We start from the raw sequence: 52,418 nt of genomic DNA on the forward strand, positions 1-52,418 counted from the left end.
GCCGGAAACGGGACCAGACGTCCTCGAACGCACTGATGCGCTCCGTGATCCGTTTGCGCCGCGTGTCGGGAAGTCGATCGCGTGTAAGGACCTTCCAGCGACAGCCGGTGGCCTCGAAGCGCCAGGCCTGGACGAGCCCGCTCGGGGTGCTCGGTGTGCGCATCAAACCTCCCTGACCTGGCGTTTTGCGTCGCCTCCGATCATGGCGCGGCGTCAGCCGGCAAGTGATTCGGCTTTGACGTATCCAATTATGTGAGCTTACTCTTTCGGATACAGGCCAGCCTCGCCTAAGCATAGGGAGGCTCGCCTGACCCCGCTCATCACGCGAAGGAATCCGGCCACATGCCCAGTGCCCCTACCCAGGAACGCCGCGTCTCCAGCCCGGCGCGCGCCGTCATCGCGCTAGGTGTGGCATTGCTGCTTGCCGGTGTGCTGGGCGGATTGTGGTCCCCGGCCCGTGCCGCCGAGTCCGACACGGACTACGACTCCTGGACCGCCGTGGCGGACGCCATCTCCGCGCAGCTCGACGCCGCCGCCGACTCCTACGCCGCAGGCGACACCTCCGGCGCCGCCGCCGCCTTCCAGCGCGCCTACAACTCCGGATACGTCGCCTCCAACATGCAGGTCGTCACCACCGACAACCTCGGCGCGGAAACCGCATCCGAGCAGCGGCAGGACTTCACCGACCTGCGCCGGGCCGCCTACGCCCCCGGTAATGACGAGGCCATCGACTCCGGCGTCACCGGGTTGTCCGACTCCCTGACCGAGAGCGCCGGCCGGCTCGACGAGCTGGCCGACCTGCCCGACCCGCGCACCTACGCCGCCGACCAGGCTGCCGCCATCGCCACCGAGCGGGCCGAGCTCCAGGCCAACAAGACCCGCGTCAATGAGGGCCGCGGTGAGCGCACCTGGGCGGACGTGGCCGCCGAGATGAACGAGCTCATCGACTCCGGTGTGGACAAGGCCGCCTCCGGGGATCGCGAGGGCGGCGCCGCAGACGTCAACAACGCCTACTACGGCTACTACGAGAAGCTCGGGTTCGAGAAGACCGTCATGTCCGCCATCTCCGGAGCCCGCGTATCGGAGGTGGAGAACCAGTTCAAGGTCGTCCGCAAGGCCATGGTGGGCGGCGCCGACATTACGCAGATCACCGCAGAGGCCGAGACGCTCAAGAACTACCTGACCGAAGACGGTGCGGCGCTCGACGGCGGAGCGGCCGAGAGTATCAGCCCGGTCAGGGCCCTGCTCACTGGTTCCTTCGGGCAGGCCTTCGTGATCCTGCTGCGCGAGGGCCTGGAGGCGATCCTGGTGGTCGCCGCGGTTATCGCCTACCTGCTCAAGGCGGGCATGCGGGAACGAGTCAAGTACATCTACGCCGGCGTGGTACTGGGGCTGGCCGGCTCCGGGTTGGTGGCGCTCCTTTTCGCCTGGCTGTACGACTCCGCCTCCGCCCACCAGGAGATCCTGGAGGGCGTGGTGGCGCTGGTCGCCATGGCCATGCTGCTGTTCACCTCCAACTGGATGCTGTCGAAGTCCTCGGTTGCCTCCTGGAACCGCTACATCAAGGACAAGGCGGAGGCCTCCATCTCCGACGGCGGCTTCTGGGCGCTGGCCTCCCTGTCATTCCTGGCGGTCTTCCGTGAGGGTGCCGAAACCGTCATGTTCTACGAGGCCCTGTTCGCCATGGACCCCTCCGGCTCGGCCAGCATCTGGCAGGGCTTCGCCGCCGGGGCGGTGGTGCTCGTGGTCGTCTTCCTGCTCATCCGCTTCACCAGTGTGAGGATTCCGCTACGGCCCTTCTTCGCCATCACGAGTTTCCTCATGGCCGTCCTCGTCGTGATCTTCGCCGGCGGCGGCGCCCACGCCCTGATTGAGGGCGACATCATCCCGGCGACCTACGTCGAGGGGTGGCCCACGCAGGACTACCTGGGCCTGTACCCCTACCGGGAGACCCTCCTGTTCCAGGCATTCATGGCCGCAGTCGTCGTCCTCCTCTCCGCCGTGTCCGTGCTCCGCCACCGCAGGGCTGACGCAGCCCAGGCCGCTGCAGACGAAGACGCCGCTGCAGCGGCCGAGTAGTCCTGGGCACTGCAGAAACAGCCAGCACAAACAACCAGAACCAACAACCAGCACCAACAACCAACGAAGGAAACACATCATGCGATCCCTCAAGCTCATCAGCGCCGCGGGCGCAATCGTCCTGGCCGGGAGCCTCGGACTGGCCGCCTGCTCATCCAACGACTCGGGCACCTCCGCGGATACGGCCACCGAGGCTGCCGCGGACGCCGGCGACGCCTCCGACAACGAGGCCGGATTCGAGGAGTTCGACGTCAACGAGTCCCAGAAGGACCAGGAGGCAGAGGGCCAGATCAACGTCAACCTCGTCTACTTCCAGCCGGTCGATATGGAGCCCGCCGGTGCCGCCGGACTGCCTGCCTCGCAGGCGGACCTGCACCTGGAGGCCGACGTCACCGCCCTGGCCGACAACACCCTCGGCTACGGCGCCGGAGACTTCGTGCCCGGCCTGACCGTTGACTACTCCATCGCCCCCGCCGACGGCTCGGGCGAGGCCGTGGAGGGCACCTTCATGCAGATGAACGCCTCCGACGGCCCCCACTACGGCGGCAACATCGCCCTGCCGGACGCCGGCCAGTACACCGTCACCATCACCATCCACAGCCCGGAGGAGAACGGCTGGGTGCTGCACACCGACCCCGACACGGGCGTCAAGGGCCGCTTCTGGACCGAGCCGATCGAGCTCACCTGGGACTGGGACTACACCCCCATGGAGTGGTGAGATCACGGTGACGGCGCCGCCGTCGCGCGGCCCGCAGGCACGGGTGAACAGACATAGGCAATCGATACCGAGAGGAGCACCTGCGGAGTGTTGGAGCGCTTTGTTTCCGTTGTTGGCGGGGCCACTCTGCCCTTCCTGCTGTACGCCGCCCTGGCGGTGGTGCTGACACCCGCAGCCGTGGAGGGGTGGCCGCGCGCCAGCCGCTGGCGCCTCGCCTCCGCCCTGACCGGTACCGCCGGAGCCCTCGTCTTCGCCGTCCTGCGGGCCACCTCCGTGATCGACCGGCGCACCACCGTCAACATTCCCACGCTCATCGCCTGCGTGGCAGTCGATGCGGTCCTGGTCGTGGTGCTCGCCCTGCTGGTACGGCGGCCCACCTGGGGCGTGGACGGGCGCCTGGGCACAGTCGCGCAAGTCGTCGGCTGCCTGGCGATCGCCCTGGCCTTCTTCCGCGCCGTGCCTGAGGCAGTGCTGCAGCTGGCGGCCTTCATCGAGCCGGGCGAGGAGGTACTGTCCTCCCAGATGCTGCTGCGTGCGCTCGGCTTCATCGGCGGCTGGATCGCGGTGGCCCTGTTCGCCTTCGTCTACTATCGCGCCGCCCGCCGGGCCCCGGTGCGGCCCACGCGGATCACCCTGCTGGTGTTCGTGCTTGCATTCGGCACCGTTCATGTCTTCCAGCTGGCGCGGGTGCTGCAGTCCACCCACCGGATCCGGCTCGGCGGAGACGCTTTCCGCGTCATGTCGTGGGCTACCAACAATGCCGGCGGCGTCGTCCTGCTGACCGCGGCGGCCGTCTGGCTGGTTCCCATGGGCTTCGCGTTGGCCCGGGCTGTCGGGCGCACCCCGGTCCAGGCCAACCCGGCGCGCACCCGTGCCCTGCGCGCCGAGCGGCGCCGCTCGCGCCGCTGGGTACTCGCCTCCGGCATCGGCTTTGCGGCGCTGGTGGCCACTCGCACCGTCGCCGTCGCCAAGGTCAACGAGGTCCCCACCCTGTCCGATCCGGAGCCCTACGAGGTCACCGCCGACGCGGCGGTGGTCTCCGCCGCCGTCCTGGGAGACGGGCACCTGCACCGCTTCGCCTACGCGACCTCCGACGGCACCGAGGTCCGCTTCATCATGATCCTGAAGAACGGCGGCGCCTACGGGGTGGGCCTGGATGCCTGCGAGTCCTGCGGTCCGGCCGGCTACTACGAGGGCGCTGGCAAGATCATCTGCAAGCGCTGCGATGTGGCCATCAACCCGGCCACCATCGGCTTCAAGGGCGGCTGCAACCCCATCCCCATCGACTTCGCGGTTGCCGACGGCACCGTCAGCGTGCCCCTGAGTGCCCTGGAGGACAGCGCGGAGGTGTTCGCCTGACGTGTTCTTCTCACGCCTGCTGCACCGCTCCTTCACCCGTCAACTCTGGCGCCGCTCCCTGATCGGCCTGACCGTGGCCCTGTGCGCCTCCATCTCGGTTGCCATGCTCGGCGTCGTGCTCGACGTCGGCGACAAGCTGAACGCGGAGCTGACCGCCTACGGCTCCAACATCGTCGTCCAGCCCAAGGCCGACGCCGTCGTCTCCAGCCTGTACGAGACCACCGCGGACACCGAGTCCACGGCATTCATCGCCGAGGAGGAGGTCGCGAATATCAAGACGATCTTCTGGGCGTACAACATCGTCGACTTCACCGCCGAGCTCACCGGCCACGTGGATGCGGCCTCGGCCTCCGGGCAGGCCACGGACCTGGCCGTCACCGGCACGTGGTTCGACAAGGAGCTCAGCCTGTCCACGGGCCAGACGACTGTCGCCGGCGTGACCACCCTGCGCTCTTGGTGGACGCTGGAGGGCAGCTGGCCCGCTGACGACGCCGACGAAGCCGTGGTCGGCTCCTCCCTGGCCCATCGCCTGGGCTTGGGAGCAGGTGACACCGTAACCCTGTCCACCGCCGCCGGGGACCGTTCCCTGACCGTAACCGGCGTGTACACCTCCGGCGACGAAGACGATGAGTCCCTCTACGCCCCACTGGCGATCATCCAGGACCTGACGGGGCATGCCGGCCAGGTGGACGAGGTAGAGGTCAAGGCCCTGACGACTCCGGAGAACGACCTGTCGCGCAAGGCGGCCCGCAGCCCCAACGTGCTGTCCGCCGCCGAGTGGGAGACCTGGTACTGCACCGCCTACGCCTCCTCCATCTCCTACCAGATCGAGGAGGTCATTCCCGGCGCCGTCGCCAAGCAGGTGCGGCAGGTCGCCGCGGTGGAGGGCAAGGTGCTGGAGAAGACCCAGGCGCTGATGATCCTGATGACCGCACTCAGCCTGGTCGCTGCGGTGCTGGCCGTCGCTTCCCTGACCACCGCCTCCCTGGTGGAGCGCACCAGCGAGTTCGCCCTGCTCAAGGCGGTGGGTGCCTCCTCCGCCTCCATCAACCGGCTGATCCTGGCCGAGACCGCCGTCATCGGCGCGATCGGCACGGCGGTGGGGGCGCTGGTCGGCTCCGGCATCGCTCAGCTGATCGGGCAGGTGGTATTCGGCTCCTCCATCACCATGCGGCCCATGGTGTACGTGCTGGTGGTGGTGCTGGTGGCACTGGTGCTGCTGGTGGCCACCGCCTCCTCGCTACGCACCATTCTGAGGATCCAGCCCGCGACCGCCCTGCACAGGCGGTGAGGAGCACCATGACCGAACGCTCTGCGAACAAGCGCTCTGCGACCAGCCCTCCTATGACCAACCGGCGCATGTTCGCCACCATGCTCATCGGCGCCATGTTCCGGCGCCGCTCCCGCGCCCTCGCGGCTATCGGCTCCTCCGCAGTCGGGGCGGCCACCCTGTTCTGCCTCGCGGCCATCTGCCTGGCGGTCCCCGCCCAAATGAGTGCGGAGATGCGCCAGTTCGGCGCCAACCTGATCGTCACTCCCATCGACACCGATTCGAACTCAGCCACCGCCGGTACCACTACGGACGCGGCTGCTGGGACGGCGGGAGTCGGCGGGGCGCAGCCGGCGCGCATCACCGACGCCGACCTGGATCTGGTCGACGTCGCCGTCGCCGCCGCCACCGACATCAGCGCCGAACAGTTGGCCACCGCCGCCTACCGCTACGAGACCATCCGCATCAACCGGTCCCCCTACCTGGTGGCGGGCATCGACGTCGATGCGGTGCGCGCCCTGAACGGGCACTGGGAGATCGACGGCGATTGGCCGGGCGAGGGGCAGGTGCTGGTCGGCACGAATGTGGCCGATGCCGCTGGGCTGAGCCTCGGCTCCAGCGTCACCGCCGAATACCTCTCCAGCGACAACCTCGCCTCCGTGGGCGAGCCCGCCGCCACCGATTCGGCCACCGCCCCAGCAACAGACTCGGCTGCCGGCTCAGCCACCGGCGATCCGGCGAAGTCGGACGAGGCCGCAGCGGGTAAGGCCCAGTGGCGGGTGTCCGGCATCGTGGACACCGGTGGGGAGGAGGACGACATCGTCTACGTTCCCACCGCCGCGCTGGAGGCCCTTACCGCCACCGCCGACGCTGGCTACGACGTGGTGGAGTTCTCGGTGGACACCTCCACGGTCAGCGTGGAGGACGTCGCGGGCGCCGTCGCCGACTCTGACGCGGCCGGCCGCGTCGCCGCCCAACCCGTCTCCAAGATCTCCAGCGGCGACACCCGCATCATCACCATGCTCAACACCCTGTTCTGGGTGGTGGCCGTCGTGGTGCTAGGCCTGACACTCGTGGGCGTATCCACCACCATGACCGTCGTCGTCGCCGAGCGTCGCAACGAGATCGGCCTGCGCAAGGCGCTGGGCGCCTCCGAGGGATTGATCGCGGCCGAGTTCTTCGCCGAGGCCGCCCTGCTGGGCCTGGTCGGCGGCGTGGTCGGTACCGCCATCGGTTACGGCCTGGCCCTCGCCGTCGGCCTGGGTGTATTCGACCGCCCCATCGGCTTCAACTGTTGGCTGGCGGCCGCCTCCCTCGCGCTGACTACGCTGGTGGCCGTCGTCGCCGCATACTCACCGGTGCGCCGCGCCTCGCGCATCGACCCCGCGCTCGTCCTCAGAGAGGAATGACATGACCGACACGCTCGCCGAGCCGCAACCCGGCACGCGGGACTCGCAGACGGACGCGGGGGCCGCTGACATGCTGCTTGAACTGCGGCACGTGTCCAAGATCTACGGCGACCTGCACGCCGTCGATGACCTCAGCCTGCAGGTGCCGCGCGGGCAGTGGCTGTCCGTGGTCGGCTCCTCCGGATCCGGCAAGACCACGCTGATGAACATTATCGGCTGCATGGACACGCCCACCCGCGGCTCCGTGCTGCTGGACGGGCGTGAGCTCGGCCGGCTCAACGCCGCCCAGCTGACCGACATCCGCAAGCACGTCATCGGCCTGGTCTTCCAGCAGTTCCACCTCATCCCACACCTGACCGCCATCGAGAACGTCATGGTTGCCCAGTACTACCACTCCATGACCGATCAGGAGGAGGCCCTGGCAGCCCTGGACAATGTGGGGCTCGCCGACCGCGCCCACCACCTGCCCTCCCAGCTCTCCGGCGGCGAGCAGCAGCGCGTGTGCATCGCCCGGGCGCTGATCAATCACCCCCAACTCGTGCTCGCCGACGAGCCCACCGGAAACCTCGACGAGGCCAACGAGCAACTGGTCCTGGACATCTTCGCCCGCCTGCACAAGGCCGGTACTACCCTGATCGTGGTCACTCACGACGCCCACGTGGCCTCCTGCGGACAGCGGCAGATCCTGCTCAACCACGGCCGGCTGGTGGGGGAGAAGACCAATACTGCCGGCGTCGGCCGCCGGGAGCGCGACATGCTCGACTTCGGCCAGGAGGTGCAGGCATGAACCGTCCCCCGCAGCTCCCGGGCCCGACGGCGCCCGCAGTCCCCGCCCGCCGCGCTCTGGCCGCGGTAGGCGCGGTGCTGGCAACGGCCGGCCTGGCCGGATGCGGCGGCGGGGAGGCGACCCCCGCCCAGGACGAGTACGCCGGTCGCGCCCAGACCCAGAACCCGACGGCCTTCACCACGCCTTCCGCGGGTGACGCCCCTACCCCCTCCGCCACTCCCACCGGCGGCCCGTACGCCGACGGCAAGTACACCGCCAAAGAGTCTTATGGGGTCGTCGAAGGCGTCGTGGAGGAGGACTCGATCGACGTCACCCTCGAACTGGAGGGCGGCTATATCACCGATGTGTCCGTCACCGGTCACGCCCCGACCACCACCTCCAAGAACTACATCGCCGGATTCGTGGAGGAGATTGAGGACGCCGTAGTCGGACGCAGCATCGAGGACGCGCATGTGACTGCCCTGGCCGGGGCCTCCAAGACCTCGGCCGCCTTCAACGACGCCGTCGACGCCATCGCCGCCCAGGCGGCCGAGGCCCACTGAGAACGAAACGCGGGGCTGCGGGAGAGGTTGGGGCACGGCTTACCATCTGTGGCCCTCGTACCTCGTCGGGCCGCTCCCGGTGGGCGGCGCAGCCGTCCGCGAAGCCGCATGGGAAAGACTTGAGTCCCCGGCTAGGCTGGAGTCATGCCGCAGTTCGGATCCGCACACGCCGCCGACGCACCCGCCACCCCGGCGCCCGTTGACGTGGATCGGGTCATGGACTGCGCGCGGCGCCTGGGCCTGCGCTTCTTCCTCGATGATGAGGGTGACGTAGGTATTCCCTGGCGCTACGTGACTGTCCACGCCATCTTCCAGGGCGATCGCGCCCTGCAGCTGCGCGGCGTCTGGCACCGCATCGCCGATACCGAGCACTTGGCAGCGCTGCGCAGCCTGGTAGAGGACTGGAACACCACTCGCATCGGCCCGAAGGCCTACCTGACCGTCGCCGACGGCGGAGTGGTGCGCCTGCACGGGGAGGTCACCTACCCGCTCAGCGCGGGCATGACCGACGCGCAGCTGGACGAATTCGTCTTCACCGGCTGCCGCCTGATAGTCGCACTGATGCGGGAGGCGGAGGATACCTTCCCCGATCCGATCCGCGGAAGGCTGGAGCCATGAGCCGCCGCCCGCGCAGGCGGTGGGCGGATTTCATCGCCCGGCTGTTCGCCGGCTCCTGGGACCAGCACGCCCAGGCCTCCCAGGACGCCCCTTCAGCGGGGCGGGGGAGCGCGCATGGAGCCGAGAGGCGGTTGCGGCGGCCGCAGCCGGTGGAACTGTCAGACCTTGAAATCGACTACCCCGAACGTCCGGCCGCCCCGGACTCGGTCCTGCAGGGGACCGGGGGAGCGACGGGTCCTACCCGTGCCGGTGGTGAGCTGACGGCGCCCCTGACGCTGGAGCGAATCGAGGCCGCCCTGACGGGCCCCATGGGGTACGGGGTACGCCGGCACCGCGAGGAGGACCATGTCTGCCTCCTGGGCACGTGGGACGGCTTCCCCTTCGTCATCGAGATCCCAGAGGGGCACCCCGATTGGCTACTGGTCTCCGGCGACTGGGAGAAGCCTGCCGCCGAGGGGGAGCGCGACGAACTGGCGGCCTCCGTCAACGACTGGAACCGCGACAAGTACTTCCCGACCGTGGCCCTGGTGGACACCCCCATAGGCCCCCTGGTACGCGCCACCTACCTGGTGGGCATGGGGCGCGGGGTCACCGACGCCCAGCTGCGCCTCCACCTGGATACCGCCCTATCCGCCTGCACCCAGGCCCTCAGCCAGGTCCGACCGCTGCTGCCGGACCTATGAGTACCAGGCCTGAGCCCGTCTACGCGGCCCCGGCGGCACCGGCGCGAGCGGACGCGGTCGGTGCCGCCGCGGTGGCGCCGGAGGGGAACCATGTGCCGGTGCGGGTGGCCGTGGTGGGTCCCACCGCATCGGGCAAGTCCGCCCTGGCCCTCGATCTGGCCGATGCCCTCGGGGGCGGTGTCGAGATGCTCAACGCCGACGCCTTTCAGCTCTACCGGGGCATGGATATTGGCACGGCGAAGCTGGGGCCGGGTGAGCGCCGCGGCTACCCACATCATCAGCTCGACGTGCTGGATGTGCACCAGGAGGCGAGCGTGGCCGCATACCAGGCTCACGCCCGCGCCGACTTACGGGCCACGGTGGCGCGCGGCAACCGCCCGGTCATCGTGGGCGGATCGGGCCTGTACGTGCGTGCGGTAACCGACGCCCTCGACTTCCCGGGCACGAACCCGGGCCTGCGGGCCGCGTTGGAGGAGCGCGCGCGCCAGGAGGGGACGTCCGCGCTGTGGCGCGAGTTGCACGGTGTGGACCCGGCTGCCGCTGAGCGTATCGACCCGTGCAACACGCGCCGTATCGTGCGCGCCCTGGAGGTAGTGCAGCTGACTGGTAGGCCGTTTACCGCGACCCTGCCCCGCTACGCGGACCTGGTGCCCACCGTCCACCTGGCACTGCGCTGGGACCGGGAGGTCCTGGATGCCCGCATCAATGCGCGGGCAGAGGCGATGTTCGCCTCCGGGCTGCTGGAGGAGACCGAGGTGCTGCTTGGGCGCGGCTTGCGCGAGGGGCCGACGGCCCGGCGCGCCATCGGCTATGCCCAGGCCATCGCCGTCCTGGATGGCGCCATGCCGGTGTCCCAGGCTGTGGCCGACACTGCTGCCGCCACTCGTAAGCTCGCCTCGCGTCAGCTCAAGTGGTTCCGCCGTGATCCGCGCGTACAGTGGCTCGACGTCGTCGCCGCCGACGGCACGTGGGCGCCGGGGGAGCGCGAGCGCGTACTGGCCCAGGCGCTGCAGCTGGTGCAGGCGGCGGACCGCCGGGGCAGGCCGGAGGGTGGCAGCCGCGGATAGGCGATACAGGCAATAGGGTGTCCCCATGACCATTGCCCCCGGCCTGGCCGGCCGCACGCTGATCAAGGGCCATACAGCCGGCGTAGACCTCCTCCTGCTCGTGGACCCCGAGCGGGAGGTGCCCCTCACTGCAGCCGATGTGGCCGCAGTGTGCAACCGGCACACCGGCCTGGGGGCGGACGGCCTGGTGCGGGTGGTGCGTACCGCATCCCTGCCCGGTACCGCGGCCTTCCGGGATGTTGTCCCCGAGGCCGAGTGGTTCCTGGACTACTACCGCTGCGACGGCGACCCGGTGCGGGGGGCGGCAGCCGCCTACGGCGACGCCTGTCGGCTGCTGGCCGCCGTCCTGGACGCCGAGGGGATCGTGCCGCTGGCGGATGGCTCCGCGCTCACGGTCGGCACTCGGGGCGGGGCCCGCACCGTCACCCGCCTGGCCGAGATGTGGGCCGTGGACGCTGGGCCCGCAAGCCTGGCGGAGGTGGCCGCGCCCGCCGCCGGCGCCTCCGCGGAGGGGTGGGACACGGCGGTACGTATCCCCGGGCTTGAGGGCGACCGGGCGGCCCTCAGCCTGGACCTGGCCGGGCGGCACCTCGTGGTCGCGCTGGCAGAGGACAGCGAGCTCGACGCGGTCGCGCCGCCCGGTGCGGGTGCGGCCGAGTACACGCCCGCGCCGGAGGCGGCGGCGAGCCTGGAGCTGGTGGTGCCGCTGGGCGAGCGCGTGGATCCGGATACCGGGGACCGGGTGGGCTTGGCGCGCGTGCGCGGGCTGGCGGACGGAACGGGCGGGGCGGTCCCGAGTGCCGAGGCGTGCTGCGCGGTCGCGGTCGCCCTGCATGAGTGGATCGGAGCCGACGCACCAACCGATTACCTGCTGCGCCTGCCCCTTGGGCAGGTCGGTGTGCACGTGGGCCAGGCCCCGCTGGCAGGGGAGACGGCGGCACGGGACGCGCTGTTGCTGACCGGCACGGTGGAGCTGGTAGGCCGGATCGCTCTCGCCTGAGGCCGCGTGGGTCCGTGTCGGCCGAGGGGCCCGCGGAGGGTGCCTCTTGCCGTGTGTTGCCTACCAACAGGATTATCTAGGAAGATTTATACGGACACACCGTTGCAATGACTATAGCCGCGGCGGCCCGCGCCCCGTAGGCTGGGACGGTGCCCGCAGCTGGCGGGCGCACCCGAAAACGGGAGGGAATCCAGGTGGCACGCAGCGCTGAGAGCGTCGACCTTCTCAAGTGCTCCTTCTGCGGCAAGAGCCAGAAGCAGGTCAAGAAGCTCATCGCCGGACCCGGTGTCTACATCTGTGACGAGTGCATCGAGCTGTGCAACGAGATCATTGATGAGGAGCTCGGCGCCTCGGGCTCGGGCGTCCCGCTTGAACTGCCCAAGCCGCAGGAGATCTTCGACTTCCTCAACCAGTACGTCATCGGCCAGGAGGAAGCCAAGCGCGCCATGAGCGTGGCCGTGTACAACCACTACAAGCGCGTGCAGATGCGCGAGCGCGCCGTGGCCGAGGGCGATGGGCTGGAGCTGGGCAAGTCCAACATCCTGCTGCTGGGACCAACCGGCACCGGCAAGACCCACCTGGCCCGTACCCTCGCCCGGCTGCTGGACGTGCCCTTCGCGATCGTTGACGCCACCGCCCTGACCGAGGCCGGATACGTGGGTGAGGATGTGGAGAACATCCTGCTCAAGCTCATCCAGGCGGCGGACGGGGACGTCAAGCGCGCCGAGAAGGGCATCATCTACATCGACGAGATCGACAAGATCGGCCGCAAGGCCGAGAACCCCTCCATCACCCGTGACGTCTCCGGGGAGGGCGTGCAGCAGGCCCTGCTGAAGATCATCGAGGGCACCACCGCCTCGGTTCCACCGGGGGGCGGCCGCAAGCACCCCCACCAGGAGTTCCTGGAGATCGACACCACGAATATCCTGTTCATCGCCGCCGGCGCCTTCTCCGGCATCGAGGAGATCGTCCGCCAGCGCCGCCGCCGCGAGGCCGGCGCGCAGATCGTCGGCTTCGGCGCCACCCTCGCCAAGGATCAGGGGGAGGACGTGTTCGCCACCCCAGTGCGTCCGGAGGACCTTCACAAGTTCGGGCTGATCCCGGAGTTCATCGGTCGGCTTCCGGTGATCGCCACCGTCCACGACCTGGGCGTGCCGGAGCTGGTGCGGGTGATGACCGAGCCCAAGAATGCCCTGGTCTCCCAGTACAAGTACCTGTTCAGCCTCGACGGCGTGGAGCTGGAGCTCACGAAGGAGGCCATTCAGGCGATTGCCTCCCTGGCCCTGGAGCGCAAGACCGGTGCGCGCGGGTTGACCAGCATCGTGGAGGAGGTGCTCGGACAGGCGATGTTCGAGGTTCCCTCCCTGCCGGAGGTGGGGCGTGTGGTAGTGGATGCAGATGCCGTGCGCGGCACGGGATCCCCGCGTTACGAGCGCGGCAGCGGCACCCTGTCGGCCACCGCCAAGGGCAGGACGCGCACCGCATGAGCAACCAGTCGGCGGACTCTCAGGCCCGCCCGGCAGGCGCCGACGCAGGGGTGCCAGTAGAGCCGGGGTCGGCGTCGAGCGCTGCCGCGGTGCCGCCACAGCTGGCCGCTTACCGCGCGACGATCGACAATCTCGACGCCGCCCTCATCCACCTGCTGGCGGAGCGCTTCCGGTGTACCCGGCAGGTTGGTCGGCTCAAGGCGGACCTGAGCCTGCCGCCGTCGGACCCGGCCCGCGAGGAGCAGCAGGTGGTCCGGCTGCGGGCCCTGGCCGAGGAGGCCGGCCTGGACCCGGTGTTCGCTGAGAAGTTCTTCGCCTTTATCGTCGCCGAAGTGATCCGCCACCACGAGGCCATCCGGGAAGAGCTGTCGGAGGATGACTGAAGCCACCTGTGGCATCCATCAAAGTTGCGATCGATGTAAACCTCTCCTCCCGCCAATATACGACTCTAGTTCCGGCGCTTGGACAGGCTCAGCGCAGGGTTCGGGTGCACCGAAGCCAGATGAGCCCGGTGAATAGGGCACAGGCGGCGAACAGATCCCCGGTGCTGGAGACTCGATTGATGAGCAGCAACGGGTTGCCAGCGAGAAATAGCCCCATAGTCCCGTATATTACGACGGCGATGGTAGTCCATTCGAAGCCCGCATAAGGCAGCAGCAATGCAATAAGCGTAGTGATCCACAGAGCGTTCTCGATGCATATCCGCGCCACATCCCAACCGTCGGCGGCGCCGCCAACGCACCCGCTGACTGCCGTGAGCAGCCCGGCCTGTCCAAGTAGCCAGGCGATCGTGACTAGGCGTTGGCGAGGACGATCGTAGGGGATAAGGCGAGCGAAGGGATCGTGCAGCCAGCTGGCAATCACCGGAGCGGCAATCACCGGCAGATAGAAGTAACCGTAGGCGACATGCTGTCCGGCAAGTATCTCCTGATCCGATTGGAAGGTGGGAACACTGACTGAGGCGACCGCGGAGCAGGCCACAACTACGAGCAGCAGAGCGGCGGCATGCATACGGGAGCGATGCGCAATAAGTTCAATGCGCACTACTGACGGAAGCCTCAGCACGTTGACCCCAAGCCCTCATTCCACCACGCGATCTGGGCGTTGTCGGAGGCGTTACTCATGAACTCCATGCCGTCCATTTCGACAAGATTATCCAGGGGCCACATCCCGAGCTTGTAGTAAAGCCAGTACATGTGATTGAAAGGATTCTCTTCATCGAGGCACCTATTCCAGTCGGCGGTGGCTGTAACCACGGCCTCTGTTGGATCTATGCCAACGGCGCCAACCTCTAGGTAAGCCGCTGAGTCATCGATCTCGGGATAGTCAATGGTGTCTTCGATGTAACTCTCGGGTCGGCTCCCCGGGGGAAGGAACTGCGCGACTTGTTCAGCCGTCTCCACGGTCTCGGGCAGCAAACGTTCGTGGTCCGGCAGGAGACATACCCGGATGTTGTCGGTCTCGGAGCACACGTACCGGTTCGTGAGCGGTTCTCCTGCAGCGGTCGGAGCCAACGTGGCTGGCGGAGCCGATACGACGAGTGTTCCGCTAACTCCAACCAGCAGCACAGCAACAACTGCGGGTGCCCGCAGGCGCTTGCGCCGCAGTTGCTTTTCACTCAAAAGTATAGCGCTCACTCCGACAGCCGTGAGAAACAGCGTCTGAAACACGAAGTGTGTTGAGACCACTATCAGCGGCAGAGATAGGTGCGTGGCCCCCGAGGGAGTGAAACCGGGCGCGGTGCCGTCCATGTCGGCCCAGTCGAGCGTTGCGGGGACAAGGTACGTGATCAGGATGATAAGCGGGAGTGAGAAGGCCGGATGTAGGAACAGGCCCAGTGCAACACTGATTGCCAAGATTGCCAGGACGGCGGCGGTGGCCGCGACGGCGGGCCAGATCGAGGCCCTGGTTGGCGTCGGATTGAGTGCTAGCGTTATCGCATAAGCCGTGGCGACTACGAGTAGCCATGTTAGCGCGCTTGGAGCCAAGCAACGGCGCACCAGGAAGCATGCCGTACGCCAACCGCCGCAGCGAAGTTCCAGGGACCGTAGCGGCTCAATATTGCGCCTTGTATACAGGGCCAGTGGCAAGCCCGCGAGAGTGGCGGCGGTCATACCACTTGCTCCAAGATCCCAGCCCGTCTCATTCCAGTCGCCCGCCCAGCCGTCGAGATCGGTATGGAGACTGATAGCGGTCGCCAGCAACAGGATGGCGGCTGACAGCCACGGTATACGTCTCATGCTGCCGCCTGGGCTCGGTCCAGGCAGGCCAGGTATGCCTCGTCTCCGTCGCGGGTGTCGGGTGCGAAGCGCACGAGGAAGTCATCTACTGGGCCTGCGTGCACCACCCGGCCGCCGTCGAGGACGACGACGTGCTGAGCGACCGGCAGTACATCGTGCAGCGCGTGGGTGGAAACGATTACACAACGTGATCGTGACGCCTTGGTAATTAGACTGAGTATCTCGCGACGCTGAAGAGGATCGAGATCGTTGGTCGGCTCGTCTAAGAGCAGCAGCGCCGCAGGTGTGACGTTACTGGCGGCGAATGCAAGACGACGGTGCATGCCGCCGGAAAGCTTGGACACCGGTTTGTCGGCGTCCTGGCTCAACCCGATCTCCTCCAGCAGATTGGTTGCGCGGCCCCGGGCCTGCGTGTGGGAGCCGCCAGTAAGCCAAGCGATATGCTCAAGAACCTCGCGAGCACGCAGGTCGAGAGGAAGCTGAGGCGACTGCGGCATGAGTCCTACAGCGGAGGGCTCAAGCGGTTCGGCTGCTAATGTTGCATGCAGCCGAGCGAATCTGACTCTTCCAGCCAGTACAGACAGCAGCGTCGTCTTTCCTGCTCCGTTTGGTCCTGCCAGTACGGTTACGCCTTGTGGCAATTCCAGATCGGAGACATCAAGGATGAAGTTGCCGCGCCGCGCATAGCATAGTTCGACAGATAGACCTTCGATGCTCAAGTGAGTTACCGTCCCGTTCTCTTCCAAGCCAGCCTGATCGTGGTTGGAGTGGGTGGGATCTGGAGGACGGAAACGTCGAAGTGGTACCTCATCCCCTTACCGATCTTTACGCTGTTGCTTGTGATCCCGTCGCAGTAGCGGCTTCTGTTCAGTGTGAACAGGGCGGGGTCAGGGCTGTTCTTCACTGTTCGACGAAAAATGTAGCCATAGGTTGCGCCGCATGATTTTCCGGAAGCGTCCGACGTCAACCGTGCTGTTCCTGAGTTCGCTGCGGTACTGTCATTGGAGGCCGAGGATGGAATTCGATGTACGTATCCACCTCTCGCTCTGCTCGTGACGTTCCAGTTGTAGGTCACTCCACTCACGGCCTTGGTGGCCGCCCAAGCTGTTGTAGGGATGCCTGCAAACATGCTGACAGGCGAAACAGAGGTGATGATGCGTCGTAGGTTGGATCGGGACTTGACGGACGGGGACATCAGGACTCCGCGTATCAGGTGACTGCTTCAGGCTTACAAGCAACATGCTTGTCTTCTTGCTTGCCGATCACGAAATTAGCGTGAGGCGCAGCATACGTCAAGCCCTCGACGAGACTCATCTCAGGCGCCTGCGAAAGTGGCTCGGCCTCATCCACACACTTGCCGAGAGAGTCGTGGATTGTGGCGTTCGTTTGGTGGTGGGATGCCGCGGCGGAACGGTCCGCGTAGAGCCGGTAGGACAGTCTAGGCGGCGGCATTACACGCGGGTGTAGAGCTCGTCGATCTCCTTGGCGAAGCGCTTGGTGGCCTCATCTCGCCGCACCTTCAGTGACGGGGTGAGCAGCCCGTTGGCCACGGTGAAATCGCCCGGCAGCACCGTGAAGGTGCGGATGGACTCCGCCCGGGATACCGCCTCGTTGGCGCGGGCCACCGCCCGCTCCAGGGCTGCACGCACGCGCGGGTCCTGGGCGGCGTCGATCGGGTCCATGTCCGGCAGGCCGTGACTTGAGAGCCACAGGGGCAGCATCTCCGCGTCCAGCGTCACCAGGGCGCCGATGCAGGGCCGGTTCTCCCCGACCACCAGCACCTGGCTGACCAGCGGGTGCCCGCGCAGCCGGTCCTCCAGTACCGCGGGCGCCACGTTCTTGCCGCCGGCGGTGACAATCAGCTCCTTCTTGCGGCCGGTGATGTGCAGGAAGCCGTCGGCGTCCAGGGTGCCGATGTCACCGCTGCGCAGCCACCGCGTGCCGCTCCCACCCGCTGCCGTCGCAGGCGCCGGGTCCGTGCCCGCGCTCTGCTCGGACGCGGCGTCGGGCAGCGTCACGAAGGCCTCAGCCGTGGCCTCGGGATTGTTGTGGTAACCGCGGAAGACACCGATGCCGCTGAGCAGCACCTCGCCGTCTTCGTCCAGGCGGACGGCGGTGCCCGGCAGGGGCAGGCCGACCGAGCCGATGCGGGTGGCGGCCGGCAGGTTCACCGTGCAGGGGGCGGAGGTCTCCGTGAGCCCGTACCCCTCCAGCACCGTCACCCCGGCGCCGCGGTAGAAGTGCCCCAGCCGCTCACCCAGGGGGCCGCCGCCGGAGATCACGTGCGTGACGCGTCCGCCGAGCAGGCTGCGCAGGGTGGAGAACACCAGCCGGTCGAAGGCGGCACGCTGGACGCGCAGGCCGCGGCTCGGACCGGCCGGGGTGTCCAAGGCGCGCGAGTAGGCGATGGCGGTCTTGGCGGCGAGCCGGAACACCTTCTGCTTGGCGCCGGTGGCGCGGGCGTCGGCCGCGTTGTAGATCTTCTCGAATACGCGCGGTACGGCCGGCACGAAGGTCGGCCGGAAGGAGGCCAGGTCGGTGACTAGGTTCTTCACGTTAGGCGCGTGGCCCAGCACACCGGCGGAGGAGCATACGATCGCCATTTCCACGAATCGGCCCAGCACGTGCGCCAGGGGAAGGAAAAGCAGCGTACGCGTCTCGGGCGCCTCCAGCACCTCCGGTACGCGGGCGCAGGCGTTGACGCACAGGTGGACCAGGTTGCCGTGGGTGAGTTCGGCGCCCTTGGGGCGGCCGGTGGTGCCCGAGGTGTACACGATCGTGGCCAGGTCGGTGCTGGTCAGAGCGGCGGCGCGGGCGTCTAGCTCGGCCGCGCGCACGTCCTTGCCGGCGGTGATGAGCTCGGTGATGGCCTCCCCGGCCAGGCTCAGTACCCGCAGGTCGGCCAGCGCAGGATCTTGGTCGGCCAGGGCCTTGAGCATCGTCTCCATGGGCTGGTCCTCCACGACCACCAGTCGCACGGCGGCGTCGGTCAGGATCCAGCGGGCCTGTTCCGCCGAGGAGGTCTCATAGATGGGGACGACGACGAGCCCGGCCTCCCAGGCGGCGAAGTCCAGCAGCGTCCACTCGTAACAGGTGTGCGCCATGATCCCCAACGCGTCGCCAGGCTGCAGCCCAAGGGCGACGAGCCCGGCAGCGACCTCGCGCACCTGCTCGCGGAAGGCCTGTGCGGACATGTCGCGCCAGCGCCCGCCCACGGAGGACTTGCGGGCGATCAGTGCACCGCCGGGATTGGTGCGCACCCGCTCGGCCAGCGCCCACGGCGCCGTCATCGCGGCGTGCAGCGGCACCAGCAGCGCAGTCGACTGCTCCTGCAGGGAGGCGGCAGCAGCCGTGCCTGCTTGCCGGGTGGCTTGTGCTGAGCCGCCTGCGCGGACGGGTGCGTTTTCCTGATTCACTCCTGTGGCCCCTTCTTAGTGGTGGAGTAGATCTCGGCGATGGTGTCCGCATAGGTCTCCATCACCAGGGAGCGCTTGACCTTCAGCGAGGGGGTCAGCAGCCCGTTGGCCTCGGTGAAGTCAGACGTGAGCACCCGGTAGGTGCGAATCGACTCGGCCCGGGACACTGCCCGGTTGGTGCGCGCCACCGCCCGGTCCAGGGCGGCCAGCACCTGCGGGTGGGAGGCGGCCTCCATGACGTCCATCTCCGGAAGATTGTGGTTGGCCAGCCACTGGGGCAGCATCTCCTTGTCCAGGGTGACCAGGGCGGAGATGAAGGGCTCGCCGTCGCCGATCACCAGCACCTGGCTGACCAGCGGGTGCCCGCGCAGCCGGTCCTCCAGGATGCTTGGCGCGACGTTCTTGCCGCCCGCGGTGACAATCAGCTCCTTCTTGCGGCCGGTGATTCGCACCCAGCCGTCATCGTCCACCGAACCGATGTCCCCGGTACGGAACCAGCCGTCTGGGGTGAAGGCCTCGGCGGTCGCCTCGGGGTTGTTGTGGTAGCGGGAGAAGACGCCCAGGCCGGTGACCTCGAGCTCACCGTCCTGCCCGACGCGCACCCGGTTGCCGCATACGGGCGGGCCAACGGTTCCGATCTTATTGTGGATGTCTAGGTTGACTGCGGTGGGGCCGATCGTCTCGGTCAGGCCGTACCCCTCCAGGATGACCAGGCCGATACCTCGGTAGAAGTGGCCCAGCCGCTCACCCAGTGGCCCGCCGCCGGAGATGGCGTAGCGGGCGTTGGGGCCCAGCAGGGAGCGGATGGAGCGGTAGACGAGTCGGTCGGCCACTGCATGGGCGGCCCGCAGCTGCCGAGACGGGCCTTCTGGGGTGTCCAGGGCGCGGGAGTAGGCAATGGCCACCTTCGCCGCCCAGCGGAAGGTCCGCAGCTTGGCGCCTGAGCCGGCCTTGGCGTCGGCGGCGTTGTAGATCTTCTCCATTACGCGCGGCACCGCCAGCACGTAGGAGGGGGCGAAGCCCTTCAGATCGGGCAGCAGGGTCTTGACGTTGGGGGTATGGCCCAAGACACCCTGGCCGGCGATCGCCAGGAGCTGCAGGAAGCGCGCGTAGGCGTGTGCCAACGGCAGGAAGAGCAGAAGGCGCGTGTCCGGGGAGTTGAGCAGCTCCGGGATCCAGCGCACCCCGTTCCACCCCAGGCCGGCGGCCTGGCGGTGGGTGATCTCCACGCCCTTGGGGCGTCCGGTGGTGCCGGAGGTGTAGATAATCGAGTACACGTCCGCGCTGGTCAGCGCCGCGGAGCGCGCCTCGAGCTCATCCCGGCTCACGCCCCGGCCGGCCTCACTAATAGTGGCGATGGCGTCGTGGTCCAGAGACAGTACCTTCACGGCCGGTGTGTGGGACGCTGCTGCGCAGCGGGCGGCGGCCCCCCGCACCAGCTCGGCCAGCACGGCGCTCTCGGTCACCACCAGCCGGACGTCGGCGTCGGCGAGGATCCACTCCACCTGCTCGGCGGAGTCCGTCTCATAGATCGGCACAGACACCAGGCCCGCACGGGCGATCGCCATGTCCAGCAGCGTCCACTCATAGGAGGTGTGAGCCATGATGGCCACTGACTCCCCGGCTTGAAGCCCCATCCCGATCAGCCCGGAGGCCACCCGCGCCACGTCCTCCCCGAACGCTCGCGCCGTGACCTTCACCCAGGAGTTGCCCAGCTGCGTCTTGCGCTCGATGAGCGTGGCATCCGCGGTGCGGGCGATGCGGTCGGCCAACAGCCACGGCACCGTCCAGCTCGGCTCCGGCTCCTGCACTAGGGGGCTTACGGCTGCGCCGTCTACAACGCTGGGGCTGCCGGCTTGCGAGGCGACGCCGGTGGACATGGGGTCGGAGGAGTGTGGAGGCACTGAGCCATTCTTTCAGTAAGGGCGCCGGTTGTGCGCGGATCTGAGTGAGGAAATCCGGCGGGGCGGCTTGGAGATTTCCTCAAAGCGGAGGGCGGTAGTGAAGCTGCGGGAGAGGTGTCCGACTGTGCGGCGTCTAGGAGCCGACCCCGGCCGACCCGCCGTAGATGGCGTCGATCTCAGCGGCGAAGCGCTTCAGCGCCGCGCTGCGACGCACCTTCAGGGAGGGCGTCAGCAGTCCGTTGGCCTCCGTGAAGTCGGCCGTCAACACGCGGATCTCGCGGATCGACTCGGCCCGGGAGACATGGGCGTTGGCGCGTTGCACGGCCCGGTTCAGGGAGGCCAGTACCTGCGGGTGGGAGGACGCCGCTGAGACCGGTATGGGCTCCAGGCCGTGGCTGCGCAGCCAGGTCGGCAGCATCTCGGTGTCCAGCGTGATCAGGGCCGAGACGAAGGGGCGCTGCTCACCGACCACCACCACCTGGCTGATCAGCGGATGCCCCCGCAGGGAGTCCTCCAGCGGCGCCGGGGAGACGTTCTTGCCGCCGGCGGTGACAATCACGTCCTTGGCGCGTCCGGTGATAGTCACGTAGCCGTCGCGGTCCAGTGCGCCCAGGTCGCCGGTACGGAACCAGCCGTCGTCCGTGAAGGCCGCCGCAGTCGCCTCCGGGTTGTGGTGATAGCCTTGGAAGACCGAAGGTCCTTTAAGCAGGATCTCGCCGTCCGCGGAGATACGCACCGCCATCGGCGGCAGCGGCGGGCCGACGGTGCCGATCTTCGACAACCGCGGCGTGTTCACCGCTATCGGGCCGACGGTCTCGGTAAGCCCGTAGCCCTCGAGCACCGGTATGCCCAGGCCCCGGTAGAAGTGCGCCAGGCGCGGCGACAGTGGGGCGCCCCCGGAGATGATCCAGTCGGCGTTGTCTCCCACCAGTGTGCGGATGCGCTGGTACACGAGCCGGTCCGCGGCGGCACGCTGGGCACGCAGGGCGCGGGACGGCCCGGCCGGAGTGTCCAGCGCCCGGGAGTAGTCGACGGCGACCTTCGCCGCCCAGCGGAAGACTCGTCTGGCGGCGCCGTTGCCGGCCCGGGCGTCCGCCGAGTTGTAGATCTTCTCCAGTACCCGGGGGACCACCAGCAGGTAGGAGGGGCGGAAGGAGGCCAGGTCCGACAGCAGGTTCTTCGTATCGGGCACGTGCCCCATGACGCCCTCCCCGGAGATCTGGAATACCTCCAGGAAGCGGGCGAACACGTGCGCCAGCGGCAGGAACAGCAGCAGCCTTGAATCGCGCCCCATGCCGATCTCCGGCATCCACAGGTGCGCGTTGGAGCACAGGTCAGTGAAATTGCCGTGCGATAGTACCGTGCCCTTGGGCGAGCCGGTGGTGCCGGAGGTGTACACGATCGTGGCGGTGGACGAGGTAGTCAGGGCGGCCGTACGTGCGGCCACCTGCTCGCGGGGCACGCCGCTGCCGGCCTCGGTGATGGTGTGCAGCGCACCGGTGTCAAGCGACAGAACCGTAAGCGCGCCATATTCCGGCGGGCGCTCCAACGCGGCTGCGGCTGCGCGCACCAGTTCCGCCGTGGTGATGGACTCGGCGACCACCAGGCGCGCCTCCGTATCGCTGAGCACATAGGCGATCTGCTCGGCCGAGCTGGTCTCATAGATGGGAACGGGCACGAGCCCGGCGGTCCAGCAGGCGAAGTCCAGCAGCGTCCACTCGTAGCGGGTGCGCGACATAATCGCCACCCGCGCACCGGCCTCAAGCCCCATACCGATGAGCCCGGCTGCGACGCGCTGGACCTCGTCGTAGAACGCCTGGGCGGTCACCGTGTGCCAGGCCTCACCGATCTCCTGCTTGCGCGCGATCAGCGGGCGGTCGGCCGAGCGCCGCACGCGGTCCTCAAGCATGGAGGGGATGGTGGTGTGCTCATCGATGCGGATGAGCGTGGGGGCCTGCCACTGCAGGGCTCCCACCGGGCGGTCGCCGGGCGGGGCGGCGCTGCGCGCCGAGGTACTGGAGGATGCTGCTGCGGTAGAGGACGCCGCGGAGTCCGCGGAGGTGGGGGTCATGGTCTCTTCTTCCTGGGCCGACGCGTTTGGCCGGCACTGGCGCAGGCGCGAACGCCCCGCCGTGGTGATGTCAGCCTCACCCTACCGCTTCCACCTACCGCTGGGCGGTTACAGTAGCCGCAGGTCAGGGACGGTTTGGTGGCGGGTCCGAGCACGCGCATGCGTCCCACCGCATAGGGTTCGATACGGTTCGATACGGCCCCATACAGTCCCGTACAGTCCGCCCGGCGCGGCGGAACGGCTACGGCCGCGCCGGGCGCGCCCCTCAGCGACGCTTGGCCGGCTTGGCCGGCGGCTCTCCCAGCTCGACGGCGCTCACCTGCACCTCTGGCGTGCTCGCCTCCGGCGCGGCGGCGTTGAGCGTCATCTCCCCGGTGACCTTGGCGGCCTCCAGCAGGTCGGCGCGTACCAGCTCAATGGCGGGCGCGGCCTGCTCCGTAACCGCCAGCGTCACCGCCAGGATCGGCGTCTTCTGGCTGGTCTTGGCCTCCGACTTCACCTTGCGCAGAGCCGCCAGGGCGGCCCCGGCGCGAGCGACGAGATCGGCGTCGGCCCCACCGGCGGCCTCACGCAGCGGCGCGGCCTCGGGCCAGGCGGCCCGGTGCACGGAGCCGGTGCGGTACCAGCTCCACACCTCCTCGGCGGCGAAGGGCAGGAAGGGTGCGAACAGGCGCACGAAGGTGTCCACGGCAATGGCCAGAGTGGTGCGGGCACTGCGTACCGCGGCCGGGTCGTGGGAGCCGCCCGCGTCATTGGCGCGGTCCTTGACCAGCTCGATGTAGTCATCGCAGAAGGTCCAGAACAGCGACTCGGTGGCCTCCAGGGCCCGGGAGTGCTCGAAGCCCTCGAAGGCGGTGGTGGCCGCGTCCACCACGTCCGCCAGCGCCGCCAGCAGCGCCCGGTCGATGGGCTCGGTCACCTCGGCCGCGTCCAGGCTCGGGGCGGGGGCGGCCGCCCTGGTGGCCGCGTCTGCATCCCAGGGGATGCCCATGGACAGGGCGAACTTGGAGGCGTTGAGCAGTTTGATGGCCAGGCGGCGGCCGATCTTGATCTGCGTCTCCTCGAAGGCGGCATCCAGGCCCAGCCGGGCGGAGGCCGCCCAGTAGCGCACGGCGTCCGAGCCGTACTTCTCCAGCAGGCCCATGGGGGTGACCACATTGCCCTTCGACTTGGACATCTTCTTGTGGTCGGAGTCCAGGATCCAGCCCGACAGCCCCGCATTGGCCCAAGGCAGAGCCCCGAACTCCAGGTTGGCGCGTACCACCGAGGTGAACAGCCAGGTGCGGATGATGTCCTGCCCCTGCGGGCGCAGGTCCATGGGGTAGACGCGCGCGAACAGGTCCTCGTCGGTGAGCCAGCCGGAGGCCAGCTGGGGGGACAGGGAGGAGGTGGCCCAGGTGTCCATGATGTCCAGCTCGCCGACGAAGCCGCCGGGCCTGCCGCGCTGGTCCTCGGTGTAGCCGGCGGGCACGTCACTGGAGGGGTCCACCGGCAGGGCGGACTCGTCCGGGGTGATGACGGCGTCGTAGTCGACCTCGCCGTCCTCGCCCACCCGGTACCACAGCGGGAAGGGCACACCGAAGAAGCGCTGGCGGGAGATCAGCCAGTCGTTGTTGAGGCCCCCCACCCAGTTCTCGTAGCGCACGCGCATGAAGTCGGGGTAGAAGTTCAACTCCTTCCCGCGCTCAAGCAGCTCGTCGGCCAGGCCCTTGCCGGAGGCTGGGTTGGTCCAGGCCTTGCCGCCGTTGCGGATGTACCACTGGCGGGAGGTGACGATCTCCAGCGGCTTGTCGCCCTTCTCGAAGAAGTTGGTCTGGCGCACCGTCTTGGTCGGCTCCCCGCGCATCTCACCGGAGGCGGACAGCGCCTCCACCATCACCTGGCGGGCCGAGTAGGTGGTCTTGCCCGCCATCTCGGCGTAGGCCCGGCGGCCGGCCTCGGTGGTGATCCAGTCGGGTGTCTCCGTCTCGATGCGCCCGTCCTTGCGCAGGATGGCGCGCAGCGGCAGGTTCAGGTCGCGCCACCAGTCGATGTCGGTGGTGTCGCCGAAGGTGCAGCACATGGCGATGCCTGCGCCCTTGTCCATCTCCGCCTCGGGGTGCGGCAGCACGGGGACCTCGACCCCGAAGACGGGGGAGGCCACAGTGGTGCCGAACAGGGGCTGGTAGCGCTCGTCGTCGGGGTGGGCGACCAGGGCCACGCAGGCGGCCAGCAGCTCCGGCCGGGTGGTCTCGATGCAGACGTCGGCGGTGCCGCCCGGGCCGGTCTCGATGGGGGCGCCCGCGGCGGCGGCGGTAGCGGCGGCCTCGGGGTCGACGACGTGGAAGGCCAGGCGGTGGTAGAAGCCCGGGTACTCGCGCGACTCGATCTCCGCCTGGGCGACGGCGGTGCCGAAGGTTACGTCCCACAGGCCCGGCGCCTGCGCCTGGTAGGCCTCGCCGCGCGCTAGGTTGCGCAGGAATGCGGTCTGGGCGACCTTGCGGGCGCGCGTGCCGATGGTCTGGTAGTTCTGGCTCCAGTCCACGCTCAGGCCCAGGTGGCGCCACAGGGCCTCGAACTGCGCCTCGTCCAGGGCGGTCAGGCGCTCGCACAGCTCCACGAAGTTGCGCCGCGAGATCGGCACCTGGTCGCGGGCCTTGATCGACTTGCCCTCACCGCCGGCATGCGGGGGGGTGAAGTCCGGGTCGTAGGGCAGGGAGGGATCGCAGCGCACCCCGAAGTAGTTCTGCACCCGCCGCTCGGTGGGCAGGCCGTTGTCGTCCCAGCCCATGGGGTAGAAGACGGCCTTGCCGCGCATGCGGTGGAAGCGGGCGAGGGTGTCGGTGTGGGTGTAGGAGAACACGTGACCCACGTGCAGGGAGCCGGACACGGTCGGCGGCGGGGTGTCGATGGAGAAGACCTCGTGGCGCTCGGCGCTGCGGTCGAAGGCATAGACGCCGTCGCGCTCCCAGCGCTCCTTCCAGGATTCCTCCAGACCGTCTGTGCTGACCCTCTCGGGCACGTTGGGGGAGTGGAGCTCGGAGGGCAGGAGGCGGTTCCGGGCCGGGACGGCGGGCGTGGACGCAGCGGACGGGGCGGCGGAATCAGACATGGCCCCGATTCTGTCACGGCCGGTCGGGCCTGCTCCTGCCGGCGTCGCCCGTGCGCGTGTGAGGTGGGCAACCGGCAACACAGCGACGCCGCAAGCACATTGCGAGCAGGACTCAACACCACGTCATCACGGCGACAGGAACTGCCCGCACCGAATCACGCCGCCGTCCGATGGCAGCATGATCCACCGGATCGCGCGGGCAACCGCCGAGCCAGCGGAAGATGGCACAGCACTAGCCGGATGGGTATTGGGAAGAAAATGAGCAGCCGCCGTATGCCGGGCGCGGGGACAGCGACTGGGGGCACCTTCAACGTGTTATGGCACGGCGGCGAGCTGGCCTCCGAGCGGGTCCGCGGTACCGTGATGGACGCGGTCGCGATCCTCAGGCGCCTGGGCGTGGACCCGCGGGTGCGGATGACAGCGGGCGACCATGAGGGCTCCCACGGCAGGCCCTCCGGCGGCCGCCCCGCCCAGGCCGCATCGGCCACTCCCGCCGCCGGCCGGCACGCGGAGCCGCGGTGGGCGGACACCGTGCTGGTGGTAGACGACGGCGCGCGCTCCCCGCAGGCGCTGACAGCGCAGCTCCACGCCGCCGCCACCGCCGGGCCCCACGTCATTTTGTGCACATTCGGCGCGGACCGAAGGCCGCCTGGCGGAGCGCCCGGCAGTGCCACCCTGGACGCGGAGGAGCTGGCTCACGCGCGGCTGGACGTGGTGGAGCTGAGCGGCTCCGACGGGGCGCTCCTGGCGGCCGCGTGGCTGGCCCTGGCCGAGCGCGCCGAGGGCCCGGCAGACGGCGCGGGCGGTGACCAGGCCCTCGCGGCTGCGCGCTGAGCCCCGGCGGATATCCCGGCGGATCGGGGGCGCTACCGGACTTCGTCGTCGGGACCAGGCGCGGGGGCCGGGGGGACCACGCGGCCGCCACGAGCGGACGGCTGCGCTTCCCGGGACCTCACGGGACGCGCGGTGGCGAGCATGAAGGCCACGATGATGCCGATGACGGCACCCCCAACAACCCCGGCCGCCGCATAGCGGAAGGTCGAGGGGGCCTGCGTCACCGCCCCGTCCTGGGCCGGGCTGAGCAGGGCCAGGCTCACCGGGTAGTCGTCCCCCTCCAGCGCTCCCAGATCGTTGGAGGCGTGCGCGACGACGGCGTCGGCCACGGCGATGGCGACCTCCGAGGAGGGCGCGGACACCTGGATCTCGATGGCCGGGGACTGGGTGACCCGCGTCGCCGAGATCCAGGCGGCCACCTCCGTCGGCGTCTGGGTCAGCCCGAGCTCCTCAATAACCTCCTGGGCCACGGCGGGTGAGGTGATCACCGGCAGGAAGCCATCGGTGGCGGAGTCGGCGACGGTGGCGGCGTAGGAGTAGCCACTCATGCCCTCCTCGGGGTCTACCTGCACCTGCACGTAGGCCATCGAGGTGGCGGTGTAGGTGGGGTCGGTGGTGGCCGCCAGCACGCCCCCCGCAACCCCGCCGACCACCGCCAGGGCGATAATCCAGGCCAGGCCTCGGCGCACGAGGGTCAGCAGTTCCTGCATTGCTTTCAGATCCTTTGCGATCGTCGATGGTTCAGCTGCGGTGGGGCCTCAGGCGGCCGAGACCGAGTTGCGCGCCGCAGGGGACTGCAGCGCGGAGGCGAGGGCCGCGCACACCTGCGCCGCATCCGCGTTGCTGAGCGCCAGGTGCAGCGGCAGTGTCAGCTCCGTGGAGTAGAAGGCGAAGGCGTTGGGGAAGTCCGCCACATCGAAGCCCAGGTCGCGGTAGGCCGTCAGCAGCGGCAGCGGCTTGTAGTGGACGTTGGCGGACACGCCCGCCTCGTACAGGTCCGAGATGACCCGGTTGCGCTGTTCCACCCCGGCCACCGGCAGCGTGGCGATCGCCAGGTGAGCGCTGGAGACCGCGCCGTCCCCGGCGTGGTCCAGCAGTGTCACACCGGTGCCCGCCAGCCCCTCGGCGTAGAGCGCGAGCAGCTCACGCCGGCGCTCCAGGGTCTGGGCGTAGCGGTCCAGCTGGGACAGTCCCAGCGCCGCCAGCGTGTCCGGGAGATTGCACTTGTAGGCGGGGGCGATCACGTCGTACTCCCAGGAGGCGCCCCGCGACTTGGCCAGGGCATCCTTCGTCTGGCCGTGCAGCGAGTAGGTGCGTACCCAGCGCTCCAGCGCCTCCCGGTCAGTGGGCAGGTCGCGGCGCCAGGTAAGTGCTCCGCCCTCCGCCGTCGTGAGGTTCTTGACCGCGTGGAAGGAGAACGCGGTCAGGTCCGCCAGCGAGCCGACGGGAAGGGAGTCCAGGCTGGCGCCCAGTGAGTGCGCCGAGTCGGAGATGATCACCGGGCGCCCCAGGGCGGCACCCAATCCGGTGTCGATGCGCCCCCTGCCGGCCAGCAGCGCGGCCAGCGGGCGGGAGTCGAAGGGGATTCCAGCCAGGTCGACCGTGATCACGGCCCGGGTGCGTGGCGTGACCGCAGCGGCGATGCGCTCCACGCTGGGGAACGGTGAGCCGGGCTCGGAGTCGACCATGACGATCTGCGCGCCTACGTGAGCGATCACGGATGCGGACGCCGTGTAGGTGTAGGCGGGGACAACCACCTCATCGCCCGGGCCGGCGCCCGCCGCGCGCAGCGCCAGCTCCAGTGCGGCGGTGGCGGAGCTGAGCGCCACCGCGCCGTCGGTGCCGCTGAGCTGGGCCAGTCGCTCCTCGAAGCGGCGGCCCACGGGCCCGGAGGTGATCCAGCCCGAGCGCAGCACCTCAACCACGGCGTTGATGTCATCGTCAGTCAGCGTGGGCGGGGAGAAGGGAATCATCGCAGCGCCTCCGCGGAGTCGGGGACGCGCAGGCCGGCCACGGCAGAGCCTTGGGACGCCGCCTGTGTCGTTTCAGCCAGTGGGTCCTCTCCCACCGCCCAGGCGTGCATCTCCTCTACCGCCTGCGTCGCCTCCTGCTGCACACGCACATGACTGACGAGCGGGTGGAAGGGGCGCTCGCCGTGCTCGGAGTGGGCCACCAGGTCCTCGGAGAGCTTCTCGCCCGGGCGGAGCCCGGTGAACTCGATCTGGACATCCTTACCGGACTGGGCGATCAGCCGCTGGGCGACGTCGACGATCTTGACCGGCTCACCCATGTCCAGCACCATCGTGTCGCCGGGGCGCCCGAATGATCCCGCCTGCAGCACCAGCTGGCAGGCCTCCGGGATCGTCATGAAGAACCGCTCCACATCCGGGTGGGTGACGGTGATCGGACCGCCCTCCTCGATCTGGCGCTTAAAGGTCCACAGCATTGAGCCGCGCGACCCGAGCACGTTGCCGAAGCGCACCGACACGAAGCGCCTGCCGCACTCCAGCGCGGTAGCGGTGGTCATGCGCTCGGCGAGGAGCTTGGTGCGGCCCAGCACCGAAGTGGGGTCGGCCGCCTTGTCGGTGGAGATGTTGACCAGCGTCTGCACGTCATACTTCAGGGACAGCTCGATGACGTTACGCGATCCCAGCACGTTGGTCTTCCAGCCCTCCTCCGGGTACATCTCCAGCATCGGCAGGTGCTTGAGGGCCGCGGCGTGGAAGACGACCTGCGGGCGGTGCTCGGCGAAGACCGCCTCGAGCGCGTCCCGGTCGCGGATATCGCACAGGACCATGTCACGGGTGTCGAGCAGACCCTTGCCGTAGATGTCCAGCTGCACCGAGTGCAGCGCCGACTCGTCCCGGTCCAGCAGCAGCAGCTCCTTGGGGCCGAAGCGGTGAATCTGCCGGGCGATCTCGGAACCGATGGAGCCGCCGGCGCCGGTAACCAGCACGGTGCGACCGGAGAGGTAGCCGGCGATCTGGGAGACATCGGTGTGGATCTCACGGCGGCCGAGCACCTCGGCCAGGTCGATCTCCCGGATGTCAGAAATCTGCAGGGTGCGGTTGGTCAGCTGACGCACCGGCACGATCGTCATCACGCGGATGCCGTGCTCAGCGCAGCTCGTGGTTACCTGCTTGAGCCGGTCGGCGGGGAAGTCCGCCACAGCGATCACCACGGTCGCGGCTGACAGGTCCGCGCAGACGCTGATGAGGTCGTCAACGGTTCCGCGCACCGGGACGCCCAGGATCCGCAGGTTGCGCTTGGTGGGATCGTCGTCGACCAGGCCCACGGGGGTGAAGGGGGAGGCGGCGTCGAACTTGGTCAGGTGGATGATCTGCTCACCGACTCGGCCCGCGCCGACGACGACGATCGGCGCCTGGTCGCGGGCGACGCGCTGGTAGTACTGGGAAGCCTGGTACGTCGTCATCAGCCGCATGGCGAAGCGCACCGTGAGAGCCGCCAGCAGCGCCAGGGCGAAGGTCGCGGCCAGCGTGAGCGTGCGCAGGGGAGTGGCGGTGGCTGCGGCCCAGCCGGCGGCCACCACCAGCATGACCAGGGCGGATACGCCGAACTGTGCCGCTACGGCCGTGGCCTCTTCGAAGGAACCGGCGGGGTAACGGCGTCGATACGTAAGCAACCACAAGTAGCCCAGGCACAGGCTGACCGCGCCGGCGAACGCGGAGAGGGCCAGCAGGCTTAGCGCGGCGGGTGAGGCGAAGGCGTCACCGTGCAGCCGGCAAGCCACGAACGCGGCGAGCAGCCAGAAAAGCGTGTCGATGATGGGCAGGAACAGAGGTTGGCGTTCAGGGGATGATGTGTTCGGTCGCATGAATGGTCACGTACCTCTCGGCTGGAGACCGACCCAGGGCTCAGGGCGGCACCCTCGCGACTGCGGCAACGTCGAACCCGCGGAGCTAAGGCGATTCCGGCACAGCGTCGACGTCAGGGAAGCGGAACGAGGGCCGATAACATTTAAGACGTAAAAGCGGCGGGGGTCAAACACCAATCGTTTGACGGACACGGCTCGCACAGGTCAGCATGGAGCCAGGTCATCGCAGACTGGCGCCCTGAACCCGTCTGCGCCCTGCAGCGATGACACGTGAGGAGAATCTCTGTGTCTACCGCCTCTCCGGCCGGACGTAACCTGACTCGGGGCCTGCCCTGGGTGCTGGTCGGGAACGTCCTGTACATGCTCTCCGCGGCACTGCTGACCCTGGTGCTGCCGCGCATCATCTCCGTGGCCGATTACGGACTGTGGCAGCTCTACCAGCTGTATGTCATGTACTTCGGCTACGTGACCTTCGGCTACACCGACGGCGTCTACCTGCGGCTCGGCGGCAGGCGGTGGGCGGACATGCCCGGCCCGCGCCTGTCTGCGGGCCTGATCAGGCTCTTCCTGATGGACCTGGCGGCCTGCATCGGCCTGGCGGCTTGGGTGTGGGCCTCCGCTCCGGAGCAGCAGCGGGCCGTGATCCTGTTGCTGGCCGGTCTGGGCGCCCTGTTCTACGTGCCGCGCACTCTGGTGACCGTGATCTTGCAGATCGCCGGCAGGGCGCGCGCATTCGCACTCGGGACGGTAGTGGAGCGGCTGGTGACTTTCATCGGCGTCGGCGGTGCGCTGCTGGTAGGTGTGCGCGAGGTGATCGTGTTCATCGTCTTCGACGCACTGGGTAAGGCCATGGGACTGGTGATCGCGGTGCTGATCGCACGCGGGGTGTTCCTGACGCGGCCCGACCTGAGCTGGCAGGCCACGCGGGAGTTCCTGGCGGACTGCGGGGCAGGCATGTTCGTGCTGGTGTCCAACCTGGCGGCGGCGCTGATCACCTTCGTGGTGCGCTGGGCGGTGGAGGACCACTGGGGCATCGAGATGTTCGCGCAGGTGTCCCTGGCCTTCCAGTTCACCACCATGTTCATGGTGCTGGTCAACTCGGTCTCCATCTCCGTGTACCCGCAACTGAGCAACCTTGACCGCGCCCACTACGCGGGTGCTTATGCGGCTCTGCGCTCGCGGTTCGTCACGCCGCTGGTGCTCATGCTCGGCCTGTACTTCCCGCTGGCCTGGGTGCTGCGCCAATGGCTGCCCAACTATTCGCAGGCGATTTTCTTCCTGGCGCTGCTGTTCCCGCTGAGCGTGTACGAGACCAAGAGCCGGGGACTGTCGGTGGTGTTCCTCAAGGTCATGCGCCGGGAGCGGCTGATGGCGCTGATCAACGTCGTTTGCCTGGGCCTGGCCGTGATCGGCACGTGGTGGACGGTCTACCTGTGGGGCTCAGTCACGGCTGCCGTGTTCTTGATCGCTGTGGTATCGGCGGTCCGCTCGATCGCCTCGGAGGTGCTGATCAACCGCCTGATCCGGGTGCCAATCCTCGCCGACACCCTTACCGAGCTGCTGGTGTGCGCGGTATTCCTGGCGGTGGTGGCGACTGGCGGTACGCCTGTGGGGCTGCTGGCGGTATACGCCACCCTGGGGCTGTACGGATACGTGCACCGCGATGCCCTGCCGGGTTCGGGTTCGCGGCGTCGCGGTAGGCACGTCGCTGGTTAGCGAGTACTGCCGGGACTGTGTTGTCTTCCTGCTTCCGGGGTTGTTGAGTCCTGTGGTTTGCGGGGCGGTTGGGGCTCGTGGGTTCTTCTGGGACGTCGGTACGTTGATCGTTGCGGGGGTGCCTGCGCGTTGGCGGGTCTTAAGGTTTTGGGTTGTGGCGATCGTGCTCGGGGGTCGTTTTGGGGCTGATGAGGACGTTTTCGGGCGTGCGAGGTCGTATTCGCCGTGTGATGTCTCAGGACATCGGTGACAGTTCTGCCTCAGGACATCGGTGACACTTGGTGTGTCAGGACATCGGTGACACTTGTGGTTGTTTTCGGGGTCTGCCGCGGTTGGAGCGTGTGCTGGGGTCGTGGTGGCTGACGTACCTGGTGGCTGGGTCGGGCCAGGGGTAACTGGTGATGACCTCGCCGTCGGTGTCGACGAACCGGATAGCGGTGGCGTCCCAGCAGGCGGTGACCTGTTGGCCGGCACGTTTCCTGGAGACCAGGAACGAGGTGTTAGCGATCGTGACGGTGCCGTTGGATGCGATCGTCTTGGCCCGCTCGCCCTGCTCGCCGAGCCGGGACCGGCTGCGGCGCCCCTTGTCGGCCAGGACTTCGTAGTCGTCCAGGGCCTGCTGTGCGACCGCGGCGCTCGGGTCCGGTGGGCCTCCAGGGATCACCGGCTCATCACGCGCGGGGTCGGGGCGCGGTGGAGCGGCGACGGGGGTGGCCTGCCATGCCTGGGCCGGGGCGGGGCGCCCGGGCAGGCCCTGGTGGGGGCGCTCGTTGTTGTACAGGTGATCGAAGGCGTCGACCTGGGCCTGCAGCTCCTTGAGATCTTTGGCTAAGGGCTGGCTGTCCAGGTAGCGGAACAGGGTTTGGTGGAAGCGCTCATTCTTACCCTGAGTGGTTGGCTTGTACGGCTTGCCGGTGATCGCATCAACCCCAAGAGTCTTGATGTGCTCTACCAGCGCGCCCTGCATGCCCCGCCTGGTGGGGTTCACAGCAGCACCGTTGTCGGTCAATAGCCGCTGGGGCACCCCGTAGCGGGCGACGGCCCGGTCGAAAACCGCGATAGCAGCATCGCTGGTTCTGCGACCAGGCGACCAGGGACGCCACCGCCAGGCGGGAGTGATCGTCGATGAGCTGGAATACGACGCACTTGCGTCCTCCGGCGAGGACGTACTCGGTGGCGCCCCGTCTGCCAGCAGGCGTTCGGGGCGGGGTAGACGAACCGCCTCCACGCAGACCTAGGCCGCTTGTGCGGCTCGCGTCTTGCCACGCCCCGTTGGCGGAAGATGCGCGCCAGAGCTGCCGGCGAGGGCGCGTCCAGTCCCATCGCCACCATCTTGTCATGAACCGATACCGGCCCGTGGTCCAGGCCGGAGGACGCCATCGAGGCGCGCACCGCCACCGCCTGGTCCTTGATGTCCTGGCCTAAGGCGGCTGGGCTAGACCTCGGACGCCTGGACAGCGGCTCGAGGACAGCGGCCTGCCCCAGCTCGACGGCCCTGCGTCGCAGCTTGTAGAAGGTGTTGCGGCTGATGGCGTGCTCGGCGCAAAACGAGGTCACCGCACCACGCGGGGCGTCGTCGGGCCACTGAGCAATCGCAAGTCTGATACGCGGGTCAACAGGATCATTACTCACCGGCCCATCACAGCCGAACTGTCACCACCAATAACCCCCGAACTGTCACCGATGTCCTGAGGCAGAACTGTCACCGATGTCCTGAGACATAACAGGTCGTATTCGCCGCGTGGGGGACGTTCTCGGGTTGGTGAGGTCGTACTCGGCCGGGCGCAGCGGGTCGTTTCGGGGATGACGAGGTCGTTCTCGGGCGTGCGAGGTCGTACTCGACTAACCCGCGCTGGCCGAATACGACCTCATTCGCCCCACACCCTCCACATCGTGGAGGGTTTCGGGCCCACGAGGACGTATTTCGCCGCGCTGGGGACGTTCTCGGGCGTGTGAGGTCGTTTTCGCCGCGCGGGGGTCGTTCTCGGTCTAGCGCGGACGACCTCCTACACCCGAACACAACCACCTGATGGGCCGGTTCTCCTCAAACAGGGCCCCGAGCACAACCAACACCGACAGCCCCAGCTCAAACCCCCACAGCCACAAACACGAAAAGCCGCACAGGCCCTCCGCTTAATCCAGGTTGCGTGGTTCTGTCCCGCTGTGGCGCCGGGCGCTGAGGCATATCGGAGCAAGGCCTGGGGTAGGCGCGCGCAATCGGCTCGACGCCCGGCGCAAACGGGCACCGCACTCACCGGCGCCCGCGGGCGCGGCGCCAGGCGGCACCACGGCGCTCCACCCGGCCTTCGAGCTCCAGCAGTCCCAGGGCGGCGATGGTCTCGTGCTCGCTCAGCCCCGCCGCACGCGCGACCGATTCCACGCTGGCATCGGCGCGGGCCGGCAGCGCATCCATGACTACAGCCGCAGGCCCATCCAGGCCATCGAGCAGCCCGGATCCCGCATTGGCCGGGTCCTCGGCCTTGCAGCCATCGGGGTCGGTGGTCCCCAGGGGTGCGACCAGCTCCAGTGCCTCGTCAGCATCGGTGACACAGACGGCGCCCTGGCGCAGCAGCCGATGGCAGCCCACCGATGCCATAGAGGTCACCGGTCCCGGCACGGCCCCCACCGGTCTGCCTACCTCCATGGCGTGGTGGGCGGTGGACAGGGCTCCGGAACGCCAGGCGGCCTCCACGACGACCGTGGCGTCGCTCATGGCTGCAATCAACCGGTTGCGAGTCAGGAAGCGGTGGCGGCCGGGCTGGCAGCCGGGCGGTACCTCCGCCACCAGGGCCCCATTGGCTATGACCTCCTCCAGCACGTCGGCGTTGCCGGCCGGGTAGAGACGATCCACTCCCCCGGCGGACACGGACACGGTGGCGCCGGTACGCAGGGCACCACGGTGGGCGGCGGTGTCAATGCCGAAGGCGCCCCCGGAGACGACCACGACTCCCCCTGCCGCCAGGCCACTGGCCATATCGGTGGTCACGTGCTCGCCGTAGTCGGTGGAGGCGCGCGCCCCGACCAGGGCGAGTGCGCGCCCCGTGCCCGGCCCGGCGGGCACCAGGTCCTCACGCATTCGTGGTGTGTCAAGAGCAACGTCGCCAACCTGCTCGGTACTACAGCGGGAAACGAGCAGGGCGGGATCGCCGCGGACCCACAGGCAGTGGGGTGGGCGCTCCAGGTCGTTCAGCCCCGTCGGCCACCACGGGTCGCCGGGCAGAATCAGGCTACCGCCCAAGCGTTCCAGCACGTCCAACTCGCGGCGGATGTCCAGGCCCCGCAGGCGCGGCGCCCAGCGGCCGGCGGCCACGGCCCAGTCGGCGCTGGCACGGCCGGCATCCCCACGGGGCGGCAGCGGCGGACGCGGTGCGGGCCGGGGTCGGCCGTCGGCATCCAGCGCCTCCTGAGTGAGCCAGGCCAGCGCCCCGGTCGCGCCGAGGCCGCCAACCAGGGCGCAGGCGTGGGCGTCAGCGGGCTCGGCCAGCCGCGACCAGGTCGCCCGGGCTAAGGTCTCGGCCTGCCCGGCGGCGGTACCGGGCAGCGGGCGAGTGCCTGTGCCGGGGTCCGCTGCGGACTCCACCGTGGGCGCCGAGTCGGATACGGGTACGGGCTCGCTCATGGACGTGCTCCTCTCGTGCGCAGTGCCAGGGCGGCACCGATGTCTGTGGGGGTGGGGGCGGGACGGGAACCGATGTCGGCCAGGGTCCAGGCCAGCCGCAGCACGCGGTCCACACCCCGCAGGGACAGGTCACCGCGGTCCAGGGCGGTCATAAGCGGGGCGAGCAGGGAGGGGTCGGTTCCGGATGCGGGCGACCGCAGCCAGCCGCCGGGCACCTCCCCCATCAGGCGCCACGGCGTGTCCGCCAGCCGCCGAGCGGCCCGTGCCCGAGCCTCGGCGACGCGACCGGCAACCACGGCACTGGACTCACCAGTTCCCGTGGCAGCAACCTCATCGGCGGTAACCGCCGCAACCTCCACTTGAATGTCCACCCGGTCCAGCAGAGGGCCGGACAGGCGGGAGAAGTAGCGGCGCCGTTGCAAGGAGGTGCAGGTGCACTCCAGGCCGCGGCCGGTGGCGCGCCCGCAGGGACAGGGATTGGCGGCCAACACCAGCTGGAAGGCCGCCGGGTAGGTGGCGCGTCCCCCAACCCGGTCGATCGTGACATAGCCAGACTCCAGGGGCTGACGCAGGCAGTCGAGCACACCGGCAGGAAACTCGGGGGCCTCATCCAGGAACAGCACGCCACGGTGTGCCAACGAGACGTCTCCCGGGCGGGGGACCCCGGAGCCTCCACCGACCACCGCCGCCCGGGTGGCGGTGTGATGGGGCGCCCGCAGCGGCGGGCGGGCGAGCAGCCCGGCGTCGGCGTTGAAGGTACCGGCCAGCGAGTGGATCGAGGTGACGGTGACAGCGTCCTCAGGGTCAAGTGGCGGAAGGATGGAGGGCAGGCGCTCGGCAAGCATGGTCTTGCCTGCCCCGGGCGGGCCTACCAGCAGGAGGTGGTGCCCGCCGGCAGCCGCCACCTCCAAGGCACGGCGCGCCTGCGTCTGACCGACGACATCGGCCAGATCCGGTTCCCGCATCGGCACGGGTGCATCTGGCGGCCGGTGGGCCTGCGCAGCTGCCTGCCGATGGGCGCGGCGCATGAGCTCCCGGGACCTTCCGTGCAGCTTCCCGCCGTAGCGTTCCAGCAGCTCGCCGATATGGCTGACGGCGGTGACATCCACGCCCGGCACCAGGGCCGCCTCCCTGCCTGCGCCGGCGGCGACCACCACCTCGGTCACCCCGGCGTCGGCGGCGGCGCGAACAGCCGGCAGGATGCCACGCACCGGATGAACGGATCCGTCCAGTCCGAGTTCCCCGATGTATACGGTGCGAGCCATGTGGTTCACGGCGCGCTCGGGCAGTTGACCGCGCGCACCCAGTACCGCCAGGGCCAGAGCCAGGTCGAATCCGGTACCGGACTTAGGTAGGTCGGCCGGGGAGAGATTCACCGTGAGACGGTGCTCACCCCAGGTAACACCGCACGTGGACAAGGCTGCGCGGACACGTTCACGCGATTCGCGCACGGCTGTATCCGGCAATCCAACAAGCGTGAACCCGGGCAGGCCGTGGGCGGAATGAGCCTCAACCTCCACCAGGTGCCCCGCCAGTCCGGTCAGGGTGACTGCGAGGGCGCGTGCCAGTCCCATCAGTCCCCCACCCCACGATGGTGCCGCAGCAGGGCCGGACGGCCAGCGCGCAACTCGACGGAGACCACATCCAGGCGCAGGGCCGAATGCGGTACGGAGTGTGCGGCGGCGCAGGCAACGGCAAGCGAGCGCAGGCGAAGCAGCTTCAGCGGGCCGACGGCGGCCGCGGGCGGACCGGCCACGGCAGAGGTACGGGTCTTGACCTCCACGATCACGAGTACACCGGGTCCCGTCGGCCGTGGCTCCAGGGCGACGACGTCGATCTCGCCGCGCAGACCCGGGCCGGGCCTCCAGTTGCGATCCAGGATGCGCCAGCCCAAGTCAGTGAGGTAGCGGGCCGCGATGGCCTCTCCACGCTGGCCGATCAGACGGCGGGAGTCAGTCCCGGGCGACCCTTCGGAGCCTGGATCGTCCGGCGGGGCAACCGCCGCGGATGGCAGTGCGGCGGCCGGGGACGGCGGGGCGGTCGGCATCACGGGTCCGCCAAAGGATTCGGCTTGGGACTGTGCGGCGTGCGGTGCGGTTGACATGGCTTAACCTCCGACACCAGCGTGCCCGCGCGGCGTGACGGGGGCCAGCGGGCGGTTTGAGCCCTGTGGACTGGGGGTGCGCGAACAGTGCCTGTGGACGCCGGTGAAGTCCCGGCTGAGTGAGCGCACCGCTAAGTACGCGCGGCCTGATGCACGGTGACCGCCTCCGCGCCCCCTGACTTACGTCTCCCGCCAAGGCTCCCGCCCCAGGCACGTGTTTTCGAGTCTTCAGAGGAGCCGGCGCGGGGAAAGCTCCAGGACGCGTCGTCGGAGGCGAACGCGTACGCAAGGGACGAGCACACGCCTCGGCGGAGCCGGGCAATGGGGTGTGGCGGCGGCTGCGGACGGCTGCTCGCAGGCCCACGTCTCGCGGATGATCAGCCGAGACCGACAGCGTCAGGAGGGGACGTCGATCTCCGGCTTGGTCAGCTCCTCAACATTGACGTCCTTGAAGGTGACCACGTGCACGGACTTCACGAAGCGGCTGGCGCGATAGATGTCCCAGACCCAGGCGTCCTCAAGGGTCAGCTCGAAGAACACCTCCCCGCCGTTGGTGCGCACCTGCACGTCCACGGCGTTGGCCAGGTAGAAGCGGCGCTCCGTCTCGACGACATAGGAGAACAGGGAGATGACGTCGCGGTACTCGCGGTACAGGTCGAGCTCCAAGTCGTTCTCATACGACTCCAGATCTTCAGCACTCACCCGGTCATCATGCCCAATGGGCGTCCCATCCAACAGGAAGCGCAAAGGGCGCGTCGGCCACAGCCGGGGATCGGCCCGCGCGCTAGCAGACGCGTTAGAGGCGCTCGCACTCACCGCCTGATACCCATCGGCCCGGGCACCCCGCCTACCCGGCGGTGAAGCGCTCCAGTCCGGGCAGGCGCCAGGAGCGGCGGTGCAAGTCGCTGGCGCCCAGTCGGGCCAGCCCCTCGGCGTGCGCGGGCGAGCTGTAACCCTTATTACGCGCCCAGTCGTATCCGGGATCGGGCAGGGACCGCATGAGCGCATCGCGCTCAACCTTCGCCATTACCGAGGCCGCTGCGACGACGGCGCAGTGGGCATCCGCTTTGGCCCGAGTGTGCACCTCCGGCAGCGGTGCCGCCTCCTTCTCCCCGGCGCAGGCCGGTGCGGCCGGGCGGGACCGACCGCGCAGCCAGTCAACAGTGCCGTCCAGGATGACGGCGCCGGGCAGGTGACCTCGTGCCTCCACTTGCGCCAGGGCTCTTTGGCCGGCCAGGCGCAGGGCGCCGAGGATACCCAACGCGTCTATCTCCGCCGGGGCTGCATGGGCGACGGCGTAGTCGGCCACCCAGCCGCGGCAGGGCTCCACAAGCGCCTCCCGACGTCGGGGCGTCAGCTGCTTGGAATCGGCCAGCCCCGGGGGAAATACGGGAGCCGTATCGCGAGAGACGATGGCCAGGCCGACGCTGACGGGCCCGGCCAGGGACCCGCGCCCCACCTCATCCATGCCGCCGACCAGCTCGAACTCGGCCAGGAGCCGGGCCTCCAGCTCACGATCCGGGAGGATACGGACGGGGCTCACGGCTGGGCGCCGGTGCTAGTGGTGGCATCGGGCACGGCGTCGAAGGCACCGCCGTCGGAGAGGGTGGACCAGCGCGAGGAGGGCCAGAGCACGATCTTGGCGATCCCGGCCACGTCATCCAGGGGGACGAACCCGCCGTTAACGTCGTCCTGGTGGAAGCGGGAGTCGGCCGAGTTGGAGCGGTTGTCCCCCATTACCCACACGTAGCCCTCGGGGACAGTGACATCGAAGGCGACATCGGAGGCGGAGCGGCCAGGTTTCAGGTAGGGCTCGTCGACCTCGACGCCGTTGATCGACAATGAGCCGTTGCCGTCGGCCACAATGTGGTCCCCGCCCACGCCGATGACGCGCTTGATCAGGTAGTGGCCGGTATTCTCGGGCAGCAGGTGCAGGAAGATGAGCGTGTCCTGTACCAGTCCCCGCAGACCGGTGGGCTCGGTGACCGTGAGCCAGTTGTCCGGGTCGGAGAAGACTACGATGTCGCCGCGGTCGACGTCGCCGGAGTCGTACATGGTCACGGCCACCCGGTCGCCCTCCCGCAGGGTGTCCTCCATCGAGCCGGAGGGGATCCCGAAGGTCTGGACCACGAAGGTCTTGACCAGGGCGACTACGACCAGTACCGCCAGCACGATCAGCAGGGTTGAGCCGCGGCGCCGCGGCTCGGCGGGCTCAGCACCTGCGCGTGCGGGCGCGGCCAGGGGCTTGGGCCGGCGCACCGGCCGGTAGGAGGGCGGCAGCGCGCCGGCGTCGGCATCATCCGGTGTCTCGGCGCTGTCCACCCCGCGGGTGCGTTCCTCGGAAGCCACCGGGACAGGGGTGCTGGCGTCAGGCAGCTCGACGGCGTCTTCCTGCGGTGCTGTCACCGTTTCCCTCTCGCATTAGTGGCTGGACGGTTTCAGAGTCGGGACGGGGATAAGCCGGTGCCCGGGACCCGCAGGCCCCGGGCACCAGGGCTCGGAGAAGGCCGAGCCGTCAGTTGGCGCGGTACTCCTTGATCTTCGCAGCCTTGCCGTGCAGGTTGCGCAGGTAGTACAGCTTGGCCCGGCGCACGTCTCCGCGCGTGACGACCTCGATCTTCTCAATGGTCGGCGTGTTCACCGGGAAGGTGCGCTCCACGCCAACACCGAAGGAGACCTTGCGGATCGTGAAGGTCTCCGACACGCCGGAGCCCTTGCGGGCGATCACCACGCCCTGGAAGACCTGGACGCGGGTGCGGGAGCCCTCTACGACTCGCACGTGGACCCTGAGGGTGTCACCGGCCCGGAACTTCGGGATGTCGTCGCGCACAGAGGCGGCGTTGATCTGGTCGATCAGGTTGGTCATTGATTCTCTCCACGTCCGTGCCACTGGTCAGCGGGCGCTTAACAGGCGGACCCGCCCGACCGGGGTACCGGCCGACGACGAATGCCGCGTTCTGGCGCCTCCGGGTCCTGCTCCTGGCCGCCTCCCCAGTGGCAGAGGCGGTTCGAGGCCCGAGGCCGGTCCAGTCTGCCACAGGCGTTGCTCCGCTATACAGGCGAACCGGGTCACGTGCTGGATTTCACGCGCGCCGCACCGCGCGGGTCCAGGGCCATGACCACGTCGCGGCAGCGGCTGCCGCCTACCTGGTAGGTGCGCGTGCCCACCTTGCGGAAGCCGGCGCGCCGGTACGCCTTCTGGGCGCGCCGGTTAGCGTCATTGGTGCCCAGCCACAAGGTGGTGGCGCCCATGGTGTCCGCGTCGCAAATGCACTCGGCGAGTAGGGCGGCCGCTATCCCGGAGGCGCGCAGGCCTGCATCCACGTACACCTTGGACAGCTCCGCGGCCATACCGTCGGTGCCGTCGGCGCCGGCCGGGACGGTCACGGACGGTGGACGCGGATCGAGGCCGACCGGGAGGGCGCCGTCGGCGTCAGGGACCTCGGCCACCACGGCGCTGTAGCCGACCAGGGCTCCGGCCGGCAGCGGTGCGCGACCCGCGCTGTCGGCCGCCCCTGGCGGCAGGCCGTCCGGCAGCTCGGCGACCGTGAGCACCACCCGTGGATCCGCGAGCCATTCCGCCAGGCGCCGCGGTGAGAGGTTGACGGCGATATGAGCGGCGATCTGCGCGTCGGTAAGGAAGCTCGGGCAGGCATCGGGGAAGGTACTCGCGGCCAACTCCGCCAGCGGCTCCAGGTCGTCCTCCAAGGCCGGGCGAATCACCAGCGGTACCGGCCGGGTGGCCCCGGCCGGGGCGACCCAGCCGTTACGCACCAGGGCTACGCGGTCGCCGGCGTCCAGCAGGGCAGGATCGGCGCGCGCGATCAGGTCGGGGCGGCGAGCCGCCGTGCGGGCAATCGCCTGGTCACGCCGGTGGCGGGTGACACGGGCATGATCCCCGGAGAGGAGCTCCGGCTCGGTGGCCGCCAGGTCCAGACCGCGCCAGGCGACTGGCCTGGCGTAGACGGGATACTCCAGCAGGCCGGCTCCGGTATGCGACTCCTCGACGACGGACTCCGGGTTGCCCAGCACGCCGGGCCGCAGACGGGCGATGGCCTCGATCATGACCAGCGCAGCGGCCTCCCCGCCGTTGAGCACGTAGTCGCCAATCGACACCTCGCGCACCTCCAGGCCGTTCGCTGCATAGTGCTGGGCCACACGGGCGTCGATGCCCTCATAGCGTCCGCAGGCGAATACGAGCTGGTCCGCGTCGGCCAGGTCCTCTGCGGTGCGCTGGGTGAACAGGGCACCGGAGGGGGTGGGGATCACTAGGACGCGACGGGGCGTGCGCGTGCCCACGGCGCTGGTACCCGCTGTGGGAGCGGCAACTGCTGCTCCCGTTCCCGGCGTGTCAGTGGGCAGGGCGGCGGCGAGGACGTCGTCCAGGGCTGCGCCCCACACGTCGGGCTTCATCACCATGCCCGCTCCCCCGCCGACCGGGGTGTCGTCCACGGTGCGGTGGCGGTCATGGGTCCAGTCGCGCAGGTCGTGTACGTACAGGTCCAGTAGGCCCCCGGCATTGGCACGCCCAATCAGGGACAGGTCCAGCACCCGCAGGTATTCAGGGAAGATCGTCACCACATCCAGCCGTAGGGATGCCGGGGCAGGCGGGCGTGCCTGCGGCCCGGCTGCGGCTGCAGGGCGGCTCACCGGTCCTCCTCGGCCTCACCCACACCGGGAAACAGGCCACCGGGCGGGTCGATGGTCACGGTGCCGGCGTCTGGGTCGATCTCCGGGACCAGTTCCTCCACGAAGGGCACGGCCACCTCCTGCCCGTCGGGGGTGCGCACCAGCAGCCGGTCCTGGGCGACGCCCGGTTCCAGGCCGCTGACCTCGCCGAGCTCCCGCACGGTGTGGTCGGGCAGGAGCTCGATGGCCCGGAGTCCGGTCAGCTCGTGGGCGTACCAGGCGTCGTCGTCCTCCTCCGGCTCCTCGGCGTCGGTCTCCACCAGCAGCTTGACGCCGCGCAGTGCCTCGGCTCCGGTGCGATCGCGGGCCTCGGCGAAGGCGGCGAACCAGCGGGATCCGTCGAAGCGCAGACGGGATACGGTCAGGTACCCCGCGGCGGCCGGCCCGGCCGCGGGTTCGGCCGGCAGCACGCTGCCGGGGGCGAGCCGCCCCTCGGGGTCGTCGGTGCGGATCTCCAGGCGGACCTCGCCCTTGAGCGCATGGGCGGGACCAATGACGGCAACGGTTAGCAGCACGGGCCTAAACCTACCGCGTGTGCCCCTGCCGCGCGCATCCCCATCGCAGGCACCACACGGCCTCAGGCCGCGTTCCACGACCTTGGTGCACGTTCCACGACCACCCCGGGGTCGTGCAACACACACCAAGGTCGTGCAGTGCCGCCCAGGGTCGTGCAACAGTGCCGCCGCCCGCACCCCAAGGTGGGATGCGGGCGGCGGCACTAGTAGAACTTCGCGCCGACGTCAGCGGCGGTCCGTGTCAACGACGTCCACACGTACCGGCGAGTCCGCCAGGGCGCCGACTACGGTGCGCAGGGCGCGCGCAGTGCGTCCCGACCGGCCGATCACGCGGCCGAGGTCGTCGGGGTTGACCCGTACCTCGAGCAGGTCGCCGCGTCGCAGCGTCCGGGCCGTGACGGTGACGTCGTCGGGGTTGTCGACGATGCCGCGCACGAGGTGTTCGAGTGCGTCGGCGAGCACGTCAGGCCTCCTCGGCCGGGGCCTCGGCCGTCTCCTCGGCGGCGGCCGCCTGTGCCTCAGCCTGCTTGGCGGCGGCGTCAGCCTTGCGCTTCTCGGCATCGTCGGCAACGGCCTTGACGGCAGCCTGCTTCGCGGCGGCATCGGCCTCGGCGTCCTTGACCTTCAGGCGGGGCTTGACTCCCTTGAGACCCTTGAAGGTGTGGTAGTCGCCGGTGATCTTGAGCAGGTTGAAGACGGCGTCGGAGGGCTGCGCGCCTACGCCGAGCCAGTACTGGGCCCGCTCGGAGTCGATGCGAATGAGCGAGGGCTCCTGCATCGGGTCGTAAACGCCGATCTCCTCGATGACACGACCATCGCGCTTCTTGCGGGAATCGACGACGACCACCCGGTAGAAGGGGGCGAACTTCTTGCCGAGGCGCTTGAGGCGAATCTTAACTGCCACTTGGGTGAAACTCCTGGTTCTCGATGGTTTGGCCCATGCCGACTCCCGGTGGGGTTACAGCAGCGGAGGCCGGTTAAGGCGAGACGCGATCGCACCGGGAGAGGGACCGGGAACGGTCGAGTACAGCCGTGCATTCTGCCAGAGCAACGCCGCCGTGTGCCAGCCGCATGCCGCCTGCGCTGCACGGATTACGTGCGATATCGCCCACAGCGCCCGCACCGCCCCGCCATGCCCTGCCCCGGCGGCGCCTTACTGCCCCGCCGGAAGCGGGCTCGCGCTCAAATCTCTTCGTGGAGGCTCTCCTGGCGCAGGACGGCCCGGTCCGCGGTCCACACGTCGCCGTCCAGCTCACCGGGCAGCAGCGGGTTCCCGGGAGCGACGAACACCGGCTCGGCGACTCCCGTGCGCAGCTGCGCGTCGTAGTCCTTGAGCGCGGCCAGTACCCACCGCGACAGCCACAGCACGGCGACCAGGTTCAGGATCGTCATCAGCGCCAGGGCGACGTCGGCCAGCACCCAGGCCAGTTCCAGTGCGGCGAGTGCGCCCAGACCGGTGGCGACGGTCATGGCCAGCCGCAGTGCGACGCCCGCCCCTCGCCCACCGCCGAGGTAGCTGACATTGATCTCGGCGAAGGCCGAGTACCCCAGGACCGAGGAGTAGGCGAAGGTGAGCACCACGAAGCTCATGAACCAGATGACCCAGTTGCCGGGCACGGCGTCGGCCAGCGCATGCTGGACGAGGGTGGTCTTGGCCCACTGGGGCTGTATCCCGGGGGTATAGACGGACGGGGAGGCCAGCAGGATCGTGAGCCCCGTGGCCGTGCAGATCAGCAGGGTGTCCACGCAAACGCCCAGCGCCTGGATCAGGCCCTGGGTGACGGGATGGGCGACGTCGGCGGTGGCGGCACCGTTCGGGGAGGAGCCCTGGCCGGCCTCGTTGGAGAACAGTCCCCGCTTGGTGCCGTTGAGGAAGGTGGCAAAGATGCCTCCGCCGGTTCCGGCCAGCCCCGAGCGCAGGTTGAAGGCTCCGGCGAAGATGTCGGCGAACACACCGGGAACCCGGTCGATCGAGACGATGATGACCACCAGCACCACCACCAGGTAGGCCAGGGCCATCAGCGGGACTAGCCACTCAGTCACCTTGGCCACTACGCGCATGCCAGCCAGGAGGATCGGCGCGGTGAGCACCATCAGCACGACAGCCGTGACTGAGGTGCTCACGCCGTGGGCCTCGGCCAGGGTCAGGGCGATGGTGTTGGACTGCACCATGGGGAAGATGAGCCCGTAGGAGAACACCAGCATCACGGCGAACGCGATGCCCATACCCCGGCCCAGGGCGCCACGGCCGATGCCCCGCTGCATGTAGTAGGCGGGCCCACCGCGGAAGATGCCGTCGGCATTGCGGACCTTGAAGACCTGGGCGAGGGTCGACTCGGCGAAGCTGGTGGCCATACCGAGAATCGCCACCACCCACATCCACAGCAGGGCGCCGGGGCCGCCAAGGGTCACGGCCAGGGCCACGCCGGCGATATTGCCGGTGCCCACGCGCCCGCCCAGGCCGATCACGAAGGCCTGGAAGCTGGACAGGGAGCCGCGCTGGTGGCGGGAGTGCGCGACCAGACGCACGGCGCGCAAGAACAGGCGCAGCTGGACTGCGCGAGTGCTTATGGTCAGGTACAGGCCGGTACCTAGAAGTATCCAGACCAGGATGTTGCCGGAGACAAAGCTCTCGAAGCCGGACAGGGCCTCGGTAAGTGCAGCGGACACGCTTGATTCCGTCCGTCGGGGATGGCGGGGCGAGTGTGAGAGTACCCCAGGCGGCGACGGCGGATGACCCGTGCACGAGAATTGGACACGACCCTCCCAGGTTTTCAATTCCGAGACTGCACACCACCCCGGTTGACCGTACCGTAATGTTCGGGGCATGAGCCTGTTCTCCCGTCGCAGCATCCAGCCACCCGGGGCCCCCTCCTCCATCCGGCCACCGCGTGAGCTGATCGGCTCCAGTCCCGTGCGGCCCTCCACCGCCAACGGCGCGTCCTCCCGTTCAGCGCCGCCGAAAGCTTCGACCAGCAACCTGCCGCGTCCTGGCAACACGCAGCCGCGCAGGCCGCTCGGCCCATCGCGGGCATTCGGAAGCGGGTCGCCACGCGGCTCGGGCAAACGCAAGCCACAAGGTCCGAAGGACGTCGGGATGCGCCGAGCACTCACCGCAGTTACAGCCGCCGTCCTGGTAATCATCTGCGCCAGCGCCCTCTCAGGGCGACTCGGACTCACGGATGACACCAGCATCTCTGCTGGCTCCGCATCCCCAACGGTACGCACCGTAAACCCCGTGGTGGAGCCGCCCGCACAAACCGGCTGCTCGACGACGACCGTCTTAGACACTCCCGCACTCCCAACCGGCTGGGCGGAAAAGTGGCGCCTGGACAGCGGTCGGGGCGAACTGCGCAACACTCCCAGTTGGTGGGCGTTCTCCGCCGGAGACTGCCTGGTGATCGCCTCCAACCGATACCTGGACACGCCCGCGCAGGTCACCGGCTACCGCCTCACCGACGCGGGTCCCGTGCAGCTTTGGACCAGGTCCGGCGACGACTACGACGGAGAAGACATCAGCCGGCTGTATTTTGACGATTACAGCCAGTGGTGGGGCGGATACTTGGTGGCCAGACGCCTGCTGCTCGACCCGTCTACCGGCGACCTGACACAAGCTCCCTGGGCCGGGAAAAGCGGCAACGTCACCTCCGTCGCGGAAGAAGTGGCCGTAGTCTGCCGCAGCGCATATGGCGCAGCCAGAGACACCACGTGCTCCGCCTGGGACTGGAATGGCGGCGCCCCCTCGCAACGGTGGGAGCGGAGCTACGAGGAGGACTCGGTCTATCCGATCCCCGGCTACGGTCCCGGCGGCAACACCGAAGACGGATTGCTGCTGGCCCAGGTGAACATCGAGTCCAGAAGCACCCGTGCCCACGCCCTGCTGTCTCTGGCGGACGGCTCGCTTCACGGCAACTGGCCCGCCAGTTCATCAAGCGCCGAGGTCCCCTCCGTATTCATTCCGGCGCGCGACGGCTGGTTGCGCCTGTCCGACTCCAGGGATCAAGCCACCCTGATTACCTCCAGCGGGCAGGAGGGCGAGCCCTTCCCCGTCATCAACGAGCCTCCCACTGTGGTGCTCGCCAATGATGGGTTGCCAATGCTCGCGCAGCTGCGCGCGGCCTACCGCGACGGAGACTTCGAGTGGGCGGATGTGATCCTGCAGTGCCGAAGCACCTCTGCATGCATATTGAACGACAACGAGATCGACCTGCCCGATGGTGTGCTCATGGATGATTATCTCCAAGGCGCCTCCTACCAGGTCCTGTCAATGCTGACCGCCGATGGAGGCAGCCTGTTGATCCGCTCACGACCAGTGGTGAGCGCGTGGGCCGTAGTGCTCGACACCGAGTCGGGACAGGCCCTGGTCCCGGAGCGCTCACGGGCTAGCCGCGGGAATCGGGGCCTGGCGCGAATGAGCGATGATCTAATCCTCGTCCTCGTGGGCTCCGATGTTGTCGCCTACATGCCCGCACAGTGAGCCCCACAGAGGCGACCGGGGAAGTCACCGACGTGCCCGGCAAGAGCTGGGGCTCCGCGATCAGGTCGGTGCTCCTCAGCCCAGGCCCAGGTGACGGCGCAGGTCCTCCGGCAGGGCGGCCATGGCATCGGCAACCTCGTCTTCGCCCGGCTGCGGCTGCGACTGCGCCGCGGTTGCCGCTCCCTGTCCCGGCATGATGCCGTAGCTGGGCGCCGCGGCGGCGGACTGGCCCAGGCCAAAGGCGGAGCCCGCCGGTGCGGGTGCGGGTGATTCGGTGACGTCCTTTTGGGCTCGGGCGGCGGCCGCCTCCCGAGCCTGCCGAGCGGCCTTGGCGGGGTTGCCGGAGCGCCCCTTCTTGCCACCCTTGCGCTTCTTGCCCTTCGGCGCCTGGCGGGCCTTCGAACGCTTGCCCATTGACGGCAGCGAGCCCATGCCGGGCATGCCACCGGGACCGCCCAGCGCACTCGGGCCGCCTGCGGCCATGGCCTCCATCATCTTCTTGGCGGCCTCGAAGCGGTTGACCAGCTCGTTAACGGCCTGCACGGTGGTGCCGGAGCCCTTGGCGATGCGGGAGCGGCGCGAGCCGTTGAGAATGGACAGGTCGCGGCGCTCGGCCGGGGTCATGGAGCAGACGATCGCCTCGATGCGGTCGACCTCCCGCTCGTCGAAGTTCTCCAGGGCCTCGCGCATCTGCCCCATGCCGGGCATCATGCCCAGCAGCTTCTTCATCGATCCCATCTTGCGGAGCTGGCGCAGCTGGGACAGGAAGTCGTCCAGGGTGAAGGTGCCGGAGGCGAGCTTCGCCGCGGCGTCCTCGGCCTCCTTCTCATCGAAGGCGCGTTCGGCCTGCTCGATCAGGGTGAGCAGGTCACCCATGTCCAGGATGCGGGAGGCCATGCGGTCGGCGTGGAAGCGCTCGAAGTCGTCCAGCCCCTCGCCGGTGGAGGAGAACAGCACTGGCGCACCGGTGACCCCGCGCACAGACAGGGCGGCACCACCGCGGGCGTCGCCGTCGAGCTTGGACAGCACCACGCCGGTGAAACCCACGCCGTCGCGGAAGGCCACGGAGGTGTTGACGGCGTCCTGACCGACCATGGCATCCAGCACGAACAGGATCTCGTTAGGGGACACCGCGTCGCGGATGCGGATGGCCTGATCCATCATCTCCGCGTCCACACCCAGGCGGCCGGCGGTGTCGATGACGACGACGTCGTAGCCGTGCGCCCGCCCCTGCTCGACGCCGCTGCGGGCCACCGCAACCGGGTCGCCCACGCCATTGCCCGGCTCAGGGGCCCATACGTCCACCCCGGCGCGCTCGGCCACCACGCTGAGCTGGGTGACGGCGTTGGGGCGCTGCAGGTCAGAGGCGACCAGGAGGGTGCGCTTGTGCTCCTGCTTGAGCCAGCGGCCGAGCTTGCCCGCCAGTGTGGTCTTACCGGCACCCTGCAGACCGGCCAGCATGATGATGGTGGGACCGCGGTCGGCCCAGTTCAGCTCCCGGGACTCACCGCCCAGGACCTCGATGAGCTCGTCGTTGACGATGCGCACGACCTGCTGGGCCGGGTTCAGGGCCTGCGAGCGGGCGGCATCCTTGGCCTTCTCGCGCACGGCGGCAGTGAAGGAGCGCACCACCGGCAGGGCGACGTCAGCCTCGAGGAGGGCGCGGCGGATCTCGGAGACGGTGGCGTCAACGTCCGCTTCGCTCAGGCGGCCCTTGCCGCGCAGCGAGTTGAACGAGGCGGTGAGCCGGTCGGAGAGGTTGCCGAACACGCGGTGTCCTTCCTTGGCGCGATGGCGCAGGTGGTTGGAGGGTCTGGCTGATGTGCGCGTCGCCAGCCGGTCGGCGCAACGCGGCGCACGCTTCAGGATAGCGGCGAGGGCCCGCGCCGTCCCACCCTAGGGGACGTGCGGGCCCTCACGCACAGTGCAGGCGTACAGGAGGCCGCAGGCACCGCGAACGCGCGGCAGGCGGTCAGCCGAGCAGGGCGTCTACGAAGCCCTCCGGGTCGAAGGGGGCCAAGTCGTCAGCACCCTCACCCAGGCCGACCAGCTTGACGGGCACGCCCAGCTCCTTCTGCACAGTGACCACGATGCCGCCCTTGGCGGTGCCGTCCAGCTTGGTCAGCACGATGCCGGTGATGCCGACGGCCTCGGAGAATACCTGCGCCTGGCGCATGCCGTTCTGCCCGGTGGTGGCGTCCAGCACCAGCAGCACCTCCCCCACGGGTGCGACCTTCTCCATGACCCGCTTGATCTTGCCCAGCTCATCCATGAGCCCGGCCTTGTTCTGCAGGCGCCCGGCGGTGTCTACCACCACCACGTCCGCGCCGTCGCGGGCGGCCGCGCGGGTGGCGTCATAGGCGACCGAGGCGGGATCGGCCCCCTCCCGCTCGGAGCGGACGACCTCGACGCCGACCCGCTCACCCCAGGTGGTCAACTGATCGGCGGCGGCGGCACGGAAGGTGTCGGCGGCGCCCATGACGACGCTCTTGTCCTCCGCAACGAGCACACGGGCCAGCTTGCCGCAGGTTGTGGTCTTGCCGGTGCCGTTGACGCCGACCATGAGCACGGCGGCGGCCGGCTCGCCGTCGGCGCCGTTCCAGCCCTCGGCAGGGGCGGGCTTGTCCAGGTTCAGGGAGCGGTCCATGCCGGGGCCTACCAGCTTCAGCAGCTCCTGGCGCAGCACGGCGCGGATGGCGGCGGGATCGGAGGTGTCCAGCACCTTGGCCTGGGTGCGCAACTCATCCATGAGGGACGTAGTGACCTCGAGTCCCAGGTCGGAGGTCAGCAGCGTGTCCTCGATCTCCTCCCAGTCGGCCTCGGTGAGGTCCCCGCGGGACAGGACTGCGAGGATGGCCCGGCCGAAGCCGCCGGCGCCGGCCAGGCGCGAGCGCAGTCGCTGCATGCGTCCGGGAATGGACTCGGGGCGCTCCAGGGTGGCCTGCGTGCCCGCCACCACGGGCTCGAGTGCCGCTTCCGCCGGGGCCGGGCCGGGACGGGCCTCGGCCTCGACGGTCTGCTCCTGCGGCGGGGCGAGCAGGACGTCGTCGGCGCTGGTGGGCTTGTGAGCGCTGACCTCCGGCGGCACCTCACCGCCACGGTTGCGGCCCGCGTAGAACCAGATTCCGCCGGCCACGGCGAGCACGATGACGACTATGAGGACGATCAGCAAGGGATCCATGGACCCATCATGCCTGATCGCCCACGGGGGCGGGCAAGTGTGGACGCCCCACGCCGGGGGCCGACAGGGCGGTTAGTGCTGTGCAGCAGTCTCCCGGGCGCGTCGGGCCACAGCGGCGTCCTTGCTGCGACGCACCTCGGCGGCCTTGGACTCGGCGGTGTCCATAGCCTTCTCCACGACGTCCACCAGTCCGGAGAAGGAATCCGTGCCGACGTAGACGGCGGAGTCGTCCCGGGTCATCAGGTCCTCCAGCCGAGCCTCCTGCGGCACCACGGTTACGTGCTCCTCCTTCTCCCTGGCCACCCCGACCAGGTCGCGCAGCCGGTCGCGCCAGGTGTCGACCGGGTAGCGCTCGGCGACGACCAGGCCGAGCACGATCAGAGCGGCGACTAGGACGACGACGAGGGGAAGGATCATGGAACCCATGGGCATAATTGTGCCTTCCGTTGGTCACGGCTCCACCGAGCAGGGGGCGCCGTGTCGCCCACCAGACAGCGCCGTGTTCATCACAGTTCGCCCGCTATGCTCCAATGCCTCACTGGGTGGCGGATGAGAGCCGCTGGGAGACCGCCTGGGTGACGCCGTCACGCATGGTGATGCCGTACAGGGCGTCGGCGATCTCCATGGTGCGCTTCTGGTGGGTGATGATGATCAGCTGGCTGGAGGCCCGCAGCTCGGTGAAGATGTCCAGCAGCCGCCCCAGGTTGGTGTCGTCCAGGGCCGCCTCCACCTCATCCATGACGTAAAACGGAGAGGGGCGGGCACGGAAGATCGCCACCAGCAGCGCCACCGCGGCCAGCGAGCGCTCCCCGCCGGACAGCAGGGACAGGCGCTTGACCTTCTTGCCCGCGGGCCGGGCCTCAATGTCGATGCCAGTGGTGAGCATGTCGTCGGGGTCGGTTAGTACCAGGCGCCCCTCGCCGCCGGGGAAGAGCCGGTCGAAGACGATCGCGAACTCGCGGGCGGTGTCCGCGTAGGCCTGGGTGAACACCTCCTGCACGCGCTGATCCACGTCTTCGACGATGCGCATTAGGTCGGCGCGGGACTGCTTGAGGTCGGCGAGCTGCTCGGCCAGGAAGCGGTGGCGCTCCTCCAGGGCCGCGTGCTCCTCCAGGGCCAGCGGGTTGACCTTGCCCAAGCGCGCCAAGTCCCGGTTCGCCCGCGCCAGGCGCTTCTCCTGCTCGGCACGCACATAGGGCCGGCCGGTCGGGTGCGCGGCAGATTCCATCTGCGCGCCCTGAGACTGCTCCTCAACGTCGGCCGCGTCGGCGGCCCCGTCCCGATCGGCAGCGGCTTCGGCCGCGGCGGCTTCCGCCTCCGCGTCCGGCACGAGCATGTGGGGCCCGTACTCCTCCACCAAGGGGTCCAGTTCCAGGCCCAGCTCATTCATGGCGCGCTCGGCCAGATTCTCCAGCCGCATGCTCTGCTCGGCACGGGCGATCTCGTCGCGGTGGGCGGCGTCGGACAGCGCGGACATTTCAGCAGCCAGGGCGTCCAGTTGCCTGCGGACATCGGCGACCGCCGCCGCGGCGCCGGCGCGTTCGGCCTCGATACGGGCGCGCTCCCCCTGCGCCTGCTCCACCCAGGTGCGGCCGGTCTCCGCGGCGGTGCGGGCCTGGTCCCGCACCTGCGCAGCCGTTGCCAGCCGCGCCTTGCGGGCCTGCTCCGCGCGGGCGGCGGCAGCCCGCTGCTGCCGCTCGCGGCGGG

The 52,418-nt window shown here is 69.0% G+C and carries 42 protein-coding genes and 1 pseudogene; 16 read left to right on the forward strand and 27 right to left on the reverse strand.

All coding sequences use genetic code 11. From position 1 onward, the window contains the following. Positions 1–342 precede the first annotated feature (342 nt). The 13 genes from GZ997_RS02200 (at position 343) to GZ997_RS02260 (ending at position 13,402) form a co-directional block, all read left to right on the forward strand. Positions 343–2,079, forward strand: a complete 1,737-nt coding sequence (locus GZ997_RS02200; RefSeq protein WP_162678669.1) for an FTR1 family protein — start codon at positions 343–345, stop codon at positions 2,077–2,079. Between the two features lie 76 nt (positions 2,080–2,155). Further along, positions 2,156–2,797 (forward strand): iron transporter, encoded by a 642-nt coding sequence (locus GZ997_RS02205; RefSeq protein ID WP_272927779.1) that lies wholly within the window; start codon positions 2,156–2,158, stop codon positions 2,795–2,797. 87 nt (positions 2,798–2,884) lie between these two features. Continuing rightward, positions 2,885–4,156: a DUF2318 domain-containing protein gene (locus GZ997_RS02210; protein WP_162678670.1), complete on the forward strand. Its 1,272-nt coding sequence runs from the start codon at positions 2,885–2,887 to the stop codon at positions 4,154–4,156. A 1-nt stretch (position 4,157) separates the two neighbouring features. Further along, positions 4,158–5,447 (forward strand): ABC transporter permease, encoded by a 1,290-nt coding sequence (locus GZ997_RS02215; RefSeq protein WP_162678671.1) that lies wholly within the window; start codon positions 4,158–4,160, stop codon positions 5,445–5,447. Positions 5,448–5,455: 8 nt separating this feature from the next. Continuing rightward, positions 5,456–6,835 (forward strand): FtsX-like permease family protein, encoded by a 1,380-nt coding sequence (locus GZ997_RS02220; protein ID WP_203233911.1) that lies wholly within the window; start codon positions 5,456–5,458, stop codon positions 6,833–6,835. Between the two features lie 70 nt (positions 6,836–6,905). Then, on the forward strand, positions 6,906–7,622 hold the full coding sequence (locus GZ997_RS02225) for an ABC transporter ATP-binding protein (RefSeq protein WP_162678699.1): 717 nt from the start codon (positions 6,906–6,908) through the stop codon (positions 7,620–7,622). Next, positions 7,619–8,164 carry an FMN-binding protein gene (locus GZ997_RS02230; protein ID WP_162678672.1) on the forward strand — a complete coding sequence of 182 codons (546 nt, stop codon included), beginning with the start codon at positions 7,619–7,621 and terminating at the stop codon, positions 8,162–8,164. The genes GZ997_RS02225 and GZ997_RS02230 overlap by 4 nt, the downstream gene beginning before the upstream one ends. A gap of 144 nt (positions 8,165–8,308) precedes the next feature. Next, positions 8,309–8,782 carry a YbjN domain-containing protein gene (locus GZ997_RS02235; protein ID WP_161924455.1) on the forward strand — a complete coding sequence of 158 codons (474 nt, stop codon included), beginning with the start codon at positions 8,309–8,311 and terminating at the stop codon, positions 8,780–8,782. After that, entirely contained in the window at positions 8,779–9,465 is a 687-nt protein-coding gene (locus tag GZ997_RS02240; RefSeq protein WP_161924454.1) for a YbjN domain-containing protein, read from the forward strand. The genes GZ997_RS02235 and GZ997_RS02240 overlap by 4 nt, the downstream gene beginning before the upstream one ends. Next, positions 9,462–10,532, forward strand: a complete 1,071-nt coding sequence (gene miaA / locus GZ997_RS02245; protein WP_162678673.1) for a tRNA (adenosine(37)-N6)-dimethylallyltransferase MiaA — start codon at positions 9,462–9,464, stop codon at positions 10,530–10,532. The genes GZ997_RS02240 and miaA overlap by 4 nt, the downstream gene beginning before the upstream one ends. A gap of 25 nt (positions 10,533–10,557) precedes the next feature. Further along, the gene (locus GZ997_RS02250) at positions 10,558–11,532 is read left to right on the forward strand and encodes a diaminopimelate epimerase (protein ID WP_162678674.1); all 975 of its coding nucleotides are present in this window, start codon (positions 10,558–10,560) and stop codon (positions 11,530–11,532) included. A gap of 194 nt (positions 11,533–11,726) precedes the next feature. After that, positions 11,727–13,019 carry an ATP-dependent Clp protease ATP-binding subunit ClpX gene (gene clpX / locus GZ997_RS02255; RefSeq protein ID WP_162678675.1) on the forward strand — a complete coding sequence of 431 codons (1,293 nt, stop codon included), beginning with the start codon at positions 11,727–11,729 and terminating at the stop codon, positions 13,017–13,019. After that, a complete protein-coding gene (locus GZ997_RS02260) occupies positions 13,016–13,402 on the forward strand; it encodes a chorismate mutase (RefSeq protein ID WP_161924451.1) in 387 nt (128 codons plus the stop codon). The genes clpX and GZ997_RS02260 overlap by 4 nt, the downstream gene beginning before the upstream one ends. 88 nt (positions 13,403–13,490) lie before the next feature. Here the strand turns inward: GZ997_RS02260 and GZ997_RS02265 are convergent, their stop codons facing one another. The 7 genes from GZ997_RS02265 to valS all read right to left on the reverse strand — a co-directional run bounded on the left by GZ997_RS02265 (position 13,491) and on the right by valS (position 25,741). Next, complete coding sequence (locus tag GZ997_RS02265) at positions 13,491–14,063, reverse strand: hypothetical protein (RefSeq protein ID WP_162678676.1); 573 nt, start codon at positions 14,061–14,063, stop codon at positions 13,491–13,493. 14 nt (positions 14,064–14,077) lie between these two features. Next, complete coding sequence (locus GZ997_RS02270) at positions 14,078–15,259, reverse strand: hypothetical protein (RefSeq protein WP_162678677.1); 1,182 nt, start codon at positions 15,257–15,259, stop codon at positions 14,078–14,080. Next, positions 15,256–15,978, reverse strand: coding sequence for an ABC transporter ATP-binding protein (locus GZ997_RS02275; protein ID WP_162678678.1), 723 nt, complete (start codon positions 15,976–15,978; stop codon positions 15,256–15,258). The genes GZ997_RS02270 and GZ997_RS02275 overlap by 4 nt, the downstream gene beginning before the upstream one ends. Positions 15,979–16,710: 732 nt before the next feature. Continuing rightward, on the reverse strand, positions 16,711–18,594 hold the full coding sequence (locus GZ997_RS02280) for an AMP-dependent synthetase/ligase (RefSeq protein WP_238994192.1): 1,884 nt from the start codon (positions 18,592–18,594) through the stop codon (positions 16,711–16,713). Positions 18,595–18,671: 77 nt separating this feature from the next. Continuing rightward, complete coding sequence (locus tag GZ997_RS02285; protein ID WP_162678701.1) at positions 18,672–20,555, reverse strand: long-chain fatty acid--CoA ligase; 1,884 nt, start codon at positions 20,553–20,555, stop codon at positions 18,672–18,674. Positions 20,556–20,712: 157 nt separating this feature from the next. Further along, a complete protein-coding gene (locus GZ997_RS02290; RefSeq protein ID WP_162678679.1) occupies positions 20,713–22,650 on the reverse strand; it encodes an AMP-dependent synthetase/ligase in 1,938 nt (645 codons plus the stop codon). A 265-nt stretch (positions 22,651–22,915) separates the two neighbouring features. Then, the gene (valS, locus tag GZ997_RS02295) at positions 22,916–25,741 is read right to left on the reverse strand and encodes a valine--tRNA ligase (protein ID WP_162678680.1); all 2,826 of its coding nucleotides are present in this window, start codon (positions 25,739–25,741) and stop codon (positions 22,916–22,918) included. A gap of 258 nt (positions 25,742–25,999) precedes the next feature. Here valS and GZ997_RS02300 point away from each other — a divergent pair, with 258 nt between their 5' ends. Continuing rightward, positions 26,000–26,575 carry a hypothetical protein gene (locus tag GZ997_RS02300; protein WP_162678681.1) on the forward strand — a complete coding sequence of 192 codons (576 nt, stop codon included), beginning with the start codon at positions 26,000–26,002 and terminating at the stop codon, positions 26,573–26,575. 32 nt (positions 26,576–26,607) lie between these two features. On the opposite strand, the gene GZ997_RS02305 is transcribed toward GZ997_RS02300, so the two are convergent. Genes GZ997_RS02305 through GZ997_RS02315 form a run of 3 tightly spaced genes read right to left on the reverse strand, consistent with a single transcriptional unit; the run spans position 26,608 to position 30,410 of the window. Then, a complete protein-coding gene (locus tag GZ997_RS02305) occupies positions 26,608–27,285 on the reverse strand; it encodes a Wzz/FepE/Etk N-terminal domain-containing protein (protein ID WP_162678682.1) in 678 nt (225 codons plus the stop codon). A gap of 48 nt (positions 27,286–27,333) precedes the next feature. Continuing rightward, positions 27,334–28,548 carry a DegT/DnrJ/EryC1/StrS aminotransferase family protein gene (locus tag GZ997_RS02310; protein ID WP_162678683.1) on the reverse strand — a complete coding sequence of 405 codons (1,215 nt, stop codon included), beginning with the start codon at positions 28,546–28,548 and terminating at the stop codon, positions 27,334–27,336. Beyond that, positions 28,545–30,410 carry a nucleoside-diphosphate sugar epimerase/dehydratase gene (locus GZ997_RS02315; RefSeq protein WP_162678684.1) on the reverse strand — a complete coding sequence of 622 codons (1,866 nt, stop codon included), beginning with the start codon at positions 30,408–30,410 and terminating at the stop codon, positions 28,545–28,547. The genes GZ997_RS02310 and GZ997_RS02315 overlap by 4 nt, the downstream gene beginning before the upstream one ends. Positions 30,411–30,695: 285 nt before the next feature. Here GZ997_RS02315 and GZ997_RS02320 point away from each other — a divergent pair, with 285 nt between their 5' ends. After that, positions 30,696–32,126, forward strand: a complete 1,431-nt coding sequence (locus GZ997_RS02320; RefSeq protein ID WP_162678685.1) for a hypothetical protein — start codon at positions 30,696–30,698, stop codon at positions 32,124–32,126. 260 nt (positions 32,127–32,386) lie between these two features. On the opposite strand, the pseudogene GZ997_RS02325 reads toward GZ997_RS02320, so the two are convergent. From GZ997_RS02325 to GZ997_RS02385, 13 genes and pseudogenes are all read right to left on the reverse strand, one after another. Further along, positions 32,387–33,683, reverse strand: a pseudogene (locus GZ997_RS02325) (integrase core domain-containing protein). 694 nt (positions 33,684–34,377) lie between these two features. Next, positions 34,378–35,745 carry a DNA-processing protein DprA gene (locus GZ997_RS02330; RefSeq protein WP_162678686.1) on the reverse strand — a complete coding sequence of 456 codons (1,368 nt, stop codon included), beginning with the start codon at positions 35,743–35,745 and terminating at the stop codon, positions 34,378–34,380. Then, on the reverse strand, positions 35,742–37,319 hold the full coding sequence (locus GZ997_RS02335; protein WP_162678687.1) for a YifB family Mg chelatase-like AAA ATPase: 1,578 nt from the start codon (positions 37,317–37,319) through the stop codon (positions 35,742–35,744). The genes GZ997_RS02330 and GZ997_RS02335 overlap by 4 nt, the downstream gene beginning before the upstream one ends. Next, positions 37,319–37,849: a YraN family protein gene (locus GZ997_RS02340; protein ID WP_238994185.1), complete on the reverse strand. Its 531-nt coding sequence runs from the start codon at positions 37,847–37,849 to the stop codon at positions 37,319–37,321. The genes GZ997_RS02335 and GZ997_RS02340 overlap by 1 nt, the downstream gene beginning before the upstream one ends. A 396-nt stretch (positions 37,850–38,245) precedes the next feature. Further along, the gene (locus GZ997_RS02345) at positions 38,246–38,551 is read right to left on the reverse strand and encodes a DUF2469 domain-containing protein (RefSeq protein WP_161924401.1); all 306 of its coding nucleotides are present in this window, start codon (positions 38,549–38,551) and stop codon (positions 38,246–38,248) included. Positions 38,552–38,696: 145 nt separating this feature from the next. After that, positions 38,697–39,392, reverse strand: coding sequence for a ribonuclease HII (locus GZ997_RS02350; protein ID WP_343212247.1), 696 nt, complete (start codon positions 39,390–39,392; stop codon positions 38,697–38,699). After that, positions 39,389–40,255, reverse strand: a complete 867-nt coding sequence (lepB, locus tag GZ997_RS02355; protein ID WP_308807150.1) for a signal peptidase I — start codon at positions 40,253–40,255, stop codon at positions 39,389–39,391. Before lepB ends, GZ997_RS02350 begins: the two co-directional genes overlap by 4 nt. A gap of 109 nt (positions 40,256–40,364) precedes the next feature. Continuing rightward, positions 40,365–40,715 carry a 50S ribosomal protein L19 gene (gene rplS, locus GZ997_RS02360; RefSeq protein ID WP_161924402.1) on the reverse strand — a complete coding sequence of 117 codons (351 nt, stop codon included), beginning with the start codon at positions 40,713–40,715 and terminating at the stop codon, positions 40,365–40,367. 203 nt (positions 40,716–40,918) lie between these two features. Next, positions 40,919–42,499, reverse strand: a complete 1,581-nt coding sequence (trmD, locus tag GZ997_RS02365) for a tRNA (guanosine(37)-N1)-methyltransferase TrmD (protein ID WP_162678688.1) — start codon at positions 42,497–42,499, stop codon at positions 40,919–40,921. Continuing rightward, positions 42,496–43,053: a ribosome maturation factor RimM gene (gene rimM / locus GZ997_RS02370; RefSeq protein ID WP_161924404.1), complete on the reverse strand. Its 558-nt coding sequence runs from the start codon at positions 43,051–43,053 to the stop codon at positions 42,496–42,498. The genes trmD and rimM overlap by 4 nt, the downstream gene beginning before the upstream one ends. Before the next feature lie 225 nt (positions 43,054–43,278). Further along, positions 43,279–43,515 carry an RNA-binding protein gene (locus GZ997_RS02375; RefSeq protein WP_108967793.1) on the reverse strand — a complete coding sequence of 79 codons (237 nt, stop codon included), beginning with the start codon at positions 43,513–43,515 and terminating at the stop codon, positions 43,279–43,281. A gap of 1 nt (position 43,516) precedes the next feature. Continuing rightward, a complete protein-coding gene (gene rpsP / locus GZ997_RS02380; protein ID WP_161924405.1) occupies positions 43,517–43,957 on the reverse strand; it encodes a 30S ribosomal protein S16 in 441 nt (146 codons plus the stop codon). A gap of 278 nt (positions 43,958–44,235) precedes the next feature. Beyond that, positions 44,236–45,723 carry an alanine/glycine:cation symporter family protein gene (locus GZ997_RS02385; RefSeq protein ID WP_308807149.1) on the reverse strand — a complete coding sequence of 496 codons (1,488 nt, stop codon included), beginning with the start codon at positions 45,721–45,723 and terminating at the stop codon, positions 44,236–44,238. A 427-nt stretch (positions 45,724–46,150) separates the two neighbouring features. Here GZ997_RS02385 and GZ997_RS02390 point away from each other — a divergent pair, with 427 nt between their 5' ends. Beyond that, positions 46,151–47,530, forward strand: coding sequence for a hypothetical protein (locus GZ997_RS02390; RefSeq protein ID WP_161924406.1), 1,380 nt, complete (start codon positions 46,151–46,153; stop codon positions 47,528–47,530). A 75-nt stretch (positions 47,531–47,605) separates the two neighbouring features. Here the strand turns inward: GZ997_RS02390 and ffh are convergent, their stop codons facing one another. From ffh to GZ997_RS02410, 4 genes are all read right to left on the reverse strand, one after another. After that, the gene (gene ffh, locus GZ997_RS02395; RefSeq protein WP_161924407.1) at positions 47,606–49,300 is read right to left on the reverse strand and encodes a signal recognition particle protein; all 1,695 of its coding nucleotides are present in this window, start codon (positions 49,298–49,300) and stop codon (positions 47,606–47,608) included. Between the two features lie 202 nt (positions 49,301–49,502). Beyond that, the gene (ftsY, locus tag GZ997_RS02400) at positions 49,503–50,711 is read right to left on the reverse strand and encodes a signal recognition particle-docking protein FtsY (RefSeq protein WP_162678690.1); all 1,209 of its coding nucleotides are present in this window, start codon (positions 50,709–50,711) and stop codon (positions 49,503–49,505) included. 72 nt (positions 50,712–50,783) lie between these two features. Next, positions 50,784–51,137 (reverse strand): hypothetical protein, encoded by a 354-nt coding sequence (locus tag GZ997_RS02405; protein WP_161924409.1) that lies wholly within the window; start codon positions 51,135–51,137, stop codon positions 50,784–50,786. Positions 51,138–51,246: 109 nt separating this feature from the next. Next, on the reverse strand, positions 51,247–52,418 hold a 1,172-nt coding region (locus GZ997_RS02410), incomplete at its 5' end, for an AAA family ATPase (RefSeq protein WP_238994186.1).

This window comes from Actinomyces sp. 565 (assembly GCF_010365615.1).
In the GTDB taxonomy this organism is placed as follows: Bacteria; Actinomycetota; Actinomycetes; order Actinomycetales; family Actinomycetaceae; genus Actinomyces.

Bases quoted from the DNA above. Each gene is read 5' to 3' on its own strand.
- GZ997_RS02200 (WP_162678669.1), top strand. From the start codon at position 343: ATGCCCAGTGCCCCTACCCAGGAACGCCGCGTCTCCAGCCCGGCGCGC.
- GZ997_RS02220 (WP_203233911.1), top strand. From the start codon at position 5,456: ATGACCGAACGCTCTGCGAACAAGCGCTCTGCGACCAGCCCTCCTATG.
- GZ997_RS02225 (WP_162678699.1), top strand. From the start codon at position 6,906: ATGCTGCTTGAACTGCGGCACGTGTCCAAGATCTACGGCGACCTGCAC.
- GZ997_RS02230 (WP_162678672.1), top strand. From the start codon at position 7,619: ATGAACCGTCCCCCGCAGCTCCCGGGCCCGACGGCGCCCGCAGTCCCC.
- GZ997_RS02235 (WP_161924455.1), top strand. From the start codon at position 8,309: ATGCCGCAGTTCGGATCCGCACACGCCGCCGACGCACCCGCCACCCCG.
- GZ997_RS02240 (WP_161924454.1), top strand. From the start codon at position 8,779: ATGAGCCGCCGCCCGCGCAGGCGGTGGGCGGATTTCATCGCCCGGCTG.
- miaA (WP_162678673.1), top strand. From the start codon at position 9,462: ATGAGTACCAGGCCTGAGCCCGTCTACGCGGCCCCGGCGGCACCGGCG.
- GZ997_RS02250 (WP_162678674.1), top strand. From the start codon at position 10,558: ATGACCATTGCCCCCGGCCTGGCCGGCCGCACGCTGATCAAGGGCCAT.
- GZ997_RS02260 (WP_161924451.1), top strand. From the start codon at position 13,016: ATGAGCAACCAGTCGGCGGACTCTCAGGCCCGCCCGGCAGGCGCCGAC.
- GZ997_RS02270 (WP_162678677.1), bottom strand. From the start codon at position 15,259: ATGAGACGTATACCGTGGCTGTCAGCCGCCATCCTGTTGCTGGCGACC.
- GZ997_RS02285 (WP_162678701.1), bottom strand. From the start codon at position 20,555: ATGTCCACCGGCGTCGCCTCGCAAGCCGGCAGCCCCAGCGTTGTAGAC.
- GZ997_RS02290 (WP_162678679.1), bottom strand. From the start codon at position 22,650: ATGACCCCCACCTCCGCGGACTCCGCGGCGTCCTCTACCGCAGCAGCA.
- valS (WP_162678680.1), bottom strand. From the start codon at position 25,741: ATGTCTGATTCCGCCGCCCCGTCCGCTGCGTCCACGCCCGCCGTCCCG.
- GZ997_RS02300 (WP_162678681.1), top strand. From the start codon at position 26,000: ATGAGCAGCCGCCGTATGCCGGGCGCGGGGACAGCGACTGGGGGCACC.
- GZ997_RS02305 (WP_162678682.1), bottom strand. From the start codon at position 27,285: ATGCAGGAACTGCTGACCCTCGTGCGCCGAGGCCTGGCCTGGATTATC.
- GZ997_RS02310 (WP_162678683.1), bottom strand. From the start codon at position 28,548: ATGATTCCCTTCTCCCCGCCCACGCTGACTGACGATGACATCAACGCC.
- GZ997_RS02315 (WP_162678684.1), bottom strand. From the start codon at position 30,410: ATGCGACCGAACACATCATCCCCTGAACGCCAACCTCTGTTCCTGCCC.
- GZ997_RS02330 (WP_162678686.1), bottom strand. From the start codon at position 35,745: ATGAGCGAGCCCGTACCCGTATCCGACTCGGCGCCCACGGTGGAGTCC.
- GZ997_RS02335 (WP_162678687.1), bottom strand. From the start codon at position 37,319: ATGGGACTGGCACGCGCCCTCGCAGTCACCCTGACCGGACTGGCGGGG.
- GZ997_RS02340 (WP_238994185.1), bottom strand. From the start codon at position 37,849: ATGTCAACCGCACCGCACGCCGCACAGTCCCAAGCCGAATCCTTTGGC.
- rplS (WP_161924402.1), bottom strand. From the start codon at position 40,715: ATGACCAACCTGATCGACCAGATCAACGCCGCCTCTGTGCGCGACGAC.
- GZ997_RS02390 (WP_161924406.1), top strand. From the start codon at position 46,151: ATGCGCCGAGCACTCACCGCAGTTACAGCCGCCGTCCTGGTAATCATC.
- ftsY (WP_162678690.1), bottom strand. From the start codon at position 50,711: ATGGATCCCTTGCTGATCGTCCTCATAGTCGTCATCGTGCTCGCCGTG.
- GZ997_RS02405 (WP_161924409.1), bottom strand. From the start codon at position 51,137: ATGGGTTCCATGATCCTTCCCCTCGTCGTCGTCCTAGTCGCCGCTCTG.